This window comes from Bacillus cereus group sp. BfR-BA-01350, assembly GCF_022663775.1.
Lineage (GTDB): Bacteria > Bacillota > Bacilli > Bacillales > Bacillaceae_G > Bacillus_A > Bacillus_A paranthracis.
Genome location: NZ_JAKUGD010000019.1, coordinates 1 through 57,671, shown reverse-complemented (window position 1 = coordinate 57,671; position 57,671 = coordinate 1). Strand labels below are relative to the sequence as shown.

Below are 57,671 nucleotides of genomic sequence, written 5' to 3'. Positions count from 1 at the left end.
ATAATCAAGACCCTATCAGCAAATACGTTTGTTCCAATTGATAATACTAAAATCATAGCGACAACTATAGATGAAATATGTTTCCACTTCTTTTTCATTTTACATCGGCATCCTTTTTTATAATTTTTGTATGGTCAAATAATCCACTTGCTGACAACCCAATAATGATTCCTTGAAATATATTTATTTTGATATCTTGAGACAAAAATAAAACGCCTAGCATTATGCCAAGCGTTAAATTTAGTAACGGAACATATTTTGTTTGCATCCCAACTGTTTTTGCAATTTGTGATAATCCTACAACAACACCAATCATTACCGTAATTTCAAACATTACATACCACCTCCTTTCAAAAAGAAGGTCAGAGCCGCTCCAATAAGCCCACCAACAATAAGGCGTAAGATCCAAGTTGTATTAGCGCTAATCTTATCTAATTGCTTATTGATATTGATAATGTCTTTCTCGTTACCTGTTGTCCGCATTTCTAAACTTTTAATCTCTAAGCGAATGTCCTTAATATCTTGCTTTATTTCTTGAACATCACTTCTTACTTCTTGTAATCCTTCCACTTTGATCACCCCTTTTTAGACAATAAAAAAAGACCAGCTTATGGCTGCTCTGGTTTCTTATCAATTAATTGTTGAAGTAATAATTCTTCTAGACGTGCAATTCTGTCCTCTTGACTGGCTACTTGTGATTTTAGATATTCAATTTCATTATCCTGACTAGCAACTTTCGATTTAAGATTACTTAGTTCTTTCTCATGAACATCTTGTATAAACTTAATCTTTTGAGTAGCATCTAAATGGAGGGTTACAAGAGTGTACAGGTTGATTCCATCCCCCAAATCAGCATGGAAAGTTTCATCTGTATCCTCTAGGATAAGACCATACTGTAGAGGAATATCTCTTGTAGTGTGTAGCTTTCCTGTTCCCTCAGCTTCCTGTCTCATTTTGTAGAGTTTCTCTACATCACTTTTGAAATTATATTGCTTTACTTTCAAGCTCATAATTTTTTCTAAGGCATTAATCTCTAAATCACGAATATTGGACTTAATCTTACGAGATGAACGGTTTGTAAGACTTGTGTAACTTATATTCCCTGCTTGTAATCCTGCTGTTGGTGTATTTTCACCTACTGGGATAAGCTGTAATGCGCTCTGGTATCCTGAAACGTGCGAGCCTCTGATACGTATATATGCTAGGCGTAGATCAGCATTGTTGTTGTCATCTTGTAAAAGCATATTGTTACCTGAAGTTTTGTTCTTATTTTCAAAGTAGAAGTTACCATTCCCATTTCTAAAAGTATGATTTGTCCTTACAGTTGATAGGTGGTATCCGTTACCTTGCAGGTAAATGTTATTACCTGCTATAACTTCAAAATCTAGCGACGGCTGAATTTTAATAGAAGTATTTTGAGCTACCGTATCAGTCTTGATTACTATATCACCTTGACGAGAAGCTGAGATAGTTACAGTGTCCTTACCATATAAATGGACTTTCCCTCCCCAAGTCTGTTCTAATCCTGAACCATATAGGAATAAATTGGAATTACTATTATAGGATTCTACTACTCCTAGAGTTGAATAAGATTCTCGAAAGTTATCGTTTCCATTCCCATCAATGGGAGTTCTATGGTAGAGCGCTGTTGCCCCTTCAATACCACCTGATTTAGAACGCCCCATCACAAGAGCAGGCGTTATAGCTGTTCCATCTTGACTGTTAAAGAATTTCAATTCAGCTCTAGAAATATTTTTATCATAAAGCTCTAAGAACTGTTTATTGAGTTTAACGAAACGCTGTTCACTGTTAGGGGCAGTTTTAATAGTAACTCCAACTAGTTCTTGAGCTTTCAAGTGCTTCGCTTCAATGTATCCGTCAAGCATAATCTTACTAGCTTGAATCAATACGGATTGAGCTGTTTGGTTAATTGTTGATGCAAGATCACCTTTTTTGACTCGCAAGTTAATCTCATTACTCATTACAGATAACTGAGAAGTATGCGAATCTACAATAGTTTTACTTCCAAAGCGTCCATCGGAATCTGTTTTTGAGTAAACCTCTTTTTTTTCTGCCTTTAAGTCAATTCGGCTGGATTGCTGATTTATGCTTGTCTCAAGGGTTGATACCTTAGAGTTAAAGTCTGTGGTAGCTACTTTCTTAGCAATTTCTCCTACAAGTTGATCATAGTTAGCATAGTCTTTCGGGTTTTCCATAAATGCCGAAGGTGTAGCACCTTGTTGGAATTGTGGTTGAGATACCCAGATAAGTCCGTTTCTACGTATCCATATATAAGCCTCTACATGAGTAACAGCTTTTGAAGGAACCTCAGCAGTAACAGAAACAAGTGTCCATGCACCGTTATTCAACTTATCTTTTAGGTCTACACTACTAGTTGTAACTGTAGTTGAACCATTTAGGAACTTAATCTCCAAAGCTCCACCTTGATCTAAACCGTCCTTGTTATATGTAAAAAACCATGCAGATAATACTAGTTTTCCTGAGCTAGATGTAACAGGGAATAATTGACTAATACCTGTCCAAGCATTTACAGTTAGCCCCGTTGCTTGAATCTGAGCCGAATTATATCCATCATGTTGCCTTGCTGTTGTAGGCGTAACGGCTGATCCTGCTACAGTAGCTACTACTTTCCATTTGCTAAGACTCGGGGTTCTGGAAGTAATAATACCAGAGCTAGGGTTGATTGTCCTATCTTCAAAAGCGGAATTTATATATAAGTTTGTACTTCCCAGCCCCCCTACATAATCTTGCATTTGGGTATCAGAGACTTTAGAGCTGATCTGATTGTTCAATTGCGTAATCTCACTCGTATTCTTTTGAATTTGTGTAGTATGCTTTCCTTGCGTTGTACTAAGAGAAGCAATTGTGGCTTGATTGCTATCCACAGTTTGTTTAATCGCGTTAGTTTTCACTGTCAGATCATTAAGTCCATGCTGAGTAGAGAAGTCACTGGTAGATAAGTTCCACCCTGTAACACGGTCTCCTAATTCCACCTGAGGCATTCTATAGTATATGTCCCCATTATGGAATAAAGCTAAACGGAATCCACCTGAGACGATACCTGCTATCTTCGGCTTGATAGTTCTGATTATACGAGTCCACTTACCGGTTGTGATGTCTGCTAACTCTGCATTTGTAAGCTGTACATCTTGGAATTGTACTCGCACACCTGCCTCGTTGAAAAACTCTATGATGTAAGCATATTTAAACTTAAAAGTAGCTACGTTAGGAACTTTCATATAGGCACTGAACGTATACTCTTGGTTTAATGTTACAGAAAATTTTGTTGAGAACCCACTTATGATGCTATTAGGGGCTGTTTCCACTAGGTTAGTACGATTGAAGCGAATTACTCCTGCTCGCTTATCGTCATCCCATGGCATTTGAAAGCTCGTCACATCAGGATGAGGAAATTCCCAACCTACAGGTAATCCTGTATCTCTTTGTAGAAAGCTTGAGTTGTAAACTAAATTTGTCCCTACTATGCCCTTACCCTCGATAGCTGTAATAGTACTTTTCACACCATCCACACTTTTTTCAATCTCGTTTGTTTTCGATTGAAAAGCTCCTTGTGTTACTCCATCTTCAGGAGCAAGATTCCAAGATTCAAGTAAGTCTCCTAAGGTAACCATTATCCCTGTAAATGTTGCATCTACAGTAGTTGTATTACCAGTAGCGATATTTACACGTACTTCTTTTAAATTACCTGTGTAATTCGTTGTATCGAAAGGAATAGAAATTCGATTCCAACCATTTGTTACTACTTTTTGCTGAATAATAGCATAATAATGTTGATCTTTCCCGTTCTGATCATACGTGAATCTCATATATAGGCGCGGATATTCTGTTGTTGATGTTACAGCCTTTACATCAACATAACAGGATGCTATCCCCTTTTTCTTTATAAACTGATCTGGGCTTAAGTTTTGGTAGATATAAGCTGCATTGCTTGTTATTTGTAATCCTTTCTTAATACCTGATGCATCTGATATATTAACGTCAATAAATTTAAAAGTTGTTGAATTAGTAATACCATTCCATAAATTTTTTTCATTAGAAAAATCTGAGTTAATTACATAGTTTCGAACACTTACTTCTCGTTTTTCTATATTAGAGAGTTTTTCGGTAATCTTACCTGCTTCCTCTCTAATTTCAGTTGTCGTTTTTTTGAGTGACTTTGTATCAGATTGTATATCCGAAATCGTCTTTTTCGTGCCCTCCAGAGTTGATTCAACCGTATTTAATTTATTACTAATTTCACTATCTTTTTTTGTTAACGATTCAATGGATTGTTTAAACCTATCTGCAGTTTGTTCTGATTTAGTAACTCGTTCTGTAAGCTTTCCTTGTTCGTTTTGTACATTTGATACAGAAGTATTTATTCCTTTAATAGTAGTCTCAATTTCTACTGTTTTTTTAGTGAAATCAGTTGTGGATACTTGATCTTCTGGTGCTGGTGTCCATGCAGTTGATATTGTGCCAATTTCTAATTTAAGCTTTTCAATTAACACGTCCCCCGTGAAGTCACGTGCTAAAGCGTAAACTGAAATCTCTTTAATAGGTTTATCCATTACTACAGCACTCGCTGTGAACCTTTCCTGGTTATACTGTTTACCTAGTGTTAGGCGGTTTTCTACGCGACAACTCGGATAATGAAATGTATTGTCTGTGAAAGTAATCTTCACTTCGAAACCAGCCCATTTATTCGTTGTTCCCCATGCAGTAACTTTACCTGTAAACAGGAAACTCATAGCAAGATTCTTACCCTGCATTAAACTAGCTGCATCCTTTGCTAAATCAAAGTAGGTATGCTGCTTATTTTCCCCAGTCTTCACTGAATGTGATTTAGTAGCTGTTTCTAGTAATAAATTTCGCCCACCAACTTGAATATTATCAACTTGAGTTTTCAGATTAGAAATTGTCTGCTTCGTTCCATCTGCCGTTGATATAATCTCGTTCGTTTTACTTTCAAGCTGGGACAAACCATCATTAATTTTCGTTAACTCCGACTTCTCTGCTTTTTGTTTAAGAGCTTCATTTGTTTGACTAATAGATGTATTAATATCTTGGAACTTCTTAACGTTACCATTCTTATCAGTTTCATAGATTTGTTTTCCTATAAAACCATCTTTAATTTCATCTTTCGTATAAACGCCGGATTTATCAGCCTTATCTCTTAGTTGATTATTAATCCACGTTTGATCAACTTTGTCATTAACCTGCTTTTGAACCCCGACTATTTGTCCAGCTATTTCTTGAGCTTTACCTTCCACACTTAGAACCTTTTGATTTAATTCCGTTTTAGCTGTTTCAATATCTTTCTTAACATCCTTAATACTTTGTTGTAATGGAGCCGTATCTGGAACAACTGATTCCCATGCTGTACCTGTCCATATTTTTAAAATACCAGGCTTACCATTACTAATATCACGCCAGAGTGTTTTATTTGCTTTGAGATCAGTAGTAGGTGGTTTAACACTTTCTATAATATCTACAAGATTTTTCTCCATGTAATCTTGGGTTGCTTCTGCTAAGTCTTTAGCCGTTTTACTTTCCTGTTGAGCTTGTTTTGACTTGTTGATAGCATCTTGAATGTCTAGACCTTGATCTTTTACTTTGTCCTTTAAAGCATCAAACCACCCTTGAGGTACTTTATCTTGTAATGATGCTAAAATTTTTTGGTACATTCTGCGTAACTCTTCATTCGAGTCAATAATTTCACGATAATCACCAAACACATATTTATCTTGTGTAGGGTCTTTAAAAGATTCATCACCAGCGATAGCACGTGCTTCAAGGTACAACTTAGGTTTGAACCCTCTATCTATAATTCTGATTGTATCGCCTTCATTAATTAATTCATGTGCTAATCCAAATACTTGCCCTATACTTTGTGCTTGAACTTCGTAAGAAACAGAAGTATTTACACGTTTTTCTATTTCTGTTTTCATAAGAGTTTTAAGTCGTTCCGGAGTCATATCTTGATTCTCTGTCTCTGGGCTATAGAAGCCGAATTTATGTTGTCCTTTTTCATTCCAGCGCTGAAATGCACCGTCATCCACAAAGTAAGGTATGCCGTTATTTATTTCCGCAATAGTAATAAATTCTCCGCCTTCTTTTTTAACGAAGCCCAATAAGGCTGTACAAATATTTTGAGAGTTCTCAATACGCTTAATTCCCATTAAATCTTTACCAAGAGTTACTTCTTTTTTTGTATCTCGTCCTCGCTTCTTAACCATATCCACATATCGGCCAACGATTTGAGATCCTACAACTTCAGCACGATATTGAATTTCTAATTCAAATGAAGAAGCAATCTGTTTAAGAAATGTCAGTGGATCAGTAAATTCATCAATCGTCATAGAGTGTGATCCATTATGCTCCGTTTTACCTATTTTCCACTTCGTACCTGCGAGAGCTCTTCTCATGCATTCATTCAACGTTTTACCTTCAATTTTTTGCGGATTAATAATCCCTGCTTTAGCAAGCTGAATCCATTCACCAGATGCATAAGCAACCACTGATCTATCTTTAGAGTCTTTTTCCGCTTCAGTAATTACATATGGAACAATTCGACCATCACGCACTTCTTTTAACACTAAATTTTGTTGTAAAAGCGTTGTTGCATGTTCTGTATTATCAAACACCCTAAACTCTAATGTATCTATATTATTCTTGATTTCCCAATGGCGTTTATCATCCCAATAATCTTTTGGTTGTATAGCTGAAACGATTTGATTAGTTTTAAAATCAACAATATGTAAGATTCCACTTGGTGTTCTCATCTAAATCGCTCCCTATAACTTAATTTTGCTATTCCTATATTGGCTGGACGTACTATAATTTCATTCAGTCCTCTTTTTACAATAGGAAACGAACTGAATATGTCTTTCAATCCAATTACATTTTTTCCGTTAATTGTTACTAATGATCTTTCTGTATCTATTTGTATTTTGTCTCCTATATCAAAAATATAAGGAGTCTCATCTATAGTTAAGGTATTTATCTTCCAAAACTTAACATCTTCAATAAATGCAATATCAACTGGTGGATTAGAACCATAAACAATACATCCTACAGCTATCTTGGCTACTGGTCTAGCTGTCATAGGATTACTGTCAGACTCATCTCTCCATGTACGGACAAAACTAGCATCATCTATCTCCGTATTCTTTCGATATTTAGCAAAATAGAAACTCCATTCTTTGCCCCTGCGAGCTACTGCAACATGTCCTCTGAAGTCGTTAAATGTATCAGAATACATTCCCATTTCGTCAGAGATCCACTTTCTAGACCCTCCTGAATCAATAATTGCTTGTGCTGTTGTCATTTCATGGCTCATATAATCATCAGCCATCGCTAGTTCCACTACTATGTTATCATTAGCATCTAAGAGCATAACTACAGTTTTCCCCATTCTGTTCCAGTGTTCAGACTGAAAACTCATTTGCACATCAAGTCTAAAATCTTGGATAACACCGCCTGTATTAGGAATAGTTCTCTTCATAAAAGGACCATGCCACTCGGTATCTGTTCCCGTTCCGTATGAGTCAGGTGTAAAGGCGTACCCTTGCCAAACCTTCATAGCCCCTGAACTTTTGTAAATTCCTATTTGACCAGTTACAGCATTCCAAGTTGTTAAACTCTTCATTTCATCCCATATGAGCCGCTCATTTTGTTTCACAACACGAGTTTTAACCCCTGTGGGATAACCTAACCTAAAGTATTCGTCACCATTCCAGATATCAAGAAAAGGGCTCTGTGCTCCCACAGTTATATCAATAATGGGATTAGACTCTACAGAACCATTGTTACGTAATGAAGCTTTTAAGTCTCCCTTCTCAATAGCCAGTATTTTCTCTTGTACAGCTCCTAACTTATAAGGCATTGGACAAATAAATTTAATTGTTCCTGTACCAAGGGCTACAAATTCATCTGGATCAAAGCTATCATCTACAATTGCTAAATATGTTCTATGTGGTTCTATATCAAAAATAAGTTCTGCTGGTTGATCTGTTATTAACCACCCTGCAATTTCTTCTTTCAGCGTTTCTAAATCAGATCCATCAGGAACTATAATTCCCACAGGAATAGAAAGAACCCGAATTTCAGTTTGTGTGTTTAATAGTCTTGCACCAGGATACCCCGGAATACTTAATAAATTTCTTTTCAATGGTGCCCAAGTAGGTCTTTTCAAGCCTTTTGCAATTTGGACAAATTCTTTACGTTCGTTGTTAAATGTAAAAGAGCTCATTTTGACACCCCATTTCCCTATAAAATAAAAGAAACTCAAACCTAAAAGGCTGAGTTTCTTTGCTCTTCTCTTTCTTGGTATTCTTTTGTATATCGATAAGTACCGCGTGCTAAGTCTCTACCATCTAAAATAACTGGTACTTCAATTACTAAATCGCCACCTTGTGCTGAAATTACTTCATTACCACCAGTTTGCCCTGATGAATAATTGAATATTTGATTTGCGATATTACCAGCCATGGCTTGTCTACTATTTGACATACTTCCATACACACCACTCATAACAGACTTTAATCCTGCTAATTGACTCATAGAACTAGCCATCATCCGACTCATATCACCCATTAATTGATTCATAGTCCCAGTAATACCAAGTGATTTTTCTCTCGATGATAAAGGTGTAACTGTAATTGAATTACCCTTCTTCGTAAATAACTCTGGTCCGGCTTCTCCTGTTATAAATGAACCATCACCTACAGGCTTTCCACCTTTAGCAAGCATTGGTACATGCGGAATAGTTGGCGCACTTACTCCTGGTATATTATTTAACAATTCTGCCGGTGTATTAAAGCCATCTATGAACTTATTAATAATACGTATGATTCCGTTGATAGCTGTACGAATACCACTCTTAATTCCATCCCACACGCCTAATACTGCTGATTTCATTCCATTAAATGCCCCACTAACAGCACTTGTTACCCAACGAACAGGAGTCATAATGGCATCTTTCAAACCATTCCACACTGAAGATGCTGTAGATTTAATACCATTCCAGATACTTGAAAGTGTAGACTTAATACCATTCCATACGCTACTACTTGCACTACTAATCATATTCCAAACAGTTGAAATAGCTAATTTAATGCTATTAAAAATTGAGCTTGCTGTGGAAACAATTGAATTCCATAAGCTAGAAAGATAGCTTTTAATCGCGTTCCATACAGCACTCGTAGTGGAACTAATAGTATTCCAGACATTCACAATCCAGTTTTTTATTGCATCAAAAATTGGTGTTACAATAGATACTAATCCATTCCAGCATGCTTGCAAGAAATTCTTAACCGCATTCCAGACAGCCATCGTGGCTGAACTGATTGTATCCCACACACTAATAATCCAAGATTTGATTTTTTCAAAGATTGGCGTTACAAATGACACAAGTCCATTCCAGCAAGAAACCAAGAAATTCTTAATTGTTTCCCATACTAGGCTTGTAGTAGAACTAATTTTATTCCAACATTCAGAAATGAAATTCTTGATACTTTCAAATAGTGGAGTAGCAAAGTATAAAATAGCCGTCCAAATTGCTTGTAAGTATTGAGTAATGAAATTCCATACAGTTTGGATCACTGTAGAAATACCATTCCAAATCATAGAGAAGAAATCAGCAATCCCTTGTAAAACAGGAGTTATAAAAGCTACTAATCCATTCCAAGTCTCTTGAAAGAATGTAGAAATAGAAGTCCATATTTCTGTAAAGAAAGTCGCTATTCCCTGCAAAACTGAAGTTAAATATTCAACTATCCCATTCCAAATTTCCATACAGAAATTAAAAATGGATGTCCAAATACCAACGTACGTTTCTAGAATAGCGGTTCCCCAGGTTACAACAAACTCTACAATGCCATTCCATATACCTATTAAAAATTCCTTAATTGAGTTCCAAATTGCTGATGTAGATTCACTAATGCTATTCCACGCTTCACTTGCCCATTGCACAATCCCATCCCATATTCCTACTAAGAACTCTCCAATTGCATTCCAAGCATCAATGGTCCATTGTTTTATAGAATCCCAATTTTGGTAAATTAGTACGCCTAAGGCAACTACAGCGGCTACAACCACAGCGATTAACGCTACCCACCCCATCATTGCAGCCCCTACACCCGATATGACGACAACTATTGGTGCTAAAGCCATAAATGCTCCTGCAATTACGCCAATAGCTACTGCGATAGCTGCCAAAGTGGCTGCTAGTTTTGGATTATTAGAAATCCAATCGGCTATTTTAGCAACAACATCAGCTATAACTCCAAGAACGGGTTTGAGGGCCATTTGTAAATCTTGCATTGCTTTTTGAAATTTAACTGCTGGATTTGCATCCATTTTTTTAATGGAACCATTCAATTGTTCTTGGTTCTTTTGGAAATCAACTGTTTTTTCTTTCGCACCCAGCAAAGTATTAATAATATTTTGCCCTTGATCTTCATACATTGTCATTTTGTTATCGTAAAGGCTTTTTATCCTCTACTTCCGGGGATTTCTCCGCATTATAGGACGTTAATTCATCCTCGGTTCAGCATATATTTTCAACCTATTAGGTTGTCGTTCACTCGTGGGAGTATTTTATTCTGTAATACAGGTTCAACTCCTATGCGTTACGGTGAGCCACATCTTTTAGAATGTGCTTTACCACGGTGTTAGCACCATCTTTACATGCTGAGCTTTCACCGTTTTTGAACGATTTTACTTCGGCACAATTCATCATCTACCGAAAAATTTAACACCTAATTCATTACGCTTTGTTTCATCATCAACTTGTGATAAGGCTTGTGCAATCTCGGTCATAGCCGCTGAACCTTCTTTACCGCCATTAGCTACAGCTTGACCCCATTTTTGAACTTGTTCCGCTGAAATATTAGTGCCTTCAAGAGCTTCTTTCATCGCTTTATCGACACCTTGACCGAACTCAGCCGCTTTAATACGTCCTTCTTTTAAACCCGTTATGTTCAGTAAAGTACGCAACACTTTACCCGTCCCCAAAGGACCGCTCACTGTCGCCAGTAAGACCAGACTATATCATCATCTAAGCAAAACAGATCCTAGATGCTCCCCATTTCCACTATCATTCGCTTATAGTGTACGTCTCTCGACTAGTCGTTACACCTTCATCTAACAAATCAAATTTGTACCCTTCTAAATGACGATATTTACTTTTTTGCCTATTAAAATCATCTTCTACAGAAATTTTCTTACCTAATAACTTTGTTAATAAATATAAACTTATTTTAAACTGTTTACTTGTTATTTCTTTCGTTTCATAGATTGTAAAATTACCTAGATTGTCAGTAACTTTAACTTTTACAGCGGCGGGATTTTTACCTCCTGCAATAGCTTGGCCGTTTCCGTAGTTCGGGTTATTAGCTCCACCTACGTCTATTTTCTCTCTAGCTATTTTTAAGTTTCTTTTGTGTTCTTCTGATTTCTTTTTTCCTTTTAACGCTTGGCTTATATTCAAACGCTCTTGTTCAGTTTTCTTACGTCCGTATATCGGACTTGAATCCCCACGTTTGCCGTACATTCCATTTCTTTTTCCAGAACGAGCTAGACTTTGCTTTCTGCGAGTTTCTTCTGACACAACCACGCCATAATTTGGATGTAACGATCCTTTCCGACCGTACATGTGGTTAAACTTTCCTTCTACCGCACCAAGCCCTCCATCATCTAAATTCACAAGTTTGTAGTTTAAAACATGCTTATATTCATAAATAAACCAAACTTCAGCATCATAAGCCTCTTTTTCGGTTAAATTATTAGATATGATAGCTACAGCTACCTCAGTTTTGTTTAAAATATTTTTAAAATACCTATTTCTACTTTTATCAATTTGATACGCTCGATTACCACTACCTTTTCCTACATAAAAAGGCTCGTTAGTATCAAGCCTTATCCATTCGTAAATATAAAATCTTCTTTCCATACCCTCACTCCTAATACAATATCTTACAGCAATAGAGAGGATTTTTGAATAATTAAAAGTAGTATCAACAGTAAAAATGAATCATCAATTTAAAATAGTTAAATCATCTGTAAAAGGATGTCTGTCTAAATATACTAAGTAAATAACATCTTTGATTTATTAAATGCTTGGCACGGTATTGTCTCTATAACAGAGAGTTCCACCGTTTTAAAGGAGTTTTCTATGAATGTCACCACTCATAGGGACAATACTTTATCCAATAAATTATCGATATTCCAAGTATCTGTTTCAACACCAGCCTCCATAATGGCCTGTACTTCTTCAGCGCTATATCCAGCTCTTGTTAACTGTCCTCCATACTCAGCGATAATGTCTAATTGTTCAGGTGGAAATCCCATTTTTAGCAAAGCGTTTGTTAAACCAAGTGCACCATCTTGCGAAATCCCTAATTCGTTTCCAATTTCATTCGTTTCTTGAATTAATTCCGTAAAATCTATTCCTTCATAGGATTGCGCGATTGTCGCTGCTCCTTTAACAACAGCTGCATTCGCTTCATCACTTACATTCTTATTTAAAGCCCACTGCCTACGTACACCTTCTAATGATGCCTCTGCATCCACACCATAAGCGGTTACCCCTCTTACAGCCGCCTCTACTGATTGCTTCGAGGATTCTGGAACATCAAAAGTTATATCAATTTTCGTTTGCAACTTTGACATATCCATTGCTTTTTCAACCGCACTAGCAATACCGCCACCTGCTGCCATACCACCTATGACGTTTTCTAATCCTATCTTTAGCCCTTCAAACTTCTTCTCCGTTCTTCCGGCTTCTTGCTGTAAATCTCTTAATTCATTTCGCACTTGTTGTATTGAGTTTCCAGCATCCACCGATCGAAGAGCTCGTTGTAATTTCTCTATATCTGTTTCTGCTCCTAATGCTTCCCGGCCGATAATTCCTATTGCTTGTTCCAATTGTCGACTTGTAGCCGTACCACTTTTAATTGCATTCACAAGACGATTTCCTAATGCTCCCGCAAAATCATCAACACTTTTCCCAGTAGCACTAAACAATGTTTCTAATTGTCTTGTTGAACTTGCTACACTATCTTGCTCAGCCTTCATGTTCCCAAGCTTATTCTTTAGGCCATTAAGCGATCCTTCTGTAAATTCAATTTCACGCCTAAATGCGCGGTATTGTTCTTCGGAAATTTTTCCGTTTTGAAATTGCGCTTGGACTTGTTGCTCAGCTGCCTTTAATTTATCTAACTTTTGTGTGGTGTTTTCAATTTGCTGAGTCAGTAACTGTTGCTTTTGAGCTAAAGCTTCAATATTACCTGGATCAAATTTTAATAATCGCTCAACATCTTTAAGCTCTTTGGTTAAATCATTACTACGCTTGTTAACATCTTTTAACGCATTTTGAAGTCCAGTGGTTTCACCACCAATTTCAATCGTAATCCCTTTAATTCTTCCTCCTGCCATCATCTCACCCCTTTCTTAGAACGAATCGAAGTCTTTTTGATTTGCTTTACGGGTTTTCTCTTTGTCTGGGTTCTCCATTTCTGCAAATTCAGCAATATAATCAAAGCAATCACCGATTGTCATTACTTCTAAATCCCAACTCGTTAATTTCGCTTTATAACAAAGAGCAAGGAACAAATCAGTGGTGAATTCTTCATCACTGAAAGTCCCTTGCTCTTCATTACTTTTCTTTAGTTTTTTTTTGCTCCCATTGTACTTTGAATCATATCGTTAATCTCTGGAATGATTTCATAAATAGGAAACTCTTCAAATCCGTCTAACCATGTAATTGGATCCGGAAGGTTCGGATCAGCGGTTTTAGCATATAACCAAACTAAATCATAAATAACTTCAAAATCTATTTTCTTTAAATCTACATTTGAGAGGTCAATAGAAGGCTGAGAACCGTCTTGTGGTGTAAATGTACCAATAGCCCCTAAAGCCATCATATCAGCAAACAAATCACGTCTAAATTGCGCTTTGTAACGCTTAACAGTTGCTGCTGTACTTTTTAGTCGAACTTGCTTACCATCTATTACAATTGTTTTTTCCATTTGATTACGCTCCTTTTGGTGCTGGTGGTGTTTTTACATAGACCTTTTTGTACCAATTATCATGGATTGCCGGTGTAGTTTTAGAAGTTGTCTTTGTCTTAACCATCGGTCTACCACCAGTTGCTAGAATAATTGGGCTTGCGACGAATTTAAGCTCGTTTGTATTCGGTTCAGCTGAATTCGTTTTTGATTTCGATGAAATATTAGGACGACTTGCTGAACAGTTATACATAACATGACGAGTTGCCTTCACATCACCATCAAACTCAAATAACAGCGCGAATGGTTTCCCTTTTGCATCAGCTAACTCATTTAATACACCATCTGTCTCATCTAATTGTTCACCTAACGCATCAATTACAAATTGCTCCGGAAGGAGTGCAATATTTAACGTTCCTTCATAACCTTGGTTATTATCTGCTGAGTAATAAAGCATATCGTCCGCATAGAATTCAATTAAATCACCGCGTGGTTCATTTGTTAGTTCAACCGCACCAGGCATTGGAATTGGTGTTCCAAATGTAACTAACCCATCTTTTGTTTCATATGTTGCATAATGGACATTTTTTAATCCAAAACTTACTTTGTTCTCACTCATTTATATCAACCTCGTTTCATAATTTTTTTGAAATAGGTTTTCAGTTTCAATAAAAACCTCATAGGATTCATAAGGAATCTCATAATTGTCTAGGATTTTTTCAAGATTTGCTTCAGCAACTAAATCTTTTTTATTTGTATAAAGCTCGATACTTAAGTTATTTATCTTGTGATATACCTTGTTATCAGCCATTAAATTCGCTGATCCGTCGACAAGAAAACAAATATAAGGTGGCGCTGGAACTGGATTGGTTGGCGTTACTGTGAAATGTGAATAAGCCACAGGATAACCTGTAGCATCAAGGATTTTCTTTAATTCACCTAATGTCATTGTTGAATCGCCCTTTCGACACGTTCAATTAGTTCATTTATTGCTTTTTCTTCTGCCGGAGCAATGTGAACCTTAGCTGCTACACGGCCACCATTTGCTTTAGCATGTCCCTTTTCCAATAAATGTGTAAGTTGTGGTTTCAATGCATTATAAACAATGATTGCACTGCCATCCTTCTTTTTCCGCCAGCCTTTACCATACTTCCCTGTTTTCTTAGGACTTTTTTGTTTCAATTCATTCACAAGATTGGTCGCAACCTTTTCTTTAGCATCTTCTATATCTTCTTCTACTAGGTTAGTGTATCTTTGCAATTCCCTAGCAATATCACTTGCAAGAGTATCAATATTAGACACCCGCTTTCACCTCACAATAAAGTTCGATTTTTTCATCGTCTCTTTCATATGTGCGGTAAATGCTATATTCTTTATCTCGATACTTCACTTTTCGTTCATCTTGGTAATCCCAGACATGAACAATCAATATATGACTAGCCTTGATGTTACTTTGTCCAGCTTGAAAGAATTCAGATTGAGGAACTGATTTTTTCTTGCAAAATACCTGTCTACTAAATACTTCATCTTCCTCAACTTGTCCTAGTTCATCTTTAGTAATTGTTATTACTGGGAATAGTAAAATATCATTCATTTATAGTCACCCGCTAAAGTTAGATGATTCTTAAGCATGTTATACGATGCTAAAAAACGTTCCGCCTCTTTTGCGTCTGAAATAAAATTAGCTTTTACATACGTAATAATTGCTCTTTTAATTAGAGGATCAGTTTCATCATTTGCCTTGAGATGAGAAACACCAGATAACTTCAAATCATATCGAGATGCTTCAATTAAATCTTCAAGTTCATCATCAAGAGCACTATGTGAGATACGTACCGCTTTCTTCACAACATCAAGCATCATATTCATTCACCAACTTGCTCTAGCTGTTTTAAAGCTTCCAGAGCGGCATCTTTACCCTTAATCTTTTCACCATTTGGAAGTTCGTAATACCCTCCTCCAACATGAACCGGTACTTTTAAGTTTTCTTGTTTATCTATAGTTCGTTCTTTATTCAAGAAACCTTTATCTTGTAAATACATTACACGCTCTGTGTCATTTGATTCATATGAATCTGCAACACTATAATGAACGAAAGTGAATTTATCTCGAAAAGCTCTTTTTACAACATATTTATTCAACGGTTTCCCACTCACTGTTAAGCCTCCTTATACCATAAAGAAAAGCGACTATTATACAGTAGCCGCCTTCTTCACTCGTAAGAATCCATTTTTAGAAATTACGTTACCACCTGCAAATACAGAACCTCTATGAGCAATCATACCTTGCTTGAATTTAAAGTCTGTAGATCGTTGAACATCCATATCTGAGAAAATAGTAAGTTGATAGTTTGATAAAGGACCATATGCCATGCTATATTGTCCAGCTGTTGTTTTAGCATCAGAAACAGCCTTACAAGCACTATTAATAATGAATGGTACCCCATCAATTGTTCCAGAGTTACCTTGTGATACTACGTTATATACCTTTTTACCATCAGAAGTACGAAGCTTAGCAAATGCTTTTAAATCTAGTTTATTTAAAATCAATACTGCCGCATCTTCTACATCTTCATCTCCACCATAGCTATAGATAATCTCATCCAATGTAGATGCATCAATTGCTGAAATTTCTAAATCTGTTTCTGAATCAATTGCCGTAGCTGCTGCTGAGAAAATACCAACAAGTCGATTCGTAGCACCTGTCCCAATTAAAATTTCACGAGTTAACTTTTTACGAGTAGCTACCGTAATCCCCTTCATTACTTCAGCATCGTAATCAGCTGCTGGTAATTTTTGAAGCTCTTCCGTGTCTTCTGAATAAGCTGTGACTTTTGCTTTTGTGATATCTGCATATCCAAACGTTGTCTCTGATGTATTGTAGTCATTACCTTCAGTTGTGTAATCACCTTCTCCATAACTTTTAATATACGGCTGTTGGTAACTCTCTCCACCTTTTAAAGTTTTAGAAGAAACTCGATCAATCAGTGTAGATACTTCATTGAAAGTTGGACGAATATCCGTTGCACTATGCTTAGGTAAAACTACATTACCACTTCCAACTGTAACAGCACGGTTTTCCATTAGAGCCTGTCCACGTTTTTCAGATGTCTCTAATTCTACGTCTTGTTTTTGAGGTTCATTGTTAAATGTTTCAACTGTACGCATTTCAGGCATTTGATTATTATTAATCTCCTCTGCTTCTTTTAATAATCTTTGTCGTGTTTCAATTTGTTTTTGTGTTTCTTCAAGGTCTCGTAATTCTGTTTCTAATGCTGCTAAGTCTACTTCCTTATCGCTTTGTAACATTGAACGAATTTCTGATTTTCTAGTTAAAATTTCTTGTAATGTTTTCAAATGAATCTCTCCCTTATAAATATGTTTTTAAAATTAGTTTTTTACGTAATTCTTTTTGATTGCGTTCCTTCACAAATTGTTTATATGGGTCATGACTTCTAGCTGAAACTTGCGAATCAGGATAAGCTGGGAAAGCTACTGGACTAATCTCTAATAACTTAGCTTTCGTTACACTACGAACTACATTGTCCGGATCCGATTCATCCCATTCTTCTTTGACCATTTGGAAACCAAAAGAAACACCGTCTACATCACCGCGTTTAATCGTCTCATATGTGTCATTTCCGAGTGTTGTATTGGCTAAGTCTAGTTCAAACCTTAGTCCAATCTCATCTTCAAATAAACGAAGAGTACCATTTTTAGTTCTTCCTAACACTTGTGATGTGTCGTGGCTCCATAAAGCTAATTGATCGTCTTGAGTCAAGGACTCTGTGAAAGCTCCTTTTTTAAACTGCTCTTTAAATCGTTGCCAATAGCCCATTGTTACAGACTTCATTTCCCATTTAACTGCATAACCAGAAATTGTTCGAAGGCCATTTTCTAATTCCCTAATTTCAAGAGCACTACTCAGTAGTTCCCTCTTTTCCGTCTTGTTCATTGTCATCACCTCCTTCATCAGTGACATTTCCTTCTTTAACTAAAGCTGTATCTAATCTTCTAATCGGCTTAGATCCACCTTCAATTGGTCCAAGTGAAAGAATTGAACGCCATTCATTTGGTGTCATAGCTCCTCTATCAACCATTTGAACTAAGTCCATCTTTGTACTTAAAGAAGCGTATTGAAGTGAAGAGGATTCAAAGATAATCTTGTTACCAAATCCCCTTTCTCGACGCGAAAAAAGCTTCCTGGTATATTCCCCAGCAAGCTGCATTGCAAATGGCTCAATTTCCGATTCATAATAAGCTGTCCATTCATCCTCATTGTATTTACTTTGGATAATCTTTTCGTTTGTATTAAAGAAATTATAAATACGTTGTACTGTTTCTTGCATCTGCTTGGAATCCGGTACAAACGCTTCAGGTTTCACTTGTTCTAAATCATACCTCGGATCAGAAGAAGCTGCCCCACCATCATTCGAGATATTCAAATAGTTATTCACAAAGTTTTTAACCTGACTATCAATATCTTCTTGTTTTAATACTGACTTAAACTTAAGAATCCACTTTACTACTGCACTATTTTTAATAGCTTTAACAATGCCTTGATCAGTAGTTGTAACAATCTCCATTAACTGAGCTAATGCATTACCAGGATGTTCTCCGAAAAAGTCATTATCATTAAAGTCTTTACGTAAATGAATGATATCTGTGTACGGAATCGTCATCTGCTTACCATTTTTAAAATAAAACTTTAAAAAGATGTCTCCCTGTGCACCTTCTACAACTTCAACTGTTGTACATGGAATAGGATAAATCTCAGTAGGATAACCAAAATCATCACGCTTAATATAAGCGAATGCATTATGATTCAACTCTAATTGAACAGCCATTTTCTCTTGAAACATTTGTCCTGTCATCAATGGATTAGGCTCTTCCAGTAAAAATCTCATATAAGAATCTGGATTCACCTTAAATTCAGTAGAGTTATCTCGTATATGCTTGGCTATCAGCTTACCGACTGCTTTTGCTTTAGGACGTATACAAGCCCGTATAATGTCACTTTGATAGATATCCCCATTCCACGCAAAAAAACCTCCACCATTATCGTTTATCATTTCAAAACGAGTTGTAGTAGGAGCCTGTTTCTTACCAAAGATCTTATCAAATAACCCCAAATTCTCACCTCCTTCTTAAATCATGTTGAGGTAGTCATTTCGTTTTTCTTGAAGAACTACATATGCATTTAAAAGCGCTGCTGTACCATCAATACGACGTCGTTGGTTCTTTGTTTTATTTGGTTGTATATTTAAATTTTTATCAACGTCTATGGCTGTGTTGGAAAGACACCACTTGTCAATTGTGTGGTTATTATAGTTTATTAACTTAGATTCCAAATCAGCTCCTAAAAGTTTCATCGGGCTAGAAAGAGTTTGTTTACCTTGTGCGATAGGAATCATAGATTCTTTACCAAAATAACCTTCCATTTCCTCAACCCAGTACTTAGCTGACCACTTATCATAACCAATCCAAGGTAGATAAATGCCATATTCATCTCGTATTTCTAAAAACCATTTCGTAACAAATTTATAATGAACGGAATTTCCCGGTGTTGTTCTTAATATTCCTTGCTCGTGCCATAAATTATATGGAATTTTATCTTCTTTACTTCGCTGCTCCAATAAATCTTCTGGAAGCCAATACATCTGCTTCACATAAATATGTGGGTCCTCTGAAACCATAAAAATAACCTTCGCTGCTGTTAAATCGGTAGTTGAAGATAAATCGCAACCACCAATTCCATAGGAAGGCTTTAGCTTTTCTATATCAAAAGTTTCAGGATTATTTAGTTGTTCAAAAGTCAGCCATGCTTCTGTTGAAGTTTCTCTTATATTAAAATCTTTCGTTAGTAAGTTTTTTACCAACAAAGAATTTGCTTTTGCCTTGTTTACTTTTGTTTCAAGTTGGTCTATCTTTTTTATCGATCCAAGCCCAGGATTTGCTTTCTTCCACTTTGATGGGTCAGTCCATTCCTCTCGTTTATCCAACTCATAGATTATAGGTAAAAAACGATCATCCTTATATCCATCCGGATCATCGAGTCCATTTAACAACATTTCTGCTTCTTCATATTTCATATCATACACTGACTCTCGGACAGTTCCGGCTGTTGTAATCATAAATATCATTGGCTGTTCTCGTGAAGAAGTACCATCTACAATAACGTCATATAAGTTTTTATCTTTCCAAGCATGGATTTCATCCATCATAGCACCATGTACGTTAAGTCCATCTAAAGTTTCACTATCAGAGCCAAGTGGTTTAAATGTACTATCATTCCATTCAGAAACCATTTCAGATACTAAAGGTTTAATACGCTTTAATAGTGCTGGTGACTTCTTTACCATTCGCTTTGATTCTAACCAAACTAATTTCGCTTGGTCTTTCTTAGTTGCTACCGCATAAACTTCTGAACCTGGTTCCCCATCTGCTATTTGCAAATACAATCCAATACCTGAGCCAACAGTAGATTTTCCATTTTTACGAGCAACTACAAGTAATACTTCTCTGTATTTTCTTGTGCCATCTATTCCATGTACAAATCCAAATGCTGCTGCAATAAATGCCTTTTGCCATACTTCTAAAACAATTGGTTTTCCGCCCCATTTTCCCTTTGAGTGCTTACAAAAGTTTTCGATGAACTCAATGGCATGGTTTGCTTTCTTTGAGTCGTATTCATATATACTTTCTTTATCATCAATATCACTTACTAATTTCTTATATATTCTACGAACTTTTTCACTAACAATTTCTTTTCCCGATTCAATAAGGCTGTAATATTCAATGATTGGGTTATAAGACAAAGGATATTGTATCCTCATTTATTCATCACAAAGTCATCAAACCCATCATCCTTCTCCTTACTTTCAACTGGTTTTTTAGGTATGTAATCACCCAACTGCTTCATTATCGTTTGATAACTTTTATTCATAGCTATATATCTTCTTGCCGCTGGTCTTTCTCTTTCATAAGGCTCTTGATTCTCTGATTGCGAGAACATTTCATCGTAACCATTTTCATCTAGATCTTTACGAACATCTTCTAATCTTACACGCAAATCTGCCGCTTCAACAATTAGACCCTCTACTACCAAGAGGGTATCTTTTGGCATTTCTTTATATATACGTCTAAGTCTGGTTATCTCTTTATTAACCCGTTCTTCTTTTGTTAGTTCTTTCTTTATCGCCATAAATAACACCTCATCTCTTCTGCATTTTGGGTAGGGGGGTCACGTGAAATGACCAATTTATTTTTTGAAGGTACCTCATCGGTCCTTCGAGAACTCGAAAAAGATTTTGAAATGGGGGGGCTTTTATTTCTTTGGAAATATCAGCGTTCACTTTTTATTTTGATTTTTATTCTTTTTTTATTAAATCCCCATTCCCATTAAACATTACTCCTTCAACAACTGGACTATTCTTCTCATGATGTTCACGGTTGTGGCAATCCTGACATAAAAGTTCTAAGTTATGAAAGCTCAATGTAATCTCTGGGTTATTTATATTCTCTGGTGTTATGTAATCCTTGTGATGAACAATCTTCCCTGTCCCCTTACACCTCTCACATAATCCATATCTAAATTTAAAATATGAATCCCTACACTTCTTCCATGCTGTGGACTTATAAAACTTCTTTGCATATTCCTTTGCCATGCATCCACCTCAAAACAAATAACCGCTCAATGTTGAACGGTTATCCTTTATATAAAGTTATACGAAACCCAATACGGTAAATGAAGTTTTATATAACATAATCGTCATTAATCCCTATCTACTATTAGGTGGCTTTTGTACGACAAAAATAAAGTTTTTATCTCTTATTGAACAAACTTATATTGAATGCAAATACTATCAATAGCTTTCCTCTCAACATTTAATATCCTTATATTATTTTATAAAAAAACATAGATTAATTAACCGAATTTCCTTTACACGTATTATAATACGTGTTATAATAAGAGTATAGAAAGGAGGGAATAAGGGAGATGGACATTCTAGATATGTTAGACAAAGTAAGCGGGATTTCTTCTTTCATCTTAGCGATATACATACTTCTCAAAGAAAGCAAAGAAGAAAAAAATAAGCGTCCTCAACGCAAAGGTTCCAGCCGACCAAGCAGAAAACCTAAGCGAAGAAAACGCAAGTAACCCATTGGGAAACTCAACCAACTGGTTGGGTTTCTCAAAAAAATATTATCATCTCCCATATCTATATGTCAAAAACTTCATTGATTTTAAATACTATTTGTTTGTTTTTAACAATTCGTTTCTTTATTGTTACCGACTTTTCTAATTTACAAATGTTAGATACTATCTACCTAATAGTTATTATTTTATGGATTCTGGTCTTCACCATTTCGATTATCAAGAAATTGAAGAAGTAAATCCATTACACTATATTTAGCAGGAGGAAAAGCAAATGAGCACTTACCAAGATCGCTACATCTACCCATCTATTTTTGATTTTTCTAATGAGCAGGTTACTGTTACATTTCCTGACTTAGCAGATTGTCATGCTAATGGTACTAACTATGAGGATGCTTTTGAAATGGCTAAAAAGACATTAGCAACTCATCTATATGGAATAGAAGAAAATAAAGGCACTATTCCACCCGCATCTAATCCAACTTCTATCCAAACTAAAGACAATCAAGTTATTGGCTTAATGGAAGTATGGATGCCACCATTCCGTAGTGAAATTGAAAATAAAGCAGTAAAGAAAACATTAACTATTCCTCATTGGCTTGATAAAATGGGAAAAGCTAATAATGTAAACTACTCTCAAGTATTACAAGATGCATTAAAAAAGCATTTAGGTGTTACTGAAAATAAGAATATGTAAAAGAAAAGAGATGAAGTTATCTTCATCTCTTTTCTTTTGAAATATGTACAGAAAAACCCCAATTATCCCCGTTCACTTCAATGAATCTATAAAATTAGATAGTTCTCGTAATAAAATACTATTTGGAGTAACAGGCTTCTCTTTTAAGTTTTCCTCTATGCTTATTCTAAGGCTTTTCAATATCTTTAATTCAGGCTCTAGTTCTTTTTTTATTGGCATTACATACCTTGTTTTTAAAAGTCCATTATAAAAATATAAATTTCGGTTTTCTAGTTCTAATATAGTATTTATAAATAATTCATTATCTAACAAGTTAAACATCGGTACTTTCTGTTTATCCGTCTTCATAATATCAACAAATTTATGAATATCTTCTTTTACTAATTCAAATAATTCAATTGTATCTTTTCTTTCTATTTCTAATTTTAACTCAGCAATTATTGAATTTATTCTATGTACAATTAATTTATGAGTTTTGTTATCACCAATATTACTGCGAAGTTTAAATATTACATCTCTCTTATCATTAATACGAGTGATAGTCTTAGCTTTTTCTAGACCAGTAAGAATGTCATTTTTTAGTTTTTCTGTAGTTATATCCATTAGTTTAAGATTTATCAATTTTTCATAGCATTTATACGCAGCATAATAATTGTATACATTAATTTCACCTTTTAATATTTTTCCATATGTTAATGCAGACAACCTTTCAAACTCCTCATCAGAATAGTTCCAATATTCATCATTTATGAACAAACTACATTCCATATCATTATTATTAATACGTTCTATCATTTCATTGGTTTCATACTCAAATAACTGTAAGTCAAAAATACCTTTTCTTATAAAAATCTCAATGAATTTTAAGAAATATAATTTTCGGTTTGCAGTGGCATATTTAGATTTTAACGATTTGAGATACTCCCGTCTCACTTCTTCTTGTTGTTCTTGTTCTTCTTGTTTCAAATGAACATTTCCAGAAAATTCCATATTAGATGTTATACTTTCTAAAATATCATTTCCTTTCGTACCTGAACGTATCTCAAAGCCAATAGCCAATGTAAAATGAAGAAAATTGGTAATAATTTGTTCATTTAAATCATCATAGGATTCTTGAATTTTACTATATATCATTTCAAAGTCCATGATTATTTGCTTTAAAATACGTATATTATTAGTCGAACTACTTAGAAATACTTCGTCAATAAGATTTGCATTATCACTCAGAACTCTTCGACATTCCTCGTTTTCCACTGTGCCAATCAATAGCTTCACTATTTCGGTATGATTAGGACTATAAGATAAAGTCCTTCCAATAACTTTTTCCTTGATTTTATTGTATGTTTCTAGGTCTGTCATTTCATCTTCATTTGCAATAATTATTACCTTAGCTTCCCCATGTTCCACTAATTTATTTATATAACCTAATACATCACTAATATCAATACTACTTCTTTCTAGATCATCAAAACAAAATACAATTTTATTTAAAGCCATTATATCTTGAATATCTATCTCGGTAGTATCAAAGCTCTTTGCACTCATCCCCATGAACTCTAAATCTTTTAATCCCGAGAGAACTGCACTACCCCATTTAACTACTTTTGAATTATCGAATATTTTCATCTTATTTTTATTTAAACATAAATTTAATAATAGTTTATTTTGGATATCCATTATGTTAGCAAGACCATATAAAGATATATATATTGGTTCATATTTTTGATTATCAGTATTGGATATTTCTTTAATCTCATCCATTAAATATTTCTTCCAAAAATATGTTTTCCCACTTCCCCATGTACCATTCAACACTAATGCATAATTTGTTCCATTTTGTTTTATATAATCTTTTATACTTTCTACTATAGATTGATTCATTTTCTCTTCTCCCACTATATTTTTTGATTTGCCCCTTAAATATCCAAAACCCTAATCGTTATTTTCCACCTTCCAATATCACACCCCTCTCCGTATTTATTCTTCATATGGTCTATATTTACTACGCAGGACTTCTAATTCTTTCTTCTTCTCTTCAATGTCTTCACGTAGAAACAAACTCACTCGTTCCATTTTCTTAAATGGCACAAGTTTACCATCTTTAATCATTTTACTAATTCTCGCTTTACTAATCCCTAAAACATCCATTACCTCTGGGGTCGTTAATACCTCATCATGTAAAAAAGAAAGCAGTTGCTCTTTATCTTCAAACTTGTACACTTTATTCACCTCTTTTTTCTTTAAAAATTCCATAGAGTCTCAATGACGTATTTATTATATAAAGGACTAAAAGAATGATTAACACGATATCCAAAACAGTTTTAAAAATACTCGCTTCGACTGAATCTCGAAAATACGCAAAGTAAAACAGTGTAACGAAAATAATTAAGATGTTCGATGAATTACTTGTTTTCTTCATATTGTTTACAAATTGGCAAGTTGTTATAATGTGTATAGAAGAGAGAAGATGGGCTTCTCTCTTCCGCTCAAAATCATTTTCGTTTACGTCTGGCTGGGCGTTTTCGTTTGGTTTTGAGCTTTTTTACTTTTTCGTGGATGACTAGGACTTTTTCAATGATTGTTAGTGCTGTAAGTATCATTCCTAGTATCAGTGCTAACTTTGCCAATTTGTTTCCCCCCTTTCGTTCTTTCTATATTTATTATACCACGCCTATTAACTTAGGTAAATAGATATTTTAATATTTCTCCACTTATATTTAAAGACTTGTACAACTCTGTAAAGGCTAATAAAATACAAAATAAAAAAGTATCCCTTATGGATACTTTTTACTATCAGAAAAATATTTTTCAACTTATCTTTCTAGTTTAGAGACAAACTCAAAACCTTTTATTTTCTTAAATTTCATATAAATGTTAATATATATATCTTCATGAGTTAACATTCAATCGAATTAAACTTCCCATTTTTGCAATAAAAAAATCTCCTTATTTCGGTTCACTTTTTTTATAAAACGTTACAATTTTATTTTTAATCCACAGTTTTTGAGGATAATTTATAATTAATCTTCTCCTAGTTCATATCTTCGGTCTAACGATCCATATTTCCGAATATACGTTCCTATTTCTCCTTCTGCCCCCACTAAAAAACCATACAATATCTCAAGATAACTTATAAAATCCTCTACTTCTTCATCTGAAATTTGTGTTTTATTGGGCGATTCTACTTTTTCAATAAAGCCTTTTATGTTAAAGACAATGTACGAATTATCAATATGGTATTTATTGAACATATCTAAATCAATATCTAGATTTTTAAAATCATCTATTGGAACTTCAAACAATTTTTTTCTTAGTTCTTCACTAACCCCTTCATCATTAGACCCTTCATATTTATAGGTATTTTCATCTTCATACGAATAACCAGCCTTATTAATGATATCAAAGAAATGATTAATTGTAGGAAGGACAGAGCGAGCGATAGCACTTTCGGTCATTTTAGGATCACTGCTCCAGATACTATCTGTATTATGGATTAATTTATCGAAAAATTCCCGCTCAAATTCTTTAATTATTTTTTGATCTGTGAAAGTAACTCCACATTCAAATCTATCTCCGCTACCTAAACTAAAATTTGCCGATCCTATATGTAAATAGTGTTTTGATAAAAATACCTTACTATGATTTCGGGGTATTTTATTTAAATTTACAACTGCACTTATTTCAGTAGTACTATAATCCTCTACTACATTGCATTGATCTTCATTATAGCCGATATGTATACGAACATCTTTTTTCCCTAAATCAGTTATTATTGAATATAAAGAATATTCATCCCTTTTACTTCCATTTAAATTGAAATTATATGTTGCTATTTTTATAAAATCTTCTTCGTTAAAATCATGAAGAAAAAGAGCTTTATACCAATTGAGAGAATCTTTGAACAATTCTATAGTTATACCATTCTCATACAATACTGTTTTTCTAACAAGACTATCATACGTCGTTTTAATAACCTTAACATCTGAATTATTTTCTTGTTGGCTTTTAACATTGTCACTATTCAAATTATTATGTTGTTGGATTAATTCATTAAATAAATATTCTCTAATATCATTGACTGTTTTTAAATCGGTAAATTCCACACCACATTCTATATTTTTATAATTTTTATATCTAAAGTTAAAAGAACCAATATATGCATATGATTCAGTTAAAAACATTTTACAGTGATTATCTTTTATAATGTAAACTGTACAGTATTCATCATTATAATTTGCATTTTTCTCACCGTGTTTTACGCTATTTGTAATTAAACGCAAATAAATTTTATGCTTATTACATGTATCCTTTAATCTCTTTAAATCATGACTGCTTATATTATAAACTGCAACATCAATCTTTTGCTCTTTCCTACATATAGCGTCATTAATAATACCTTGATAAAATCCGTCAGGCGAAATGCCAAATACTATATTTGTATCTTGATTATATTTAATTTTTTCAAACATAAGTCTATCCCCCTGATTAACATTTATTCTTTATGAATACTACAAAGATATATAACTTAAATCGAAAATTTTACAAAAGCACCTCCTATTTCTATAAAGATAGCCCTGTAACTTTATTTTTTATGGTAATTTAGATGCCATTCAAAATACTCAGCATTCTCTTTATTCCACGTTAAGCATTCTTTTCCTTGGAGACTCTCAATATAATCCCTTACTGGCTCTGGTAAATTATCTGTATTAACCAAGCTAATAATTTCTCCATTCAAGACAGTAATATACCCTTTCTCAAATAAATCATCACAGCCAAATTTACACATAGGTATGGCTATATTTTCAATATCCAATCTTTCTTCTATGCTACAAAATGCTCTTTTCTTAATATGTGCAGCTACAAGTAAATCTATAGGGTACTCTTTCCCACAAATTCCACAGTTACACGTTTTCTTATCATTAAACAGGTAGCCACGTAATATCCCTTGTTCTTTTCTAGCCTTACCTTTTATCTCATTATCCAATGAGGCACTTTGTTCTAAGTCACCTATAATGTCTTTGATATTTTTCTTTGTTTCTTCCTTTGTACTAATTGGAGCATAAGAAGAACTATACAAATCAAAAGCACTCATTATTATGTTACTTTTCTCTTGGTCTAGTACTCTAAAGCCTTGTATTAGATTTCCCTCTTCATAATCTAATAATCTATTAAAGACACTTAAACTAATGGCTTGATGCTTTATTTCATCTAAGAAGTAAATATACTCCCAGCTTTCACCACTATCTGTTTCTCCCCACAGATGCTTTGCTAATTCTAAATTATGTACCTTATATGCGATGGTAGCAGATGCAAAAATTTGCTTATTCGCTGAAAAGAGTGCTATATCTCCTCTTTGAATCTTTTCCCATTGTTTTATCTTCTGTGGACTTGGAGTTATCCCCCAAACACGGATTAAGTTTCCTTTATAAATTTCGGATAACTTATCAACATCCTTTTGTTGTAAGTAAGGCTTAATTTTCTCAAATTCAATGCCATTACGCATTGTGGATTGAAAATTAAATTTAGCTACTTTATTCCCTGTAGGTTGCAGTATTACGTTGTACATACACTTACACCTCTTCTATTTTATTTAGTTTTCTAAAGTTCGTTATATTTTTTATTCGATCCAAATGACTTTTCAACGGGATATTTCCTTTGATTTTTCTCTAATTTATTTTTAATTACGTCTTCTATATCCACATTCATTTGGTCAGCCAATAAAATTGAATAAATTAATACATCAGCTAGTTCATCCTTGATATTTTCAAGATTTTGTTCTATTGCATCTTCACTACTTTTCCACTGAAAATTCTCCAATAACTCGCTAGCCTCTAATGAAAGAGAAATTGCTAAATCCTTAGGGTTATGAAATTGCTTCCAGTCTCTATCATCTCGAAACTTAAGAATTTCCTTTATTGTATTTTGATTCATTTTTGAATCCTCCCGCTATTATCCATTTGTAAATCCTTCTACAATTATATAAAACCAATTGCTTCCATTGCAAAAATTTAGATATACTAATTTTAAAAAGATAGACTAACAATAAATATAGTTTTCTCGGAGGAATACCTATGGCAAATAAAAACCCTTGGTTAAATGAAATCATAGAAATATTAACGGAGTTAGGTGGAGCTGGAACACTAAGTCAAATTAAAACCAAAGTTATGGAACGTAATAAAATAGACCTAAGTAAATATAAGCATGAACAATCAATAGGTGCACAAATAAGAAAGACTATCTATTATCATTCTAGTGAATGTGATATTTATAAAGGAGAACAGGACTTATTTTATGCTGTAAACGGTAAAGGAAATGGATGCTGGGGATTAAGAGACTTCGATAACAATAATGATTGGGATTTCATCGATCCTGAGGAGGAATTTTCTGAAGGGAAACAAATACTTAGAACTCATTTATCCTATGAACGTAATAGCAAAGTAATTAGGTTAGCAAAAGAACGTTTTAAACAACAACATGATGGAAAGCTTTTCTGTGAGATTTGCGGTTTTGACTTTCATAAAGTATATGGGGAATTGGGAAAAGATTATATTGAGGGACATCATACAATCCCTGTATCTCAAATAAAAGAAGGAGAAAAGACTAGAATTGAGGATATTATTATGGTTTGCTCTAATTGTCATAAAATGATACATAGGAATAGACCATGGTTAAGTAAAGAAGAAATTTGTCTATTATTAAATAAACCATTACTCTAAAAACAATAAAAGTCCCTTTTCAATAAACAGGGACTTTTACTACTCTTTATGTATATTTTATTCCAAATTCTTTAGTAATATCTTTAGTTAATTTTGCTAATACTCGTTTATCCATGTTTTTATCTTCCACATAATTAGAATATAACAGCCTTACTGCATCCTCTTTTACAGAAAATAATTCAGGAAAATCTTTACACATAGCTTCTATTCTATCATCATTGTACTCAATTGATTTTACTATTATCTCACCCACATAATCTGTATGAGCATTGTATAAAGAGTTTAATTTAAACGTTCTTTTATTATTATTAATTTTTTTAAGTAGAGATTGAAACTCCTGACGACTATATTTTTGTTTTTCTACCCCATTTATTTTAAAGCCAATCGAAAACATTTGAGGATTACGGATCCAAGCATTAATATAGTCTATCTCCCCTTCTTCATTATTAAACTTAGCAGTAAACTCAACTAAGTCTCCAAAACCTTCATCATACGGGTTTAAATGTGTCTCAGCGCCTGTTTCTTTATTGCCTTTAAGGTTAGAGTTACAAACATGACAACATGGAATAAGATTAAAAAAGGAAACTGCAAAAAAAGGATAACGCGATTGACTATAAAAATGATCTAACTCCGGTCTTGTTCTACCCTTTTCACCCTTTATTGGTTCAGCGATAGTGATAAACTGTCTGTTACAATAAGGACAAACTTCTATTTTCAAACTTTTTACTAATTCATAAGCTCCCCACTTCCCCTTACCGTACACCCTAGAAAAACGAGAATAGTTAAAGACTTCGTTAATTTTTCTATGGAGTTCTTTGACTTCTTCAATATAATGATTAACGCATTCCAACTCACACTCCACTTTTTGAATCTTTATATCCATTTCTGACAATTTAACTCGCAAATCTTTTATTTCTGCTAATGGTTTTCGTTCTTCCTCTAGCTCTTTTTGTTGTTTTGTTTTCTCTTCTAATTTCTTTTCTAGGCTATTCAGTATTTTTATCTGATGCATAATAAATTTATTGTTACTCACTATATTTTCTAGAATCTGACTTAAGCATTTTGGATCGCCCATTATTATATCTTCAACATTATCGTATAAATATGTAAAAAACCTTCTCTGCAATATATTTGTTTCATTATCTTTAAGCTCTCTTAATTTATTCAAAAAACCTCTTTTATTAAAAAATTCTTCAAAATGTCTTTTAGCAAGCGCATGCAAATTATGCCTTTTAATTATTATCATTTTTCCAATTCTCCAACTCTACTATACGTGATTTGAGATTCTTAATTTCATTATTTACATTTATCATTCTAGTTGAAAGTCGGTCTTTTAACATTTGAGACAATTTATTACGAATTAACGGCTCTCCTATTAAATTAATAGTCCTCTCGATTTTCTTTTCATTTTGTAAAATTTTATTAATATCTTCTTTAACAAGAAGATGAGCTATTTCATTAATTTTCCTTTTCGCAAAGGCACCCGTAACGCCATCCTCCATAAAGAAAGAATGAGCTAATAAAGAATGAATATTCGCTGCAAAAGTTTGATGATATTCTTCTAAATCATCTATAATTATAGTGTTTTCTCCATCTTTTTTTAAAAATATTACATTTGTACTTGGAAGATCCGAAACGATAAAAGGAGAATTTGATGTTAGTATTAATTGAATATTTCTTTGTTTCATTGCATCGCTATTTCTAAATACAACTGGAAAGTACTCAATTAAGCTATTCAAAAATTTCCCCTGCCAATGCGGGTGTAAATAAACTTCTCCCTCATCAATGAAAATTATTAAATCATTCTTAGGATTCCTAGTTAATTCCCACCTTTTAGAAACGAAATGAAAACGTGAATAAATATTTAATAACGCTTTTTGCCCACTGCTAAGATCTTTCCACGAAAACATCATAAAATCATCTGTTATATATGAATTTTCATACAAATCCACAAAGGTCTCTAACTCTCCCCCAGATAACTCTTCAAGGTTAAAAGACATTTTATAATTTTTTCTTCCAACCAGTGTTACTCTATGCCGATAAGATTTATAAAACATTAGCATAAATAAGGTAAGGGATTTTAACATATCTGCTAATTGACTTAATTCTTCATTCTTCTTTCGAATTATTCTTGCAAATCTCCTTATTTCTCTAATCAACCTAATAAAATCATTCTGGTAATTATAGTCATTTCTATCTTGAAAGAATTTAAATGGAATTTTCAAAACTCTTCTACTTATCCTTCTTTCATTCAATTCACGAAGCAAATGTTGAAGTATACATTTAGTAAAATCTATTATAACCTTTCTTTCTATTCCATCATGTGGTATTTGGAGCTGATTAATCTTCCGAGCTCCAATTTCCCTAATAGACTTAATTACATCTGTTTTGTCATTCGTTTCATAACTAAATCGCCCTGGAAAATGATCTCTAGTTCGAAAGGTTATATCAATTTGGTCCGGTACTTTAAATGGTAATTCAAATTGTTTTAAATCATTATTGACCGCTTGAATAAAATGAATTTGTCGCTTTACTTCTTGAAATTTAAAAGTCGAGTCTTCTCCTTCAATTAAATCTAATCCATAATCTAATCCATACATATAAAAATTACTACTAGATAAATAGTTTGTTGATATATTTAACATGTTCTCGGATATATATTCTTCTTTGTTATCATATACATTCGAAAAATAAATTAAAGTGGTTTCTTTTAAGTTACGAGGAAGATCACTACCAATTCTCATTTCATAATAAAAACTAGTATCATTCTCCATTTTAATCTTAACCTTCATTTCTTTAGAAAAACATATGTAATGTTCCATACGTTTATTTTTATACTCACGTAAAATATAAAGATATCCCTCGCTTTCCTCCTCATTTTCTTCACGACTTCCCGATTCGCCAGTTCCAAAATTCTCTTTCAAAAAATCAACTACACTTGACTTACCAGCTCCATTTTGTCCTACAATAGCAGTTATATTTCTAATATTTGCTAATGATTTCGAAGGCTGTTCTTTTAATTGAAAAAAGTCCTCTAGATAGTTTGGATTAGATTTTATACTTAACTCAAAAATTCCATTCCCATCTTGTTTCAATTGATATTTAAAGCGATTATCAAAATTAAACCCTTGCCCTTTTATTAATCCTTCTTGAAGATTTTCAACCCATACATATAAAAGCTCCACTGCATCGTCCTCCGCCAAAAATTCCTATTTACTTTATTTGTTTCTTATTACTATATTACCAGTCAAATTAAAGAAATAACATTGTTAGATAGTCCTTAATTCACTATTCATTTATACAAGTTAAAAGCCTCATCCGCAATTGCAGAAGAGGCTCTCATTTACCTGTCTAGCTATTTTCTTTTCAGCACGTTCTATCATAGATTGTACCGTGCTACATGTAATATCTAGGTATCTAGCAATCTCCCTATATGTTAAACAATATCCTCGAGACATAAGGTATACTTCTTTCTCCCGATCCGTTAACAATGATAATGCATCTTCCAATCTAACTTTATCCCATTCACCAATTGCATGTTCTTGTTGATGACTGTCCCACTCATATAAGTTATCATCCATGCTACGAAAGTATCTTTGCATCAGCAATGGATCACATGCTCTTTCTCTCTGATATGCAGCTAACCTTTCAATTCCTCTACGAGTTCCCGGTCTTCTCGCCTTTTTCATCCATTCTAAGGAATAAGAAATGTCGCTAATCATATCAGTCAGAATCTTTACATCTTCCTCTTTAGCATCCTTCTGTGCTTCTCTCAATTGCTTTAAAGTCGTGTTATATTGCTTAATCAAATCCTGCATAACCTATCCCTCCTTATAAACAAAAAAAGAACACCGTATATAGACTGTACTTCTCTACATAACAGTGTTCTTTTATTACTTTCATATTTAATTTCTACGCTTCTCTCACTAAACAAGTGACTTACTACTTATATAGTCAGAGAAACGGAAAACCGTTCCTCATAGACACAAATCTGTAAGTGTAGCTAATGCTTCTAATTAGTTTGGTAAAGTTCAAGAGAGAAATAAAGTGTTGAGGTGCCCCACGCCTCTTTGAACCGAGGAAAGTATGGTTAGCAATTGGACATTCGGAAGGAACATCCTCGGCTCAAAGAGAGGTGTAACCCTCTCCCTCGTTGGTCGGACCCTTACTTACGTTTATTCGTGAGTAAACTATAATTAATTGCCCAAGCCCGAGAAATTTAGATAAATCAAGAAACAACATACAGTACCATTTCCGTGGCAGTTCTTATGACACTTTTAATGATACTAGCACTTATAATGTATTTTTTATCAGTTTTTTATCAAAATTATTTAATCTCTTTTTCTATCATTTTATAAAAAAGAGCACCCTTTAAGGATGCCCTTTCTACTATCATATTATTTAATTATTAATAATTAAACTTTAAAAAGATATACTCATCGTGTTTTTTAAATATCATGCTCTTTATAAAATTTTTTGATATTCTTACTTTCTAAAGCTAACAAACCATATGAGCTATTTAGCCCTTCAATTTTAGATTTTAAATAACTATAATAACAGTAAGTTTCACCCTTAAAGAAATAAGTCAAATCTATAAAAGCAAGTTTATTTTTTTCAACCTTAATCTTTTTTACTGAACATATATAAAACTGCTGTATCGAAATTAATAATGCTGCTTTTAAATAGCAGTATTCATAAGAAGTTTTACTAAAAGTTATTTTTGTAGAAAGTACTTTAGTAAGGTTTTTACTTAATTCTAAATCAGGGTGATTATTATCAATGTCCTTAAAAGATTCCTCTATTAACCATTTTACGTCCTTAAAATCAAATGTTTTAACAAAATTTTTGATTAAAAAGCCCGCACTTTGATAGTGTCCCAATTCAATAGACTTTACAATACCAAAAAATATTATTCGAGAGGTTTTATTCTCAACATCCTGGTAACCCCTAACACTCTTGGTGATATTCCGCATTCTGATGCCCTTACCAATAACCTTTGTATTTTTATGTTTTTGAGATTTAGAATTCTGTATCAAATCTAAAAATACATTAGTGGTATCTGTTAATAACTTTACATTATTTTTATGTAACGCTTTAATAAATAAAGATGTTACTAAAGCTAACAAATCATTTTTAGCAAAATTTGCTCGTTGTTCCTCTCGCTTAAGTAAAGATTTAAAAATTCTTGCCGTTCTGTTGTCATTATTCTTGTAGAGCGTTAGAATGACCTGGTAAAGTATATAATAATATTGATCGTAAAAATCCTTAAAAAGCTCTTCTAAATCTTTATGCTTAGTAATTCCCGTTTTTTTTCTATTTATTTTTCTATATACTTTCCATTCTCTTTTCAAATCCTTATGTGCGAAAAACAAGAAAGGATGAATTCTATTAAAATTATCAATGATTTTATTAACCTCTGTATCTTTCCCACCCTTAAACGAAATTTCGAGTAAGTCATTCATATATCTTAATGTACTGACATAAAGGTTATAATATAGTATTCCAGAGCACGGAACAATTTTATTAAACTGTTCTTGATTTGAATTTATATCTATTATTTTTTGTATTAATACACTGTCTATTTTTTCCAATGAACTTGCAAAATCATAACTTAACTTGTATTTATCTTTTGCGGTTAAAATCTGAAAACAAATTTCTGATGCGATATTAATTTCTAACAGTTCTTTTTGTAATTCTTTTGAGAATGTATAATCATTTTTATACCATTCTTTTTTATTTTCTAATGCAGTTTTAATCTTTTTAAATGCTTTTTCAATTTTATTTATATTATAATCATATTCTTTTAAAATATTTATATTTCTTAAAATTATTATATACGAGAGTCCAGCGAACACTATCCATATAACAGACACAACATCCAAATATAATAATTTCCAAAATGATAAATCCTTCACTGTTTTAGAATCAAAAATTAAGAAAACATTAGATAATATTAATAAACCTGTAATGCCTAAAAAAAACTTTAACTGCACTGGTTTTTTTCTTTTAAATAAAGAAAACGCTACCTCCTTCTGTTCTCTATAAGCAAAAATAAATATAGTGAAACTTAAAGGTATTATTGTCTTTAGTATTCCATTCATAAAATAAATGAAGTTCCTTGAATACTCCATAAAATTCAACGATATTAACATTGTTATTATTTCATTTGTATATTCAGACGATTTTTCTAACAAACTTTGCTTTAAAGCTATTAATATTGTTATTATTTCATTTGTATATTCAGATAAAATTTCCCAAAAACCTTGCAAAACTAATGTCCCCCCATAAAAAAGTAGAGTGAATCATTCACCCTACTTAATTCCCCTCAATTATATATTCTCGTTCAAAATATTCTTGAATGCTTTCTTTGTCAATAATCTCATTACTATAATCTCTCAAATCCAGTCCTTTTCTTGCATTTTTCCAAGGTGCTTCATTATGAGTCATCTCTTCCAACACCTTACCGTTGTAGCTTTTAAATATATTCCAAACATCATCTAATAGTTCTCTTTCTACTATTGTTAAATCCTCCATATTTAAATCATTTTGTTCTTTTATATCGTTATAAGTGAAACCTTTATATTCATTATAAACTTCAGGAACCACAGGTCCATGTAACCAAGCTTGAATTTCCTCTTCAAATAGTGGACGTCCTAAAATCGCTAAGTGGAACCCTTGCGCATAGTATAATAATTTTTGTAATTTTAAATTAGTAATATTTTCCGGTGTACCAGGTCTACTTTGATTTATGAGATATTTAGCAACATTTAACACATTCGCCATATTTATCCCCCCTATATTACGTTATTCGACATTAATATCAAGATTCCTTTAGAATATAATTCACAAAATTATTATAGCACAAAAACTTTGATAAAATTATTAGAATATCTTATTATTATGTTTATTGTGTCCTATAAATATTACAGCATACTTGCATAAAAAACAATTAATGAATATTCTTATTAAACTTTATTTAACTATTTTTTCAAATCGACTTTCGCAAAAAATTCACATAAACTCTTCAAAACGATAGTGTGAATTTTAATAAACGTGCGTTTTAATATCAAGAAATAAAAATATTATAAATTCCTTATATATTAATTATTTTACAATATATATATGTATATCCCCTTTATATTATACTATGCACAAAAGTATTTTTTAGTGATTAAAGTACTATTATACCATCCATTAATTACAAGCCTATATCTTGTTTCCTCTTCATTTCAACCATTTATACAATTTTTCACATTTACAGTTTACTTTACAGAAAAACTAACCAATAATTCATTTTCTTTTAGCCTTAGCCCCTCTTATCATGCTCATTATGTGGTGCGATTAAACAGGCGATGGATAAAATGTAGCGGATAGCTTGAAAGTCCATTTACATTTCATCTAGTATTTTTTCACCTATCTAGATATTTATTTTCATTTTATAATAAATATAAAACCGCTTTATTTAGCGGTTTCTCACCCTTCTACCTCAATTCCCAACTTATAAGCCAACTCACACAAAGCCTTATTCCTCTTCCTATAATAATCCGGCTGAGACATATTCAACATCCTACATATCTTTATCCAACTAGGCTTCTCTTTCCCTAGATAAGCTAACTCAATAAGCTGCTTATCCCATGCATCCAGCTTCTCTACACCTCTTCTGATTTCTTGAATATAGTTAATCCGTTCTAAAACGGTTTTACTCACGCCGATCACCTTACCATCTTGTACACGCTCTATGTCTCTTTCATCTATATTTAATAAAAACAAACGATACTTTTTCAAAGCTTGAAGCACATTTTTTTTCGTCTGCTCTTTGTTAAGAACAGGTAGGGCAATATCCAACATACTCTCACTCCTTCACCATTTTCAAAAATGTATCCAGTGGCATGACTACCAACCAAGGTTTTCTATCAGCCTTAATTGCTAGTGCATCTGGCTGTTCACGTTCATCCTCCAACCAGTTATATAACGTTTTGAATCCTTCTTTCCTCGCTTTTACTTCCCATTCAAGACCTAAACCCTTTACATCATTTGAATACCCATCCATCGCACCAGAGAGCGGTACGCGAGCACCGCCTATCAAACTAGCAAATTCTCTTTCACGTCTCATTCCTTTATCTCTTTGACTTTTCCCCATTTATATATCTCCATTTCTTTAAAAGAATTATTTTGTTCAAATTTTCTTATATATACATCTATTTCCTTATATGAAACTATTACTATATAATTTGACATATCATTATATTAGTAAAAAGGAGCCTTAATTATGGAACTGTGGCAAATCGCTCTACTATTATTAATAATCATTTTCCCCTTAGACATGTACAAGAAAAATAAAGATAAGAAGGCCCATAAAAGTTATTTGGATTTACTTCGCCAATCTAGTATTAATCAAATTGATCAAATGAATGGCCGACAATTCGAAGAATACTTAAGTTCCTTATACCAATCACTCGGATACCAAACAGAAGTTACCAAAGGTTCTGGTGACTTTGGAGCTGACTTAGTTTTAAAAAATAATGGTACAAAAATCGTTGTACAAGCAAAACGCTATAAAAATAAAGTAGGTATTCAATCGGTACAAGAAGTTGTTGGAGCTAAAAGATACTACGACGCTGCTCATGCTTGGGTTGTAACTAATAACTATTTCACAGAACCAGCACGTAAGTTAGCGCATGCAAATGATGTATTACTTATAAATCGTGACCTATTGATTAAATTAAGTGCGCAAGTAAATCGAGAAAAAGCAACGACCCGTGCTGAAAGATATATATCTAATTAATTTGGACACTCCTGTTAGTGTCTTTTTTTATAACCTTTTCGCTATCTCATACACCACATCCACAGTTACTCCATTACCAGCTTGCTTATACAATTGATTTTTCGATGTAACTGCAGCTGCCTTATCAAAATATGAATCTGGAATCCCTTGCAATCGCCACGCTTCTCTTTCAGTAAGCCACCGCAATTTATCATTATTTGTTAAGATTGCCTGTTCCCTAGATGTGAGAAGAGTTTGAGCTACTCCCTTACCGACACGCCCTCTTCTCGTTTTCGATTTAGGAAAGGCTAAATTTACAGTGTCACCACGATAAGCAACGTTATATCCCTGTTTCGTAGCTTCACGAACAAACACCTTACCTTCGCAGATACCAATTACACAATCTTTTACTCGATCCAGGTCAACTAAATACTCGTCTGGTGTCTCTCCCTCTAAGATGTGCGACAATGAAAAGTCTCGTTCTGTTCTGAGGAATTCCACACTCGGTTGAGGTGATAGTTCGCCATTCTGCATCATACCCGACTTCATCCAAGCTAGAGAGAATACGGAATAGGTCCCATCCTTTATTAACTCGTAGCAAGTTCTCAACGTTTTCAAAGAGTAATCGAGAGGGTTTTTTAGTTTCATCTGCTTCCCTAATGATTCGTATAACTTCTCTGAAGAGTCCTGACTTTTCTCCTGCCAGTCCTTTTTGTCTTCCATTCTTTGAAATGTCTTGGCAAGGGAACCCGGCACACCAAATATCTGCTGCTGGTATTGTTGATCCGGTAACATTTCTGATGTCATTTTCAGTCCATTCTCCTTTCGTATCATGTATAGCTTCATAAGTGGCTCTAGCATCCTTGTCCCACTCAACCCAACCAATGCATTTATGTCCGGCTTTTTCTAGGCCCATCCGAAACATCCCGATTCCTGCGAATAGATCTATAAAACTAAGATTCATATAGCCACCTCGCTTTCTATTCAAATCTAATAAAAAAACATTTTTATTTAGCTTCTGTTACTTTCCATTTCCGAAAAACTCATCTACCCACTTTTCAACTTTTACAACTTCTTGCCTTAATTGTTCTGCTAACTCCGCGATTTCAGCTTGAGCACCTTTCCCTTTTCTACGTTTATTGTAGAAGTCTAAAAGCCCTCGTAAATTGACTGTTAAGACCAGGTTAGTTGTAGCCGCATTTGGAAGTACACTGCGAGCATCCTCAGCAGGAATTCCTAATGATCTAAGTAGGTCATAATCACTTTGTAGTTTGTACATCATCTGATTGTAAGCTTTAACTACTTGTTTTCCTTTAGCTTTAACAGTTTCAGGCACTATATAATCAAACCCGCCTATCTTATCATCACTTCCCATACGTACATATCTTTGAGACTGGACTGAGTAACTGAATCCTACACGGTGACGTGTTAACTGAGTGAGTAACGCTCTGCTAACTCCTTCTACTGCAAAGGTATATGTTAGATGCTCTAGTGTTGAAGTATGCCCCGAACCTACAATATGTCTAATGAGCCTATCTACTTCTTTTCCACCTTTTCCATCAGTTGCTTTGCCCTTGAAGTACTTCTCTCCCTCTGAAGATACAATCCTACTAGGTTTATTTGGTGAGTAGCACGTACGGATTGCCGATAAAGCTACCACTTGCCCATGAGTAGGATTAAATCCTTCCTCTCCAAAACCAGATACAAGAGATAAATAATTTATAAACTCCTCAGATAATTGCGTATGTGCTAGTAACTTTACATCCATATCTAAATTCTCCATTTCTTAATAAAATTCAAATTTGATTAATATCCGTTATCCTGTCTCTCAAAGTTTTCCGCATTCTTCTCCTTATACGAATTAATAACATCCTCATAAGTAAATCCGTACAAATAGCAAATACGAAAGAAGATGCCAAACGCTCGTCTTAAATGTCCCATTGTTGTGGTTAAATCTCTGTACTGACACCATGCTCTTTTTGCGGTCAACACATCTTGCATATACCATTCAAATAACATATTCACATTGCTTGTATCTTTTCTCATAATGGATTGCATACTGAACGATGGGATAAGCTCATGCCTCCATGTACATTTATCTAATTCAATTACAATGTTCATAAGAAAATGAAGACCATCAATTAATTCTTCTAATAGTCCATTCTTAGGAACTCCAAATCCTGTACTCCACATCTTAAATGCTCGAGTTTCGTTCCATGCTTCACTGATCTCTACTAGTAATGCACGAAACAACATATCCATTTTGTCATTTCCTTTATATCCAATTCGTTTATCCAGTTCTTTTTGCATTTCGAATAGTTCCGTAATATCAAAGTTTTGTTTCTTCTCTTCAGATGTAATCGTGTGTAACTGAATCATTATAAGTTCACTCCAAGTTTGTATTTTAGTAAGAATATAGTCACACTGATTAAAAGCCAGCTGACTAAGATAATTGCCATTTCCTTTTTAAAGCTCACTCTTCTCCCTCCAACATTTCCACTAACTCCTCAAACGAGCATTCGAACAAATCTCGAAGCCCATCCTTGGATTTATAAATACCTCTATCAATCAGTTGATCTATGATGTGTTGATGCAAAACTACCCCACCATGTCCTCGACACAAAATTGTAATTCCATACTTTTCACAGGAAAGTATTTTACTGGAGTATCTTTTTCATTAATTGCTACACAGCCTAAAACACCCTCAAATTTATTATCCTCAGTCTGAACAACTACTTTATATAGGACATCTTCTCGTTCACAAATGTCACCTAATTTAAACTCGTCCATTTTACGGTCCTTCTTATAAAACATCATGAAGCGCTCAAATTCTTCTAACTCTTCATCTGTTGCCTTTCGGAATGTACGTCCTTGATATTTTTTGAAAGAACATCCATTTTCATAGAAACGATATTCCCCTACTTTTAATCCCATAATTAAGTAATACTTGGTTTGAGTCTCCTCTTTTAAAATTCCGTACCATTTCCCATTTGAGCTTTCCATTACAAACATTTCACCGTACTCTAAATTCAATGGTTTCTCATAATCTACAAACTCGTTTTCAAAAAAGAAATTCATACCGATTGTAGATGGTACAATACGCTGACTACTAATTCCTAAAACCTCATGTTTCCCCTTTTTTAATGTGTGTGCAAAAAAATCATTTTTTTCTTTAATCCAATTCGTTTTCATTCTTTCAATCGCTTCAAATCCTGTATATGTTTTCATTCTTTCCCCTTCGCTTTCTTTAGCATTTCTTCAATCCGTTTTCCCGTAGTATTTTTATAGTCTTCACATGACCATTCAGCGCTGTTTGTCGGAGAGGGTGTAAATACCATTCCCCAACTACTAATGCTTGAAATATGGACATGAGGACGAATTACAGTAATGGTCATATTAGTTCGTCTCCCTTTAAAAAGGTAATTTTCTTTTCCGCTTATCCCTTGTAAACTTAAACTCAATATGTCTGTATGTGTTGAACATACGTGACGTAATACGTTCATCGTAAGCTTTCATCACAGCTTCTCCTGTTAGATTTGTTGTAATGATTGTCTTCTTCCCTTGCCTTCCATCAAAGACCTTAAACAGTACACGATTCACGAATGCAGTTGCCTTTGGATCCGCAGCATCCATGTCACCCAGTTCCGCACCTAAGTCATCAATAACTAATAAATCTGCACTAATTAGCAAATTAACAATGCTATGCTCAGATTCCTCAGATTGCCCATTGAATGTAGAACGTATATAGTCAAATAGTTCTGATACAGAAACATAAAGAACAGTTCCTACGCTATTCTCGTTCATTTCATGAGCAATTGAATAGGCAAGATGACTTTTACCAGCACCCACTTTTCCAACTAGAATTAAATTAAACCTCACATCATCCAAGTAATCTTCAAGTGCTCGTTTTGCTAAGGTGTAATTCTTTTCATCCTCTTCACAATCAGATTTAAAAGTTGAGAATCTAGCAAGTTTAATTGTTTCGTCTTTAATCAAACTCTTATCGTAAAACATACTTTTACGTTTTCTCTGTTCCTTCTCATCTCGGAATACATTCATTTCCGCTTCTAGCTTTTGATTATCTTCTGCCAACTTACATACTGGGCAAACTACTTCACCATTTATCTTCATGAATCTAACAGTACGTTTACGTTCTTTTTTACAAACCTCACACGTATCAGAAAGGAAGATCATCTTCTTCGAAAGGGTCTTTGCTATATCTGTTACCTTTATTAGAGCCATGTTTTCCTTCCACCTTTCCTTGTTGTAAATAGCCTTCAAACTTTGTACCAAATAATGTTTCTGGTCTTAGATACTTTGCTTGTTCCGTCCTTAGCCATTCTTTAGCTTTTGTATCAATAACAGTTTTAAAGTCATCCACAGTGAATCCTTCTACTAATCTAGTTTTAATTAATGCTTGTGTTTTCTTAGATGTTAAACGGTAACTACTACCACACACGTCGTTGAGATAGTTTACTATCTCGACTATATATTCTTTTGCTGTAGTCTCTGTTGTTACTCTCTGTGTATTCTCTGGTATTGGTCGGTTCAAATTGACCTCTTCCATCGGGTCAACTTGACCTGTTCGTGGGGTCAAGTTGACCTCATCGTCGGTCGATTCTAACTGACGGAGAAATGTATAATCTATTGAGTACCATTTCGTTTTATCAAACTTCTTCTTGTTATAGTTCCCAATAACCAAAACATTTATATTTTCAAGGTTTTTAATAGTCCTTTTAATGGTCGATTCTCCCCAAAAAGGAAACTGTTCTTGCCATTTTGGAATGCTGTTATAAATCCACGGTCTTCCATCATAAAAATGTTTGGAGCGCCTTAGCCAATAATGTATCTGTTGTAAAAATATAGCTTCATTCAATCCAATTTTCGTTGCCAGTCCCGGAAGAACAAGTAATGGTTCTTCATGAATTAATAAATTACTCATCTCTTCACCTTCCTCATAACAACTTCATAATAGAATCCACGGTCACGATCCATCACAAGGCAACCTTTAAACAGATGAGGATTTTCATCATTTCTATGTTTAACTGTTTCTAACACCTTTCGAATAGGAAATAAGTAATCAAACCCTTCATTCTCTAAACGACGACAGCGCTTAAGTAATTCAGATAACCTTTTATCACGTAAATACCGAGTACCTAAACCTCTATTCAAAGCAATTGGCATTGAACCATCTCTTACTATCGTTTTCATTTCAGTCACCCACCTATTGTGCTTGCTGTTGCTTTTCTTTTGCTTCGTTTAACCACGATGTTATTGTTTTTTGTAACTGAGATGCTTGTTGCACTGTCATTCCTTTGAAAGATTGAATTCCTAATGACTGTTTTACAGTGTTTTTCGTTTCTTCAAATGACATGTTATATACTTCCGACAACTCTCTAATTTGCACATGAATTGCTTTTATTCTTTGTTCATTTGCAACCTCTGCCTGTCTAGCTTGCTCCTGTTTTGGAACGTTATCTAGTTGCTTAGTTGCTTGTTTAGGTTCATCATCATGTGGAATATCTTCACCCGAATAGATGTATAAACCTAATCCGTGTAGTGCAATTGCTTTTGCTAGACACCTTTGAATCGAGGTGTTTATTTGGAATGACGTAGGTTTTGCGATTGGCTTATTATAGTTATCCAATACAGGATGAATTTGCGAACGTGTGATGTTATTTACCGTTACTTCAACTTCTACAAAGTACCCAACTTCTGTTTTCATATAAGGTAATCCATCAAATCTAACAACTTGCCATGTAGCATCAGGATGTTTTTTCAAGAGTTGATCTACAGCCCATGACCAGCTCAGATAACTAAAACGTCCCTTCTTCTCAACATGTTTACTGACGTCAATAACTGCTAATTCTGCAAAGTAATTTTTAGTCTCATTCATCGGATTCTCACACTCTCACCCTGTTTTAATGAAATACCATCCCACTTCATACCATTCTTAATTGCTAATAATAACGCTTTTTTATCTACCTTCGGATTCTGCGGAATCATGTATTCTGGTGGAATAATTGCATCCTCTGCAATATCTAAACTTGCTGGATTCTTTTGAATACCTACTGTTATCAATGCACCTTTAATCCGTTTTTTATCCACAGCAACCATCTGATGATATAAATAATCCTTAATATTTTTACAGCTGTTCTCAAAAGATTTACGGCGTTCAGCCAAGCGATTTTCTTCTCCTTTAATCACTTCAACTTGCGCTTCAATATTGCGAATCAATAACGCTGCACCTTGTACTTTATCTTCAATTGCTGCACTGATTGATTGAAGTGTATCGTTAATTACCTCTGGATCAGCCCCGTCCTCAATCATTTGCTGTAATTGATTGAAGTTACTTGTTAATTCATACAGCTTCATAGTTTTATAGCCTCCTAAAATGGCATACCGCCATACGGTTTATTAGTTAATACGGTAATTACATAATCTATATCTAACTTTCTACAGGTATCTGCTTCTTTTGCTGATATAAGTTTCAAGCTACTTACAGCCGTTTCAACCTGCTTTTTTAATAATTGATTTTCTGTTAACTCTTCCATGTAATCACCCCACGTGATATACTAATTTCGATTTTGTTTTTTAATGGAACCCACTGCAATGGGTTTCTTTTTATTTATATAAAACCTTTTGAATAACATCATCTTTGATTCCAATCTCTCGCATACGCTCTACAACAAGCTGAACTCTATCATTTTCTTTCTTTTTAAATATCAATTCCTTTAATTGCTTATCACACTCTTTGGCCTTTTCTCCACATGCCTCATACTCTTTACAAGTCTCATAGAATTCTTTTGTTTTACCCTCTACATTTTTCTTACTTGCAATACGAGTTAACAAAAATTGATTCTTTATGTAGTTCTCCTTTTTATTACGTAAGGATTTCGCTAACTCCGCATCCTCGGGTAACACTAAATTTTCAATTCCCACTAGATTCACCAGCCTTTTTAAAAAGAGCATTTAGACATACAAACCTATTCTCTATTAATCGACGCTGCTTTTTATTTGGTAATTTATAATGTGCTAGTAGTCTAAGATAATCAGATACTTTTACATTGTTGTAATCGATTGTAAACATCCTTAATCCATCCTTTCTTCTGCCCATTCAACTAAAAATGCTTGTACTTGTTTTGCTGGAAAATACCATTTCTTACCCACTTTAAATTTAGGGAACCGTGGATCAAAGAAGAACTGATCCTGAATTGTATTCCACGACATACATACACGTTTTTTAAGCTCCTTAGTATCCCAAAAAGCTAACTCCGCGTCGTACTCTTTAACCTTCTTTTGAATTTCTTCCACACATAATTCCTTCACAACATTTTCATCTATTTGAACATTAAACATGATTGTTCCCTCCTTATTTTTAAATCATTGGTCTCCAGCCATTTACAAAATTCAAGGCTTCCTCGAAATCCTTCTTCAAAATATCGCGGTAACTATTTACATTGAATGCATCTTTCAAGTTACGTCCTAATAATCCGAATAGCTTGCGAGTAGAATCATGTACTTCTTTATCTACATGACCGTTCTCCCATAAAAAATAGATCCGTTTTGCTTTCGTTTTTTCAATTACTCTTTGTTGTCCGTAATCTACAGTTAATTGCTTTTCAACTACCTGCTCTAAAGAAGAAACTCTTTTATTTAAGTTACTAGTTCCTGTAGCTAATAGTTCGATTTGACTAAATGTATCAGTAGGAAGAATTGACTGATTCTCAATGAATGCTCTCATTCTTTTAAATTCTTCAATAAACCTCACTTTAATTTTCATCGTTTCAATCGTGTTATAAGAAAACATTAATATTGTGAAAGCATCTTCTGTCATATCGATTTTTTGTAAAGTTCGTCCTGTAACATCTTTATAAAAGCTAAGCCCAAAGTTGGACTCAGTAAATTTCCCTTCTCCTGCACTTTCCAACTTTTCCATCTGAACCTTAATGTCTCTTAAGACATGTTTATGTTGTTTTTTTAACACTTCAGCTACGGTTAAGCTATCCGTAATGACTTTATTATCTTTAATAAAAACCAGACTTTCTTGATCACCTTTTACAAACGATTCTTCTTTTTCATCTACTACCATTATTTGTTCTGTCACTTTAAATCCTCCTCACACATGTCTAGTCCTAATAATTCAACAATCGCTTTCTTTTGTTTTTTCCCTTTTCTAGACCCTTTTAAAATGTCAGATAAATATGAAACTGATATTTTTAGCTCAGAAGCTAATACAGTTAGTGTTAAATCTCTTTCTAACAATACTTTTCTAACCTCAATTCCAAAACTCGAATACTTCATCTAGATGTTCACACCTTTCGAAATGCGAATATTTTCGCTGATTTATTGACCATAATTAGTCTGTGTGCTAAATTATAATTATAAAAAGGTATACAAATACAAAACTAAACAGTTTCCTCAGTATTAGTTTCTAAAACTCAACTCAATTTTTATACTCTTTTTAGCTAACAAATTAGCTTACAACCTAATAATAATAGTCTACAAACTAATTGTCAATCGTTATTTTTAGTCTACAGTCTATTTTATTTCGTCTGTAAGTACGGAAGGTGATTAGAATGAGCTTAGTGAACACAATTAAAAATCTTTGTAAAAACCATGATACATCCATATCCGCATTAGAAAAGGAATTAGAATTTGGCAATGGGACCATAAGAAAATGGGATAAAGCATATCCCTCAGCCGATAGACTCCAAAAAGTAGCTGATCACTTTAATGTAACTACTGATTTCTTACTTGGAAGAACAAATCAAATGCATTTAACCACTAAAGATGAAAAAGATATCGAAAAAAGAATGGAAGAAATAAAAAGAGATCTTCAAGGCGAAGACGGATTAATGTTCTCTGGTGAGCCTATGAGTGAAGAAGCTGTGGAATCTTTATTAGATGCAATGGAGTACATCGTGAAACAAACTAAAGTAATCAATAAAAAATACGTTCCTAAGAAATATCGTACTACCGACGATAACTGATGCGAGCTTAGGAGGGAAAACATTGAAATTCGTCATAAGAGATCTAGTCCAACAACTTTGCACAAAATACAACACGAATAACCCCTATGAGCTTGCAGATTACTTAAAAATAAATGTACTAACTTGGGATTTACACGAAGAAATAAACGGATTTTATAAATACGAAAAAAGAAATCGTTTCATTGTTATTAATAATCATTTGTCTCCATCCATGCAAAGAACTGTTTGTGCACATGAATTAGGACATGCAATCCTACATACTCATGCAAACACACCTTTTCTTCGTAAGAATACATTCTTTTCAGTTGATAAATTAGAGATAGAAGCAAATACGTTTGCTGCGCTTTTGTTAATTGATAAAAAGACCATTCAACCTGGTGATACAAAAGCATGTATAGCATACAAAAATGACATTCCAGTTGAACTGTTAGAATTTTATAAGCCTTACTAAAGGAGGTAAGATATTTTGATTATTGATTTAAACGCCGAACGAGAAAAAAGAAAGAAACGCACCATCAAACAAGTAGAATTTAAAAAGGTCCCTATCGTTGAGAAAATCCATATTGTTGATGGTGAAATAAAATATGAAGTTTCAGGTTATAAAGAGACTCCTGTGAAGTGGTTGGATGAGTAATCTAACCACTTTACAATTATAAGGAAAGAGGGAATGTTATAATGGCTAGCTTCAGAAAATTCGGAGATGTTTGGGAATTCCGAGTGAGATTTAAAGACCCTTATACTCAAAAATACAAAGAGAAATCAAAACGCGGATTCAAGACGAAAAAAGAAGCACAACTTGCGGCTGCTGAAGAAGAGAAAAAATTATTAAACGGTTTAGAAGTTGAGATTACTCCTACTTCTTTAAAACATTACCTTAGAGACTGGTTAAAATTATTTAAGCAAGACAATGTAAGAAAAAACACCTTTATCTTGCATGAACGTAACATCGAAAAGCATATCATCCCCTACTTTCAAAACATGAACATAAAAGAACTCAAACCAATGATGTATCAAAAATTTATTAATTCCTTAACTGATCAGGGTTACAGTAAGCGAACTGTTCAAATTATCCATGGCACAATGAACAATGCTATGAAAAAGGCTGTTAGCCTAAAAAAAATCGAGAACAATCCTTGTGAAGAAGTAGTTATTTCAAATAAGAACAATAAAGAAAGAGAAGGGCTAAAATATATGCGAAGTGAAGACATTCCCCTTTTCTTAAAGACTTCTTATCAATACAACTATATTTATTACATCTTTTTCAAGGCACTTCTGAATACAGGTATGCGTAAAGGTGAAGCTGCTGCTTTACAATGGAAAGACATAAATTTAAAAGAACATACGATAACTATTTCTAAAACATTGGATTTTACAGCTAAAACAAAAGAAGAATTATTCGGGGATACAAAAACATTTACTTCTAAACGTACTATCATGATTCCTAAATCATTAGTCGATGAACTGTTGGCACATAAAAAGTGGCAAAATGCTAATAAACTTGTTTTACAAGATGCGTATGAGCATGAATTAGATTTAGTCTTTTCAAGAGTCGATGGAAAGTTCTTACCGAAGTCAACATTGTTCAATGCATTCTCACGCATACTTAAGAAAGCAAATTTACCTAGATTAGAAATACATTCATTACGACACACCCACGCGGTTCTTTTATTAGAGTCTGGTGCAAGTATGAAATACATTCAAGATAGACTAGGGCATAAGAGTATAGAAATCACTTCTAACGTTTACTCTCATATTAGCGACAAAATTAATAAAGATTCTATTTCGGGGTTTGAAGCTTATATGAATAATGTATTGGGGTAACTTTGATTTTTTTGTGGGTGTTTTGTGGGTGGATTACTCTTCTTTCAAATAAAAGTGTTTTACCCACAAAATAAAAAAACCCTCAACACGTTGTGTGTCAAGGGTTTGAGTCTCTTAGTATAGAGACATATATTGATCGCGTTCCCATTGGTGAACTTGTGTTCTAAAGATATCCCACTCAATTTCTTTCGCTTCGATGAAGTGCTCAAGTAAGTGATCTCCTAATGCGTTACTAATTACTTCGTTAGATTGTAATGTAACTAAAGCTTGCGCTAATGTTGCTGGTAAGTCAACGATACCTGCTTCTTCGCGCTCTTCTTTTGTCATTACGTAGATGTTACGATCTACTGCAGCTGGTGGAGTTAATTTGTTTTTAATTCCATCAAGACCTGCTGCTAATAATGTAGCCATTACTAAATATGGATTTGCAGCTGGGTCAACACTACGTACTTCTACGCGTGTACTAATACCACGAGATGCAGGGATACGTACTAATGGACTACGGTTTTGTGCAGACCATGCTACGTAACAAGGAGCTTCGTATCCAGGTACTAAACGCTTGTAAGAGTTTACAGTTGGGTTTGCCACCGCTGTAAATGCTGGTGCGTGTTTTAAAATACCTGCGATGAAGTGACGAGCATCATCACTTAATTGTAAGTCACCGTTTTGATCATAGAATACGTTCTCACCATTTTTGAATAGTGATAAGTTACAGTGCATACCTGAACCGTTCACACCGTATAATGGTTTTGGCATAAATGTTGCGTGTAAACCGTGTTTACGAGCAATTGTTTTTACAACAAGTTTGAATGTTTGAATGTCATCACATGAACGAATTGCATTTGCATATTTGAAGTCAATTTCGTGCTGCCCTGGAGCAACCTCATGGTGAGACGCTTCAATTTCAAAGCCCATTTCTTCAAGTTCAAGAACGATATCACGACGACAGTTTTCCCCTAGATCCATCGGCGCAAGGTCGAAGTATCCACCGTTATCGTTTAATTCTAATGTTGGATTTCCTTTTTCATCTACTTTGAATAGGAAGAATTCTGGCTCTGGTCCAAGATTGAAATCTGAGAATCCTAAAGCTTCCATTTCTTTTAATACACGTTTTAAATTGTTACGTGGATCCCCTTCAAATGGAGTACCATCTGCATTGTAAATATCACAGATTAATCGAGCTACTTTACCTTTTTCAGCTGTCCAAGGGAAAATCACCCAAGTATCTAAGTCTGGATATAAGTACATATCAGATTCTTCAATACGTACGAAACCTTCAATAGAAGATCCATCAAACATCATTTTGTTATCAAGAGCTTTTGTTAATTGGCTCACTGGAATTTCTACGTTTTTAATTACCCCTAAAAGGTCCGTAAATTGTAAACGTATATACTTTACATTCTCTTCTTTCGCCAAACGGAAAATATCTTCTTTTGTGTACCTAGCCATTATAAATTCCTCCTTAGTCCCTCTAAACACCTTCAGAATCAGTTCTCTTTAGTGAAAAAACCTTGAAATATCACCTTGTCGCAATGAAGTTCGATTAAATCTACCTGTATGTTGTAGTTCGTCTCGAAGTATTTTGCGAAGCTCAGTTTTTGAAATTTCTTTCGTTTCTTCTTTTACTTTCACTGCTTCTGTTTGATTTTCTTTCATTAGTAACACTTGTTTAATACCAGCCATATTCAAGCCTTGATCTAATAAATCTTTAATCTCTAACAACTTATCTACATCGTTAAATGAAAATAATCTACGATTCCCCTTTGTACGGGTTGGAGAAACAAGATTATGCTCTTCATAGTAGCGAATTTGACGTGCAGATAATTGTGTTAAATCCATAACAATACCAATAGGAAACAGCGGGGCAGAACGTCTATCTTCTTTCATCGTTTCAGTTCCTCCTTCGCCTTAACTGCTTCTCATTTTATACCATGTTATGTTTGATGTCAATAGATGTTAGCTTTTCTTACATGATTTTTTTAAAAATTTTTTCATTCTTTTTTCTAATGAAATAAATCATTACTTTCACGCGAAAAAAGCTGTCGAAATCGACAGCTTCCCTTTAAGAAATTGTTAATAATTCTTTTTCAATTAATGCATCAATTGCAGAACAAATCGCAATCTTCACATGAGAATAAGTTAGCCCGCCTTGTACGTAAGCAACATAAGGCGGACGAATTGGACCATCAGCCGACAATTCAATACTTGCACCTTGAATAAACGTTCCCGCAGCCATAATTACATCATCTTCATACCCCGGCATATAGTTGGCATATGGAGTGAAGTGAGAGTTAATTGGAGATGCATATTGAATTGCTTGGCAGAATGCAATCATGCGATCTTTGTCATCAAATTGAACAGATTGAATTAAATCTGTTCTTGGTGCATTCCACGCTGGTGATGTATTCATTCCTAACTTTTCTAAAAATGCAGCTGTAAAAATCGCACCTTTTAGCGCTTGTCCTGCTACATGCGGCGCTAAGAAGAAACCTTGATACATTTCTTGCAGACTGTATAAAGATGCCCCTGCTTCCGCACCGATTCCTGGAGATGTTAAACGATAGGCGCACGCTTCAACATACTGTTCTTTACCAACAATGTAACCACCAGTTTTAACAATTCCCCCACCCGGGTTTTTAATAAGCGAACCCGCCATTAAATCTGCACCAACATGACATGGCTCTTGTTCTTCAATAAACTCGCCATAACAGTTATCTACAAACACGACAACATCCGGTTTAATTTCTTTAACAAACGCTATCATTTCTTTAATTTGAGAAATAGTAAAAGACGGACGAGTAGCATAACCTTTTGAGCGCTGAATACCGATCATTTTCGTATTACTATGAATGGCAGCCGCAACAGCTCCTAAATCAACAAGCCCCTCTTCAGTAAGCGGAACTGCATTATAACCAATATTATATTCTTTAAATGAACCTACACCTTTTCCGCGTACACCAACGATTTCTTCTAACGTATCATACGGCTTACCAGTGATGTACAATAACTCATCTCCTGGACGTAAAATACCAAATAACGCTGTAGAAATAGCGTGAGTACCTGAAATGATTTGCGGACGAACTAGGCCAGCTTCCGCTCCAAATACATCTGCATACACTTTTTCTAACGTATCACGACCAATATCGTCATAACCGTAACCTGTCGTCGGAATAAAATGTGAATCACTAATTTTATGTTTACGAAAACTTTCTAATACACGAAACTGATTACTTTCAATTACTTCATCCGCACGTTTATGTACTTCTGTAATTTGGCTCTCTACTTCTTTTACGATTGGAGCAATTTTTTCTCCATTTTTCAAACGATCAAACATTTTTATTTTCTCCTTCTTCCACTAAAAATCTCTTTAATTGTACATTAAGCGATGAATGAGCAAAAATATACCCCGCGCAATCATATACAAATTTATCTTCCAAAAACTCCATTTTTGTTAATAGCGTCTCCGTCTTTAATAGAGTTAATAACTTACCTTCACTCGGAGGAATCTCCACTTGATAACGATTCATTTCTTCCTTCATTTTCGTTTCTATCGCTTCTTTTATATGTAATAGATCCTTTTCTTCAAAAGCACTAGTCATTAAGAAGTCATTTTTAGGAAACGGAATAAAGTTTTGATGTAATTCATCTTTTTTATTATATAACGTAATAATAGGAATATGATTTATTTCGAGTTCTGACAACAATTGTTTTACTGTTTTCTCATGCCCTACATAATTAGGATCTGCAGAATCCACAACATGTAAAATAACATCCGCTTCACCAGCTTCTTCTAACGTCGAACGGAATGCAGCAATTAATGACGTAGGTAAATCTTGTATAAAACCAACTGTATCAGTTAGTAATACTGTATAACCAGAAGGTAGCGGCATCTTCCTTGTTGTCGGGTCTAGTGTTGCAAACAACAAGTTTTCTTCAAACGTATCAGCTTCCGTTAATCTATTAAACAGCGTAGATTTTCCCGCATTCGTATATCCTATTAATGAAACCTGGAATACTTTATTATCTTTTCTTCTTTCACGATATCTTTTTCGATGTTCCACAACAACTGCAAGTTGCTTCTTTATTTCATCAACGCGCGCTCGAATATGACGACGATCAGTCTCAAGTTTCGTTTCACCTGGCCCTCTCGTTCCAATACCACCACCAAGACGTGATAAAGACAATCCTTGCCCCATAAGACGCGGCATTGTATATTGCAACTGAGCTAATTCTACTTGAAGCTTCCCTTCTCTCGACTTCGCACGTTGCGCAAAAATATCTAATATGAGTTGCGTTCGATCAATTACCCTCGCATCTAATACTGCGGATAAATTCCGAATTTGACTCGGTGTTAATTCGTTATTAAATACGATAACATCCGGTTCTAGTTCTTCAGTTAACATTGTAAGCTCTTCTAATTTACCTTTACCTATATAAGTCGCCGGATGAAACTTCGGTCGTTTTTGCATTGTAGACACTAACAATTCTGCCCGTGCAGTTTTCGCTAATGATGCAAGTTCTTTCATGGAATGCATAAATTTTTCATCATCATCTTGTGGCAATTGACAGCCCACTAATATGACTTTCTCTTTTTCTTCCATCAAATATGTTCACTCATCCTTTTCGAAATTTAAACCTTCTAATATAATAGCAGAGGAAGCACATTTCATCTAGTTAGCGGGGGAGAAAATTCATGGCATGGGAGATTTTTAGCATCATAGGCACAATTGCTTTCGCATTAAGCGGGGCTATTGTTGCAATGGAAGAGGATTATGATATTTTCGGGGTGTATATTTTAGGAATGGCAACCGCATTTGGGGGAGGTGCCCTTCGTAATTTATTAATCGGTTATCCGATTGTCGCGTTTTGGCAACAAGACATGTTATTCCAAATCGCACTTTTATCAATGACGATTATTTTTCTTTTTCCAAATAAATTAATTAGACACTGGAAAAAGTGGGAAAACATCACTGATGCTATCGGCTTATCAGCATTTGCCGTACAAGGGGCATTATACGCTCAAAAATTAAATTTACCAATTAGCGCTACAATCGTAGCAGCCGTTTTAACTGGCATTGGAGGCGGTATTATCCGCGATCTTTTAGCCCGTAGAAAACCTCTCGTTCTTCGAGCTGATGTATATGCTTTTTGGACGATTCTGGCAGGTTTCTTAATCGGCGCTCAAATTATTGTTAGCGATTGGGCTCTATACACCTTATTCATTTTAATTGTTTGCTTCCGCATGGTTTCTATTCATTACAAATGGCATTTACCGCATAGACGCATCGACACAAACGAACGTTCAATGCATAAATAGCAATCCAACCTCTTTACAAATCGTAAAGGGGTTTTTCTTTTCTAATGAGTTTTTCTTTACAGAATGTTTATACTAATCCTCAAAGCGAGGTGAATACAAATGACAAACCATGTAAATAAAGGGGCTCAAAAAAGCTCAGTAGGTCAAATTGGACACGACCCTAATTCCGCACACGAAAAAAGTGCTAAAATGGAACGATTCCATAAATCTTATCAAGAAAAAGCAAAAAAATAATAGAAGCACTTATACAGAAAAACAGACGCACAGCTTACGTACTGTGCGTCTCCTCTTCAAGCATCAAATCACTGCTTGATATTCCAATCAAATCATATTTATCATATGCATCCTCTTGTAACAACCGCATAGCTTGTGTACGAATCGATTTTTCAACAATATTCCGGACATATCGTCCATTACTAAAGGATGTAATTTGCGATGAGTATTTTACAGCATGTAAATGATCTCTAAATTTCCATTCAGCCTCTTTCGATAACTGATATTCACGTTCTTCATACATCCTCTTCCCTATTTCTAACAACTGATTTACTGAGTAGTCCGCAAACTCAATTATAAATGGAAAACGAGATTGCAGTCCTGGATTCAATGAAAGAAAATGATTCATCTCTCTTGAATATCCAGCTAAAATCAATACAAAACCGTGTTGTTTATCTTCCATATGTTTTACGAGCGTATCAATTGCTTCTTTTCCAAAATCTTTTTCTCCCCCTCGTGCTAATGAATACGCCTCATCAATAAACAAAATTCCTCCCATTGCTTTTTTTATTAAATCTCTTGTTTTTTGAGCTGTATGACCGATGTACTCTCCTACAAGATCCGCACGTTCAGCTTCAACTAAGTGCCCTTTTGATAGAATATTCATCTCAAATAATAATTTCCCTATCATTCTAGCAACAGTTGTCTTCCCTGTACCTGGATTCCCTTTAAATAACATATGAAGTACTTGTTTCTCAGACTTCAATCCTATTTCTTGTCTTTTTTTATTCACATAAATCCAAGCATATATTTCTTTTATTATCTTTTTTATATCATCCATCCCAACGAGTTTTCCCATCTCTTCTTCAATTCTTTGCAGCATCTCATGTTTCGTAGTAGTTTCATTTGAAATTACTGTTTTATTTTCTGCAGCCGGTAAAGAAATTTTCTTTCGATGATTTAACACAATGTTAATTTGATTATTATTTTTCTTTCGCATCGATTGTTCCATACAATCACCTCATTTTATCCACTCACCAAATATTATTATTCTTGTCTCCCTTACAAATGACTATTTTCAGAAAAGTTTGCTATAATAAAAGAAATAATGAAGGTGGTGGGACTATGGAGACAACGGAATTCCATGATACAATACAAGCCTTTTCTATTTTTTTATTGAATAAAGGCCGAAAACCTTCAACCATTAAACGTTATGTTTATGACATTGAAGATTTCGGACATTGGTTAGAAAAAAACAAAAAGCTCCCTTCCAGTAATATATGGGCTACACTTTGTACAAAAGACTACGAAGATTACTTTTCCGACTTAAAAAAGAATCGACATTACTCAGAGAAAACGATGCACCGCGTATTCATTGTACTAAATAGAATGCATCACTTTCTAAACATTCCTAATCCATTAAAGAACATGGAAATTTCTATTCAACCAGACCGCACACTCCGCAATGAAGATTTCATTTCATCTGATGAAGAAAAAAGATTAAAACATATAGTCACTTCATTAGAAGGACTTTCAGAAAAACAACGTCCTGTACGCCCTTTATTGATGGATCGTAATATCGCTATTTTAAATTTATTAATTGACTATGGATTATCCTTACAGGAACTTACATCATTAACTATGCATCACGTCCACTTTGAAACTAACACGTTATCTATACCCGCTACCGCAGGAGTAGAAAGAGCAATTACATTAACCAGTGAAGACAAAAAACAACTATATACTTATTACAAAAGCATCCCTGAACCCGTTCGTCCAAAATATCATAGTAATGACCCACTATTTGTCGCATTCGATTTTAATCGCGGAACATACAGATGGGTATACGAGAATGATGCACCAAAGGGATTAACAGAAATCGCTATCCAAAAAATGATTCGCCTTGAAGTGTCTAGAGCTAATTTACGCAAAGGAATCTCCGGGCAACACTTTCGTAACACCTATATTTTAAATTTAATCAAAAAAGAGACTCCAGAGCCAGAAATTATAAAGCTAGCTGGGTTCAAATCAAAAATTTCACTAAAACGATATTATCAATACGCAGAAAATAGAAAAAACGCCTTATCATAAGGCGTTTTTTCTATTTTTTCTTCAAACAAACGATTTTACTATGACCATTTAACTAATTTTTGCATCTACTATGATGAGTTTCATTCACATTCTCATTAGAAAGGAGAGATTTAATGTCTCGTTATGACGACAGTCAAAACAAATTCTCCAAACCATGCTTTCCAAGTAGCGCTGGACGAATCCCCAACACTCCATCAATCCCAGTTACTAAGGCACAACTTAGAACATTTCGCGCAATCATTATCGATTTAACAAAAATAATCCCAAAACTTTTCGCAAATCCATCTCCCCAAAATATTGAAGATCTAATCGATACATTGAACCTGCTAAGTAAATTTATTTGTTCACTAGACGCCACTTCCTCCCTGAAAGCACAAGGGTTAGCTATTATTAAAAACTTAATAACTATATTAAAAAATCCAACTTTCGTAGCAAGCGCTGTATTTATCGAGCTTCAAAATCTAATTAATTTTTTATTATCCATTACAAAACTATTCCGAATTGACCCTTGCACACTTCAAGAGCTTCTTAAATTAATCGCAGCATTACAAACCGCTCTAGTTAATTCTGCTTCATTCATTCAAGGACCTACTGGACCTACTGGGCCAGCAGGTGCTACTGGCGCTACCGGACCTCGAGGTAACACGGGCGCTACCGGTGCCACTGGACCTCGAGGTAACACGGGCGCTACTGGTGCTACCGGACCTCAAGGTAACACGGGCGCTACTGGCGCTACCGGTGCCACTGGACCTCGAGGTAACACGGGCGCTACTGGTGCTACCGGACCTCAAGGTAACACGGGCGCTACTGGCGCTACCGGTGCCACTGGACCTCAAGGTGCTCAAGGTAACACGGGTGCTACTGGTGCC

Annotated in this window: 69 protein-coding genes and 1 pseudogene (1 of these 70 running past the window's edge); 12 read left to right on the top strand and 58 right to left on the bottom strand. The window is 34.3% G+C overall.

What is annotated here, in order from left to right:
• From MR147_RS25335 to MR147_RS25225, 22 genes and pseudogenes are all read right to left on the bottom strand, one after another.
• A protein-coding gene (locus MR147_RS25335) for an N-acetylmuramoyl-L-alanine amidase (protein ID WP_242304844.1) crosses the window boundary here: on the bottom strand, positions 1-98 show its 5' portion. 958 nt of this gene lie to the left of the window's left edge; the window shows 98 of its 1,056 coding nt (coding positions 1-98); the start codon lies at positions 96-98; its stop codon lies beyond the left edge, outside the window.
• Positions 95-334, bottom strand: coding sequence for a holin (locus MR147_RS25330; protein WP_242304843.1), 240 nt, complete (start codon positions 332-334; stop codon positions 95-97). Before MR147_RS25330 ends, MR147_RS25335 begins: the two co-directional genes overlap by 4 nt.
• On the bottom strand, positions 334-570 hold the full coding sequence (locus tag MR147_RS25325; protein ID WP_000398741.1) for a hemolysin XhlA family protein: 237 nt from the start codon (positions 568-570) through the stop codon (positions 334-336). The genes MR147_RS25330 and MR147_RS25325 overlap by 1 nt, the downstream gene beginning before the upstream one ends.
• A gap of 38 nt (positions 571-608) precedes the next feature.
• Complete coding sequence (locus MR147_RS27195; RefSeq protein ID WP_313897183.1) at positions 609-6,806, bottom strand: phage tail spike protein; 6,198 nt, start codon at positions 6,804-6,806, stop codon at positions 609-611.
• Positions 6,803-8,275, bottom strand: coding sequence for a distal tail protein Dit (locus tag MR147_RS25310; protein ID WP_242304842.1), 1,473 nt, complete (start codon positions 8,273-8,275; stop codon positions 6,803-6,805). The genes MR147_RS27195 and MR147_RS25310 overlap by 4 nt, the downstream gene beginning before the upstream one ends.
• A 41-nt stretch (positions 8,276-8,316) precedes the next feature.
• Entirely contained in the window at positions 8,317-10,497 is a 2,181-nt protein-coding gene (locus MR147_RS25305; RefSeq protein ID WP_162280393.1) for a phage tail protein, read from the bottom strand.
• Positions 10,498-10,761: 264 nt separating this feature from the next.
• Entirely contained in the window at positions 10,762-11,025 is a 264-nt protein-coding gene (locus MR147_RS25300; protein WP_098672324.1) for a hypothetical protein, read from the bottom strand.
• A 97-nt stretch (positions 11,026-11,122) separates the two neighbouring features.
• The gene (locus MR147_RS25295; RefSeq protein WP_242304841.1) at positions 11,123-11,977 is read right to left on the bottom strand and encodes an NUMOD3 domain-containing DNA-binding protein; all 855 of its coding nucleotides are present in this window, start codon (positions 11,975-11,977) and stop codon (positions 11,123-11,125) included.
• 254 nt (positions 11,978-12,231) lie between these two features.
• A pseudogene (locus MR147_RS25290) lies at positions 12,232-13,464 on the bottom strand (hypothetical protein); the annotation flags it as partial.
• Between the two features lie 227 nt (positions 13,465-13,691).
• Positions 13,692-14,054, bottom strand: a complete 363-nt coding sequence (locus tag MR147_RS25285) for a hypothetical protein (RefSeq protein WP_000415944.1) — start codon at positions 14,052-14,054, stop codon at positions 13,692-13,694.
• Positions 14,055-14,058: 4 nt separating this feature from the next.
• Positions 14,059-14,652 carry a major tail protein gene (locus tag MR147_RS25280; protein ID WP_044793464.1) on the bottom strand — a complete coding sequence of 198 codons (594 nt, stop codon included), beginning with the start codon at positions 14,650-14,652 and terminating at the stop codon, positions 14,059-14,061.
• Positions 14,653-14,982, bottom strand: a complete 330-nt coding sequence (locus MR147_RS25275) for a hypothetical protein (protein ID WP_157418562.1) — start codon at positions 14,980-14,982, stop codon at positions 14,653-14,655.
• Positions 14,979-15,335, bottom strand: coding sequence for an HK97 gp10 family phage protein (locus MR147_RS25270; RefSeq protein ID WP_242304839.1), 357 nt, complete (start codon positions 15,333-15,335; stop codon positions 14,979-14,981). Before MR147_RS25270 ends, MR147_RS25275 begins: the two co-directional genes overlap by 4 nt.
• A complete protein-coding gene (locus MR147_RS25265) occupies positions 15,328-15,627 on the bottom strand; it encodes a phage head closure protein (RefSeq protein WP_044793467.1) in 300 nt (99 codons plus the stop codon). Before MR147_RS25265 ends, MR147_RS25270 begins: the two co-directional genes overlap by 8 nt.
• A complete protein-coding gene (locus MR147_RS25260) occupies positions 15,624-15,896 on the bottom strand; it encodes a head-tail connector protein (RefSeq protein WP_242296750.1) in 273 nt (90 codons plus the stop codon). The genes MR147_RS25265 and MR147_RS25260 overlap by 4 nt, the downstream gene beginning before the upstream one ends.
• Before the next feature lie 2 nt (positions 15,897-15,898).
• On the bottom strand, positions 15,899-16,189 hold the full coding sequence (locus MR147_RS25255) for a hypothetical protein (RefSeq protein WP_242304838.1): 291 nt from the start codon (positions 16,187-16,189) through the stop codon (positions 15,899-15,901).
• Between the two features lie 36 nt (positions 16,190-16,225).
• Positions 16,226-17,389, bottom strand: a complete 1,164-nt coding sequence (locus MR147_RS25250; protein WP_000854837.1) for a phage major capsid protein — start codon at positions 17,387-17,389, stop codon at positions 16,226-16,228.
• 13 nt (positions 17,390-17,402) lie between these two features.
• On the bottom strand, positions 17,403-17,987 hold the full coding sequence (locus tag MR147_RS25245; RefSeq protein ID WP_001043897.1) for an HK97 family phage prohead protease: 585 nt from the start codon (positions 17,985-17,987) through the stop codon (positions 17,403-17,405).
• Entirely contained in the window at positions 17,953-19,164 is a 1,212-nt protein-coding gene (locus tag MR147_RS25240) for a phage portal protein (RefSeq protein ID WP_078400380.1), read from the bottom strand. Before MR147_RS25240 ends, MR147_RS25245 begins: the two co-directional genes overlap by 35 nt.
• Before the next feature lie 15 nt (positions 19,165-19,179).
• A complete protein-coding gene (locus MR147_RS25235; RefSeq protein WP_242304837.1) occupies positions 19,180-20,868 on the bottom strand; it encodes a terminase large subunit in 1,689 nt (562 codons plus the stop codon).
• A complete protein-coding gene (locus tag MR147_RS25230; protein WP_042510948.1) occupies positions 20,865-21,236 on the bottom strand; it encodes a hypothetical protein in 372 nt (123 codons plus the stop codon). Before MR147_RS25230 ends, MR147_RS25235 begins: the two co-directional genes overlap by 4 nt.
• Positions 21,237-21,402: 166 nt before the next feature.
• Positions 21,403-21,699: an HNH endonuclease gene (locus MR147_RS25225; protein WP_242304836.1), complete on the bottom strand. Its 297-nt coding sequence runs from the start codon at positions 21,697-21,699 to the stop codon at positions 21,403-21,405.
• A 332-nt stretch (positions 21,700-22,031) separates the two neighbouring features.
• On the opposite strand from MR147_RS25225, the gene MR147_RS25220 reads away from it, so the two are divergent.
• Positions 22,032-22,193 (top strand): hypothetical protein, encoded by a 162-nt coding sequence (locus MR147_RS25220; protein WP_000353140.1) that lies wholly within the window; start codon positions 22,032-22,034, stop codon positions 22,191-22,193.
• A 271-nt stretch (positions 22,194-22,464) separates the two neighbouring features.
• Positions 22,465-22,887: a type II toxin-antitoxin system HicB family antitoxin gene (locus MR147_RS25215; RefSeq protein WP_242304835.1), complete on the top strand. Its 423-nt coding sequence runs from the start codon at positions 22,465-22,467 to the stop codon at positions 22,885-22,887.
• A gap of 72 nt (positions 22,888-22,959) precedes the next feature.
• On the opposite strand, the gene MR147_RS25210 is transcribed toward MR147_RS25215, so the two are convergent.
• The 6 genes from MR147_RS25210 to MR147_RS25190 all read right to left on the bottom strand — a co-directional run bounded on the left by MR147_RS25210 (position 22,960) and on the right by MR147_RS25190 (position 28,818).
• The gene (locus MR147_RS25210) at positions 22,960-24,768 is read right to left on the bottom strand and encodes a P-loop NTPase fold protein (protein ID WP_242304834.1); all 1,809 of its coding nucleotides are present in this window, start codon (positions 24,766-24,768) and stop codon (positions 22,960-22,962) included.
• 96 nt (positions 24,769-24,864) lie between these two features.
• Positions 24,865-25,140 (bottom strand): helix-turn-helix transcriptional regulator, encoded by a 276-nt coding sequence (locus MR147_RS25205; RefSeq protein WP_242304833.1) that lies wholly within the window; start codon positions 25,138-25,140, stop codon positions 24,865-24,867.
• 239 nt (positions 25,141-25,379) lie between these two features.
• Positions 25,380-25,514: a hypothetical protein gene (locus MR147_RS27105; RefSeq protein WP_001086026.1), complete on the bottom strand. Its 135-nt coding sequence runs from the start codon at positions 25,512-25,514 to the stop codon at positions 25,380-25,382.
• 393 nt (positions 25,515-25,907) lie between these two features.
• Positions 25,908-27,356, bottom strand: a complete 1,449-nt coding sequence (locus MR147_RS25200) for a phospholipase D-like domain-containing protein (RefSeq protein ID WP_242304832.1) — start codon at positions 27,354-27,356, stop codon at positions 25,908-25,910.
• Positions 27,357-27,469: 113 nt separating this feature from the next.
• Positions 27,470-28,453, bottom strand: coding sequence for an HNH endonuclease (locus MR147_RS25195; protein WP_242304831.1), 984 nt, complete (start codon positions 28,451-28,453; stop codon positions 27,470-27,472).
• A gap of 32 nt (positions 28,454-28,485) precedes the next feature.
• On the bottom strand, positions 28,486-28,818 hold the full coding sequence (locus MR147_RS25190) for a nucleotide pyrophosphohydrolase (RefSeq protein WP_201040115.1): 333 nt from the start codon (positions 28,816-28,818) through the stop codon (positions 28,486-28,488).
• Between the two features lie 140 nt (positions 28,819-28,958).
• On the opposite strand from MR147_RS25190, the gene MR147_RS25185 reads away from it, so the two are divergent.
• The gene (locus MR147_RS25185; protein WP_242304830.1) at positions 28,959-29,603 is read left to right on the top strand and encodes an HNH endonuclease; all 645 of its coding nucleotides are present in this window, start codon (positions 28,959-28,961) and stop codon (positions 29,601-29,603) included.
• A gap of 46 nt (positions 29,604-29,649) precedes the next feature.
• Here the strand turns inward: MR147_RS25185 and MR147_RS25180 are convergent, their stop codons facing one another.
• The 7 genes from MR147_RS25180 to MR147_RS25150 form a co-directional block, all read right to left on the bottom strand.
• On the bottom strand, positions 29,650-30,849 hold the full coding sequence (locus MR147_RS25180; protein WP_242304829.1) for an HNH endonuclease family protein: 1,200 nt from the start codon (positions 30,847-30,849) through the stop codon (positions 29,650-29,652).
• Positions 30,836-32,788, bottom strand: coding sequence for an AAA family ATPase (locus tag MR147_RS25175; protein WP_242304828.1), 1,953 nt, complete (start codon positions 32,786-32,788; stop codon positions 30,836-30,838). Before MR147_RS25175 ends, MR147_RS25180 begins: the two co-directional genes overlap by 14 nt.
• Before the next feature lie 129 nt (positions 32,789-32,917).
• Positions 32,918-33,421, bottom strand: coding sequence for a sigma-70 family RNA polymerase sigma factor (locus MR147_RS25170; RefSeq protein WP_242304827.1), 504 nt, complete (start codon positions 33,419-33,421; stop codon positions 32,918-32,920).
• 630 nt (positions 33,422-34,051) lie between these two features.
• Positions 34,052-35,872, bottom strand: coding sequence for a hypothetical protein (locus MR147_RS25165; RefSeq protein ID WP_242304826.1), 1,821 nt, complete (start codon positions 35,870-35,872; stop codon positions 34,052-34,054).
• 46 nt (positions 35,873-35,918) lie between these two features.
• Positions 35,919-36,386, bottom strand: a complete 468-nt coding sequence (locus MR147_RS25160) for a Panacea domain-containing protein (protein WP_242304825.1) — start codon at positions 36,384-36,386, stop codon at positions 35,919-35,921.
• Positions 36,387-37,076: 690 nt separating this feature from the next.
• A complete protein-coding gene (locus MR147_RS25155) occupies positions 37,077-37,451 on the bottom strand; it encodes an ArpU family phage packaging/lysis transcriptional regulator (protein ID WP_242304824.1) in 375 nt (124 codons plus the stop codon).
• Between the two features lie 4 nt (positions 37,452-37,455).
• On the bottom strand, positions 37,456-37,743 hold the full coding sequence (locus MR147_RS25150; RefSeq protein ID WP_000520472.1) for a hypothetical protein: 288 nt from the start codon (positions 37,741-37,743) through the stop codon (positions 37,456-37,458).
• A 183-nt stretch (positions 37,744-37,926) separates the two neighbouring features.
• On the opposite strand from MR147_RS25150, the gene MR147_RS25145 reads away from it, so the two are divergent.
• Positions 37,927-38,388, top strand: a complete 462-nt coding sequence (locus MR147_RS25145) for a restriction endonuclease (RefSeq protein WP_242304846.1) — start codon at positions 37,927-37,929, stop codon at positions 38,386-38,388.
• A 27-nt stretch (positions 38,389-38,415) separates the two neighbouring features.
• Here MR147_RS25145 and MR147_RS25140 read toward each other — a convergent pair whose 3' ends face one another.
• The 18 genes from MR147_RS25140 to MR147_RS25055 form a co-directional block, all read right to left on the bottom strand.
• Positions 38,416-38,904, bottom strand: coding sequence for a DNA cytosine methyltransferase (locus tag MR147_RS25140; RefSeq protein WP_242304823.1), 489 nt, complete (start codon positions 38,902-38,904; stop codon positions 38,416-38,418).
• Positions 38,789-39,283, bottom strand: coding sequence for a DNA cytosine methyltransferase (locus MR147_RS25135; RefSeq protein ID WP_242304845.1), 495 nt, complete (start codon positions 39,281-39,283; stop codon positions 38,789-38,791). Before MR147_RS25135 ends, MR147_RS25140 begins: the two co-directional genes overlap by 116 nt.
• Positions 39,284-39,388: 105 nt before the next feature.
• Positions 39,389-40,135: an FAD-dependent thymidylate synthase gene (gene thyX / locus MR147_RS25130; RefSeq protein WP_242304822.1), complete on the bottom strand. Its 747-nt coding sequence runs from the start codon at positions 40,133-40,135 to the stop codon at positions 39,389-39,391.
• A gap of 38 nt (positions 40,136-40,173) precedes the next feature.
• On the bottom strand, positions 40,174-40,746 hold the full coding sequence (locus MR147_RS25125) for a dUTP diphosphatase (protein WP_088065473.1): 573 nt from the start codon (positions 40,744-40,746) through the stop codon (positions 40,174-40,176).
• 94 nt (positions 40,747-40,840) lie between these two features.
• Positions 40,841-40,963 (bottom strand): Fur-regulated basic protein FbpA, encoded by a 123-nt coding sequence (fbpA, locus tag MR147_RS25120; RefSeq protein ID WP_000553935.1) that lies wholly within the window; start codon positions 40,961-40,963, stop codon positions 40,841-40,843.
• A gap of 2 nt (positions 40,964-40,965) precedes the next feature.
• Complete coding sequence (locus tag MR147_RS25115) at positions 40,966-41,595, bottom strand: hypothetical protein (RefSeq protein WP_242304821.1); 630 nt, start codon at positions 41,593-41,595, stop codon at positions 40,966-40,968.
• Positions 41,592-41,762, bottom strand: a complete 171-nt coding sequence (locus MR147_RS25110; protein ID WP_242304820.1) for a hypothetical protein — start codon at positions 41,760-41,762, stop codon at positions 41,592-41,594. The genes MR147_RS25115 and MR147_RS25110 overlap by 4 nt, the downstream gene beginning before the upstream one ends.
• A gap of 16 nt (positions 41,763-41,778) precedes the next feature.
• Positions 41,779-42,609, bottom strand: a complete 831-nt coding sequence (locus MR147_RS25105; protein WP_242304819.1) for an ATP-binding protein — start codon at positions 42,607-42,609, stop codon at positions 41,779-41,781.
• A complete protein-coding gene (locus MR147_RS25100; RefSeq protein WP_242304818.1) occupies positions 42,545-43,309 on the bottom strand; it encodes a conserved phage C-terminal domain-containing protein in 765 nt (254 codons plus the stop codon). The genes MR147_RS25105 and MR147_RS25100 overlap by 65 nt, the downstream gene beginning before the upstream one ends.
• Positions 43,306-43,578, bottom strand: a complete 273-nt coding sequence (locus MR147_RS25095) for a hypothetical protein (RefSeq protein ID WP_000849731.1) — start codon at positions 43,576-43,578, stop codon at positions 43,306-43,308. Before MR147_RS25095 ends, MR147_RS25100 begins: the two co-directional genes overlap by 4 nt.
• A gap of 13 nt (positions 43,579-43,591) precedes the next feature.
• Complete coding sequence (locus MR147_RS25090) at positions 43,592-44,263, bottom strand: DUF1071 domain-containing protein (RefSeq protein ID WP_242304817.1); 672 nt, start codon at positions 44,261-44,263, stop codon at positions 43,592-43,594.
• Positions 44,260-44,742, bottom strand: a complete 483-nt coding sequence (locus tag MR147_RS25085) for a siphovirus Gp157 family protein (RefSeq protein ID WP_242304816.1) — start codon at positions 44,740-44,742, stop codon at positions 44,260-44,262. Before MR147_RS25085 ends, MR147_RS25090 begins: the two co-directional genes overlap by 4 nt.
• A gap of 14 nt (positions 44,743-44,756) precedes the next feature.
• On the bottom strand, positions 44,757-44,921 hold the full coding sequence (locus MR147_RS25080; RefSeq protein WP_181465790.1) for a hypothetical protein: 165 nt from the start codon (positions 44,919-44,921) through the stop codon (positions 44,757-44,759).
• 70 nt (positions 44,922-44,991) lie between these two features.
• Entirely contained in the window at positions 44,992-45,309 is a 318-nt protein-coding gene (locus tag MR147_RS25075; RefSeq protein WP_046957631.1) for a hypothetical protein, read from the bottom strand.
• Positions 45,299-45,484, bottom strand: coding sequence for a hypothetical protein (locus tag MR147_RS25070; RefSeq protein ID WP_044810263.1), 186 nt, complete (start codon positions 45,482-45,484; stop codon positions 45,299-45,301). Before MR147_RS25070 ends, MR147_RS25075 begins: the two co-directional genes overlap by 11 nt.
• Positions 45,460-45,726, bottom strand: a complete 267-nt coding sequence (locus tag MR147_RS25065) for a hypothetical protein (RefSeq protein ID WP_000483547.1) — start codon at positions 45,724-45,726, stop codon at positions 45,460-45,462. Before MR147_RS25065 ends, MR147_RS25070 begins: the two co-directional genes overlap by 25 nt.
• 19 nt (positions 45,727-45,745) lie before the next feature.
• Complete coding sequence (locus MR147_RS25060; protein ID WP_242304815.1) at positions 45,746-46,474, bottom strand: Rha family transcriptional regulator; 729 nt, start codon at positions 46,472-46,474, stop codon at positions 45,746-45,748.
• Positions 46,471-46,671, bottom strand: a complete 201-nt coding sequence (locus tag MR147_RS25055) for a helix-turn-helix domain-containing protein (RefSeq protein WP_000877760.1) — start codon at positions 46,669-46,671, stop codon at positions 46,471-46,473. Before MR147_RS25055 ends, MR147_RS25060 begins: the two co-directional genes overlap by 4 nt.
• 275 nt (positions 46,672-46,946) lie before the next feature.
• Here MR147_RS25055 and MR147_RS25050 point away from each other — a divergent pair, with 275 nt between their 5' ends.
• From MR147_RS25050 to MR147_RS25035, 4 genes are read left to right on the top strand one after another with little or no spacing between them, the layout of a single operon-like run.
• A complete protein-coding gene (locus MR147_RS25050; protein WP_242304814.1) occupies positions 46,947-47,360 on the top strand; it encodes a helix-turn-helix domain-containing protein in 414 nt (137 codons plus the stop codon).
• Positions 47,361-47,382: 22 nt separating this feature from the next.
• Positions 47,383-47,811, top strand: a complete 429-nt coding sequence (locus MR147_RS25045; protein ID WP_143881457.1) for an ImmA/IrrE family metallo-endopeptidase — start codon at positions 47,383-47,385, stop codon at positions 47,809-47,811.
• Positions 47,812-47,826: 15 nt separating this feature from the next.
• Entirely contained in the window at positions 47,827-47,994 is a 168-nt protein-coding gene (locus tag MR147_RS25040; protein ID WP_042510924.1) for a hypothetical protein, read from the top strand.
• Between the two features lie 41 nt (positions 47,995-48,035).
• Positions 48,036-49,181 carry a tyrosine-type recombinase/integrase gene (locus MR147_RS25035; protein ID WP_000135915.1) on the top strand — a complete coding sequence of 382 codons (1,146 nt, stop codon included), beginning with the start codon at positions 48,036-48,038 and terminating at the stop codon, positions 49,179-49,181.
• A 114-nt stretch (positions 49,182-49,295) separates the two neighbouring features.
• On the opposite strand, the gene glnA is transcribed toward MR147_RS25035, so the two are convergent.
• The 4 genes from glnA to hflX all read right to left on the bottom strand — a co-directional run bounded on the left by glnA (position 49,296) and on the right by hflX (position 53,782).
• Complete coding sequence (gene glnA / locus MR147_RS25030) at positions 49,296-50,630, bottom strand: type I glutamate--ammonia ligase (RefSeq protein WP_000135330.1); 1,335 nt, start codon at positions 50,628-50,630, stop codon at positions 49,296-49,298.
• Between the two features lie 48 nt (positions 50,631-50,678).
• Positions 50,679-51,068, bottom strand: a complete 390-nt coding sequence (gene glnR / locus MR147_RS25025) for a transcriptional repressor GlnR (protein WP_000656783.1) — start codon at positions 51,066-51,068, stop codon at positions 50,679-50,681.
• A 175-nt stretch (positions 51,069-51,243) separates the two neighbouring features.
• Positions 51,244-52,515 (bottom strand): methionine gamma-lyase family protein, encoded by a 1,272-nt coding sequence (locus tag MR147_RS25020; protein ID WP_000460300.1) that lies wholly within the window; start codon positions 52,513-52,515, stop codon positions 51,244-51,246.
• A complete protein-coding gene (gene hflX, locus MR147_RS25015; protein WP_139302780.1) occupies positions 52,508-53,782 on the bottom strand; it encodes a GTPase HflX in 1,275 nt (424 codons plus the stop codon). The genes MR147_RS25020 and hflX overlap by 8 nt, the downstream gene beginning before the upstream one ends.
• Before the next feature lie 92 nt (positions 53,783-53,874).
• Between hflX and MR147_RS25010 the strand changes: the two genes are divergently transcribed.
• Together MR147_RS25010 and MR147_RS27100 are read left to right on the top strand one after the other, a co-directional pair.
• Positions 53,875-54,498 (top strand): trimeric intracellular cation channel family protein, encoded by a 624-nt coding sequence (locus MR147_RS25010; protein WP_000312265.1) that lies wholly within the window; start codon positions 53,875-53,877, stop codon positions 54,496-54,498.
• Between the two features lie 99 nt (positions 54,499-54,597).
• On the top strand, positions 54,598-54,732 hold the full coding sequence (locus tag MR147_RS27100) for a hypothetical protein (RefSeq protein WP_000181496.1): 135 nt from the start codon (positions 54,598-54,600) through the stop codon (positions 54,730-54,732).
• A 34-nt stretch (positions 54,733-54,766) separates the two neighbouring features.
• Here the strand turns inward: MR147_RS27100 and spoVK are convergent, their stop codons facing one another.
• Entirely contained in the window at positions 54,767-55,723 is a 957-nt protein-coding gene (gene spoVK, locus MR147_RS25005) for a stage V sporulation protein K (protein WP_000438181.1), read from the bottom strand.
• A 113-nt stretch (positions 55,724-55,836) separates the two neighbouring features.
• On the opposite strand from spoVK, the gene MR147_RS25000 reads away from it, so the two are divergent.
• Both MR147_RS25000 and MR147_RS24995 read left to right on the top strand, forming a co-directional pair.
• Positions 55,837-56,802: a tyrosine-type recombinase/integrase gene (locus MR147_RS25000; RefSeq protein ID WP_242304813.1), complete on the top strand. Its 966-nt coding sequence runs from the start codon at positions 55,837-55,839 to the stop codon at positions 56,800-56,802.
• 113 nt (positions 56,803-56,915) lie between these two features.
• Positions 56,916-57,671, top strand: a 756-nt coding sequence (locus MR147_RS24995; protein WP_242304812.1) for a collagen-like repeat preface domain-containing protein, incomplete at its 3' end; no start/stop codon positions are given.

Bases quoted from the DNA above. Each gene is read 5' to 3' on its own strand.
- MR147_RS25295 (WP_242304841.1), bottom strand. From the start codon at position 11,977: ATGGAAAGAAGATTTTATATTTACGAATGGATAAGGCTTGATACTAAC.
- MR147_RS25190 (WP_201040115.1), bottom strand. From the start codon at position 28,818: ATGAATCAAAATACAATAAAGGAAATTCTTAAGTTTCGAGATGATAGA.
- MR147_RS25115 (WP_242304821.1), bottom strand. From the start codon at position 41,595: ATGAAAACATATACAGGATTTGAAGCGATTGAAAGAATGAAAACGAAT.
- MR147_RS27100 (WP_000181496.1), top strand. From the start codon at position 54,598: ATGACAAACCATGTAAATAAAGGGGCTCAAAAAAGCTCAGTAGGTCAA.
- MR147_RS25140 (WP_242304823.1), bottom strand. From the start codon at position 38,904: ATGATGCAGAATGGCGAACTATCACCTCAACCGAGTGTGGAATTCCTC.
- MR147_RS25095 (WP_000849731.1), bottom strand. From the start codon at position 43,578: ATGAAAACGATAGTAAGAGATGGTTCAATGCCAATTGCTTTGAATAGA.
- MR147_RS25020 (WP_000460300.1), bottom strand. From the start codon at position 52,515: ATGTTTGATCGTTTGAAAAATGGAGAAAAAATTGCTCCAATCGTAAAA.
- MR147_RS25065 (WP_000483547.1), bottom strand. From the start codon at position 45,726: ATGTTTAATGTTCAAATAGATGAAAATGTTGTGAAGGAATTATGTGTG.
- MR147_RS25245 (WP_001043897.1), bottom strand. From the start codon at position 17,987: ATGAACAAGACGGAAAAGAGGGAACTACTGAGTAGTGCTCTTGAAATT.
- MR147_RS25230 (WP_042510948.1), bottom strand. From the start codon at position 21,236: ATGGCGATAAAGAAAGAACTAACAAAAGAAGAACGGGTTAATAAAGAG.
- spoVK (WP_000438181.1), bottom strand. From the start codon at position 55,723: ATGGAACAATCGATGCGAAAGAAAAATAATAATCAAATTAACATTGTG.
- MR147_RS25225 (WP_242304836.1), bottom strand. From the start codon at position 21,699: ATGGCAAAGGAATATGCAAAGAAGTTTTATAAGTCCACAGCATGGAAG.
- MR147_RS25080 (WP_181465790.1), bottom strand. From the start codon at position 44,921: ATGGAAGAGTTAACAGAAAATCAATTATTAAAAAAGCAGGTTGAAACG.
- MR147_RS25265 (WP_044793467.1), bottom strand. From the start codon at position 15,627: ATGAATGATATTTTACTATTCCCAGTAATAACAATTACTAAAGATGAA.
- MR147_RS25305 (WP_162280393.1), bottom strand. From the start codon at position 10,497: ATGACAATGTATGAAGATCAAGGGCAAAATATTATTAATACTTTGCTG.
- MR147_RS25155 (WP_242304824.1), bottom strand. From the start codon at position 37,451: ATGTTGGATATTGCCCTACCTGTTCTTAACAAAGAGCAGACGAAAAAA.
- MR147_RS25055 (WP_000877760.1), bottom strand. From the start codon at position 46,671: ATGAAGTATTCGAGTTTTGGAATTGAGGTTAGAAAAGTATTGTTAGAA.
- MR147_RS25160 (WP_242304825.1), bottom strand. From the start codon at position 36,386: ATGGCGAATGTGTTAAATGTTGCTAAATATCTCATAAATCAAAGTAGA.
- MR147_RS25280 (WP_044793464.1), bottom strand. From the start codon at position 14,652: ATGAGTGAGAACAAAGTAAGTTTTGGATTAAAAAATGTCCATTATGCA.
- MR147_RS25010 (WP_000312265.1), top strand. From the start codon at position 53,875: ATGGCATGGGAGATTTTTAGCATCATAGGCACAATTGCTTTCGCATTA.
- MR147_RS25070 (WP_044810263.1), bottom strand. From the start codon at position 45,484: ATGGGCAGAAGAAAGGATGGATTAAGGATGTTTACAATCGATTACAAC.
- MR147_RS25285 (WP_000415944.1), bottom strand. From the start codon at position 14,054: ATGGAAAAAACAATTGTAATAGATGGTAAGCAAGTTCGACTAAAAAGT.
- MR147_RS25100 (WP_242304818.1), bottom strand. From the start codon at position 43,309: ATGAGTAATTTATTAATTCATGAAGAACCATTACTTGTTCTTCCGGGA.
- MR147_RS25110 (WP_242304820.1), bottom strand. From the start codon at position 41,762: ATGACCATTACTGTAATTCGTCCTCATGTCCATATTTCAAGCATTAGT.
- MR147_RS25275 (WP_157418562.1), bottom strand. From the start codon at position 14,982: ATGACATTAGGTGAATTAAAGAAAATCCTTGATGCTACAGGTTATCCT.
- MR147_RS25220 (WP_000353140.1), top strand. From the start codon at position 22,032: ATGGACATTCTAGATATGTTAGACAAAGTAAGCGGGATTTCTTCTTTC.
- MR147_RS25090 (WP_242304817.1), bottom strand. From the start codon at position 44,263: ATGAATGAGACTAAAAATTACTTTGCAGAATTAGCAGTTATTGACGTC.
- MR147_RS25205 (WP_242304833.1), bottom strand. From the start codon at position 25,140: ATGGAATTTTTAAAGAAAAAAGAGGTGAATAAAGTGTACAAGTTTGAA.
- MR147_RS25105 (WP_242304819.1), bottom strand. From the start codon at position 42,609: ATGGCTCTAATAAAGGTAACAGATATAGCAAAGACCCTTTCGAAGAAG.
- MR147_RS25210 (WP_242304834.1), bottom strand. From the start codon at position 24,768: ATGAATCAATCTATAGTAGAAAGTATAAAAGATTATATAAAACAAAAT.
- MR147_RS25260 (WP_242296750.1), bottom strand. From the start codon at position 15,896: ATGATGCTTGATGTTGTGAAGAAAGCGGTACGTATCTCACATAGTGCT.
- MR147_RS25185 (WP_242304830.1), top strand. From the start codon at position 28,959: ATGGCAAATAAAAACCCTTGGTTAAATGAAATCATAGAAATATTAACG.
- MR147_RS25170 (WP_242304827.1), bottom strand. From the start codon at position 33,421: ATGCAGGATTTGATTAAGCAATATAACACGACTTTAAAGCAATTGAGA.
- MR147_RS25195 (WP_242304831.1), bottom strand. From the start codon at position 28,453: ATGTACAACGTAATACTGCAACCTACAGGGAATAAAGTAGCTAAATTT.
- glnA (WP_000135330.1), bottom strand. From the start codon at position 50,630: ATGGCTAGGTACACAAAAGAAGATATTTTCCGTTTGGCGAAAGAAGAG.
- MR147_RS25235 (WP_242304837.1), bottom strand. From the start codon at position 20,868: ATGAGGATACAATATCCTTTGTCTTATAACCCAATCATTGAATATTAC.
- MR147_RS25125 (WP_088065473.1), bottom strand. From the start codon at position 40,746: ATGATTCAGTTACACACGATTACATCTGAAGAGAAGAAACAAAACTTT.
- MR147_RS25145 (WP_242304846.1), top strand. From the start codon at position 37,927: ATGTACAAGAAAAATAAAGATAAGAAGGCCCATAAAAGTTATTTGGAT.
- MR147_RS25000 (WP_242304813.1), top strand. From the start codon at position 55,837: ATGGAGACAACGGAATTCCATGATACAATACAAGCCTTTTCTATTTTT.
- MR147_RS25150 (WP_000520472.1), bottom strand. From the start codon at position 37,743: ATGGGGAAAAGTCAAAGAGATAAAGGAATGAGACGTGAAAGAGAATTT.
- MR147_RS25310 (WP_242304842.1), bottom strand. From the start codon at position 8,275: ATGAGCTCTTTTACATTTAACAACGAACGTAAAGAATTTGTCCAAATT.
- MR147_RS25200 (WP_242304832.1), bottom strand. From the start codon at position 27,356: ATGTTTGAAAAAATTAAATATAATCAAGATACAAATATAGTATTTGGC.
- MR147_RS25180 (WP_242304829.1), bottom strand. From the start codon at position 30,849: ATGATAATAATTAAAAGGCATAATTTGCATGCGCTTGCTAAAAGACAT.
- MR147_RS27195 (WP_313897183.1), bottom strand. From the start codon at position 6,806: ATGAGAACACCAAGTGGAATCTTACATATTGTTGATTTTAAAACTAAT.
- glnR (WP_000656783.1), bottom strand. From the start codon at position 51,068: ATGAAAGAAGATAGACGTTCTGCCCCGCTGTTTCCTATTGGTATTGTT.
- MR147_RS25135 (WP_242304845.1), bottom strand. From the start codon at position 39,283: ATGGGCCTAGAAAAAGCCGGACATAAATGCATTGGTTGGGTTGAGTGG.
- MR147_RS25330 (WP_242304843.1), bottom strand. From the start codon at position 334: ATGTTTGAAATTACGGTAATGATTGGTGTTGTTGTAGGATTATCACAA.
- MR147_RS25035 (WP_000135915.1), top strand. From the start codon at position 48,036: ATGGCTAGCTTCAGAAAATTCGGAGATGTTTGGGAATTCCGAGTGAGA.
- MR147_RS25085 (WP_242304816.1), bottom strand. From the start codon at position 44,742: ATGAAGCTGTATGAATTAACAAGTAACTTCAATCAATTACAGCAAATG.
- MR147_RS25215 (WP_242304835.1), top strand. From the start codon at position 22,465: ATGAGCACTTACCAAGATCGCTACATCTACCCATCTATTTTTGATTTT.
- thyX (WP_242304822.1), bottom strand. From the start codon at position 40,135: ATGGATGTAAAGTTACTAGCACATACGCAATTATCTGAGGAGTTTATA.
- MR147_RS25050 (WP_242304814.1), top strand. From the start codon at position 46,947: ATGAGCTTAGTGAACACAATTAAAAATCTTTGTAAAAACCATGATACA.
- hflX (WP_139302780.1), bottom strand. From the start codon at position 53,782: ATGGAAGAAAAAGAGAAAGTCATATTAGTGGGCTGTCAATTGCCACAA.